45 protein-coding genes are annotated in these 52,123 nt (G+C 70.3%); 27 read left to right on the top strand and 18 right to left on the bottom strand.

Features of this window, described 5'->3' with window-relative positions; genetic code table 11:
- Positions 1-337: 337 nt before the first annotated feature.
- Positions 338-853, bottom strand: coding sequence for a recombination regulator RecX (gene recX, locus EV685_RS00225; RefSeq protein ID WP_130480001.1), 516 nt, complete (start codon positions 851-853; stop codon positions 338-340).
- A 172-nt stretch (positions 854-1,025) separates the two neighbouring features.
- On the bottom strand, positions 1,026-2,078 hold the full coding sequence (gene recA, locus EV685_RS00220) for a recombinase RecA (protein ID WP_130480000.1): 1,053 nt from the start codon (positions 2,076-2,078) through the stop codon (positions 1,026-1,028).
- A 214-nt stretch (positions 2,079-2,292) separates the two neighbouring features.
- Between recA and EV685_RS00215 the strand changes: the two genes are divergently transcribed.
- Positions 2,293-2,964 (top strand): response regulator transcription factor, encoded by a 672-nt coding sequence (locus EV685_RS00215; RefSeq protein WP_130479999.1) that lies wholly within the window; start codon positions 2,293-2,295, stop codon positions 2,962-2,964.
- A 33-nt stretch (positions 2,965-2,997) separates the two neighbouring features.
- Complete coding sequence (locus tag EV685_RS00210; RefSeq protein WP_207224727.1) at positions 2,998-4,542, top strand: sensor histidine kinase; 1,545 nt, start codon at positions 2,998-3,000, stop codon at positions 4,540-4,542.
- Between the two features lie 63 nt (positions 4,543-4,605).
- Here the strand turns inward: EV685_RS00210 and rodA are convergent, their stop codons facing one another.
- The 5 genes from rodA to EV685_RS00185 form a co-directional block, all read right to left on the bottom strand.
- Complete coding sequence (gene rodA / locus EV685_RS00205) at positions 4,606-5,760, bottom strand: rod shape-determining protein RodA (protein WP_130479998.1); 1,155 nt, start codon at positions 5,758-5,760, stop codon at positions 4,606-4,608.
- Positions 5,757-7,802, bottom strand: coding sequence for a penicillin-binding protein 2 (gene mrdA / locus EV685_RS00200; RefSeq protein WP_130479997.1), 2,046 nt, complete (start codon positions 7,800-7,802; stop codon positions 5,757-5,759). Before mrdA ends, rodA begins: the two co-directional genes overlap by 4 nt.
- A 25-nt stretch (positions 7,803-7,827) precedes the next feature.
- Positions 7,828-8,343 carry a rod shape-determining protein MreD gene (mreD, locus tag EV685_RS00195; RefSeq protein WP_420820791.1) on the bottom strand — a complete coding sequence of 172 codons (516 nt, stop codon included), beginning with the start codon at positions 8,341-8,343 and terminating at the stop codon, positions 7,828-7,830.
- Positions 8,343-9,293, bottom strand: a complete 951-nt coding sequence (gene mreC, locus EV685_RS00190; protein ID WP_130479995.1) for a rod shape-determining protein MreC — start codon at positions 9,291-9,293, stop codon at positions 8,343-8,345. Before mreC ends, mreD begins: the two co-directional genes overlap by 1 nt.
- A gap of 62 nt (positions 9,294-9,355) precedes the next feature.
- The gene (locus tag EV685_RS00185) at positions 9,356-10,402 is read right to left on the bottom strand and encodes a rod shape-determining protein (protein WP_130479994.1); all 1,047 of its coding nucleotides are present in this window, start codon (positions 10,400-10,402) and stop codon (positions 9,356-9,358) included.
- 375 nt (positions 10,403-10,777) lie between these two features.
- Between EV685_RS00185 and gatC the strand changes: the two genes are divergently transcribed.
- Both gatC and gatA read left to right on the top strand, forming a co-directional pair.
- Positions 10,778-11,077: an Asp-tRNA(Asn)/Glu-tRNA(Gln) amidotransferase subunit GatC gene (gatC, locus tag EV685_RS00180; protein WP_130479993.1), complete on the top strand. Its 300-nt coding sequence runs from the start codon at positions 10,778-10,780 to the stop codon at positions 11,075-11,077.
- Positions 11,078-11,090: 13 nt separating this feature from the next.
- The gene (gene gatA, locus EV685_RS00175; RefSeq protein WP_130479992.1) at positions 11,091-12,596 is read left to right on the top strand and encodes an Asp-tRNA(Asn)/Glu-tRNA(Gln) amidotransferase subunit GatA; all 1,506 of its coding nucleotides are present in this window, start codon (positions 11,091-11,093) and stop codon (positions 12,594-12,596) included.
- 13 nt (positions 12,597-12,609) lie between these two features.
- Here the strand turns inward: gatA and EV685_RS00170 are convergent, their stop codons facing one another.
- From EV685_RS00170 to EV685_RS00155, 4 genes are read right to left on the bottom strand one after another with little or no spacing between them, the layout of a single operon-like run.
- Entirely contained in the window at positions 12,610-13,308 is a 699-nt protein-coding gene (locus EV685_RS00170; RefSeq protein ID WP_130479991.1) for a helix-turn-helix transcriptional regulator, read from the bottom strand.
- Positions 13,309-13,578, bottom strand: coding sequence for a TfoX/Sxy family DNA transformation protein (locus EV685_RS00165; protein ID WP_165396670.1), 270 nt, complete (start codon positions 13,576-13,578; stop codon positions 13,309-13,311). It lies immediately after the preceding gene.
- Positions 13,579-13,610: 32 nt separating this feature from the next.
- Complete coding sequence (locus tag EV685_RS00160) at positions 13,611-14,003, bottom strand: VOC family protein (RefSeq protein ID WP_130479989.1); 393 nt, start codon at positions 14,001-14,003, stop codon at positions 13,611-13,613.
- A 45-nt stretch (positions 14,004-14,048) separates the two neighbouring features.
- A complete protein-coding gene (locus EV685_RS00155) occupies positions 14,049-14,444 on the bottom strand; it encodes a VOC family protein (RefSeq protein ID WP_130479988.1) in 396 nt (131 codons plus the stop codon).
- A gap of 161 nt (positions 14,445-14,605) precedes the next feature.
- Here EV685_RS00155 and EV685_RS00150 point away from each other — a divergent pair, with 161 nt between their 5' ends.
- Positions 14,606-15,901: an Hsp70 family protein gene (locus EV685_RS00150; RefSeq protein ID WP_242615341.1), complete on the top strand. Its 1,296-nt coding sequence runs from the start codon at positions 14,606-14,608 to the stop codon at positions 15,899-15,901.
- A 15-nt stretch (positions 15,902-15,916) separates the two neighbouring features.
- Here EV685_RS00150 and EV685_RS00145 read toward each other — a convergent pair whose 3' ends face one another.
- Positions 15,917-17,782 (bottom strand): DUF6600 domain-containing protein, encoded by a 1,866-nt coding sequence (locus EV685_RS00145; protein ID WP_130479987.1) that lies wholly within the window; start codon positions 17,780-17,782, stop codon positions 15,917-15,919.
- Between the two features lie 95 nt (positions 17,783-17,877).
- Here EV685_RS00145 and EV685_RS00140 point away from each other — a divergent pair, with 95 nt between their 5' ends.
- The 20 genes from EV685_RS00140 (at position 17,878) to EV685_RS00045 (ending at position 41,587) form a co-directional block, all read left to right on the top strand.
- Entirely contained in the window at positions 17,878-18,846 is a 969-nt protein-coding gene (locus tag EV685_RS00140) for a DMT family transporter (RefSeq protein ID WP_130479986.1), read from the top strand.
- Between the two features lie 7 nt (positions 18,847-18,853).
- The gene (locus EV685_RS00135) at positions 18,854-20,131 is read left to right on the top strand and encodes a multidrug effflux MFS transporter (protein WP_130479985.1); all 1,278 of its coding nucleotides are present in this window, start codon (positions 18,854-18,856) and stop codon (positions 20,129-20,131) included.
- Positions 20,132-20,217: 86 nt separating this feature from the next.
- Positions 20,218-21,336, top strand: a complete 1,119-nt coding sequence (locus tag EV685_RS00130; protein ID WP_130479984.1) for a carbonic anhydrase — start codon at positions 20,218-20,220, stop codon at positions 21,334-21,336.
- A 398-nt stretch (positions 21,337-21,734) separates the two neighbouring features.
- Positions 21,735-22,175: a division/cell wall cluster transcriptional repressor MraZ gene (locus EV685_RS00125; RefSeq protein WP_130480004.1), complete on the top strand. Its 441-nt coding sequence runs from the start codon at positions 21,735-21,737 to the stop codon at positions 22,173-22,175.
- Between the two features lie 5 nt (positions 22,176-22,180).
- Complete coding sequence (gene rsmH, locus EV685_RS00120) at positions 22,181-23,152, top strand: 16S rRNA (cytosine(1402)-N(4))-methyltransferase RsmH (protein ID WP_130479983.1); 972 nt, start codon at positions 22,181-22,183, stop codon at positions 23,150-23,152.
- Positions 23,149-23,475: a cell division protein FtsL gene (ftsL, locus tag EV685_RS00115; protein ID WP_130479982.1), complete on the top strand. Its 327-nt coding sequence runs from the start codon at positions 23,149-23,151 to the stop codon at positions 23,473-23,475. The genes rsmH and ftsL overlap by 4 nt, the downstream gene beginning before the upstream one ends.
- A gap of 71 nt (positions 23,476-23,546) precedes the next feature.
- Positions 23,547-25,367: a peptidoglycan D,D-transpeptidase FtsI family protein gene (locus tag EV685_RS00110; protein ID WP_130480003.1), complete on the top strand. Its 1,821-nt coding sequence runs from the start codon at positions 23,547-23,549 to the stop codon at positions 25,365-25,367.
- On the top strand, positions 25,367-26,962 hold the full coding sequence (locus EV685_RS00105) for a UDP-N-acetylmuramoyl-L-alanyl-D-glutamate--2,6-diaminopimelate ligase (protein WP_130479981.1): 1,596 nt from the start codon (positions 25,367-25,369) through the stop codon (positions 26,960-26,962). The genes EV685_RS00110 and EV685_RS00105 overlap by 1 nt, the downstream gene beginning before the upstream one ends.
- Positions 26,959-28,482, top strand: coding sequence for a UDP-N-acetylmuramoyl-tripeptide--D-alanyl-D-alanine ligase (locus EV685_RS00100; protein ID WP_130479980.1), 1,524 nt, complete (start codon positions 26,959-26,961; stop codon positions 28,480-28,482). The genes EV685_RS00105 and EV685_RS00100 overlap by 4 nt, the downstream gene beginning before the upstream one ends.
- Positions 28,472-29,653, top strand: a complete 1,182-nt coding sequence (gene mraY / locus EV685_RS00095; RefSeq protein WP_130479979.1) for a phospho-N-acetylmuramoyl-pentapeptide-transferase — start codon at positions 28,472-28,474, stop codon at positions 29,651-29,653. The genes EV685_RS00100 and mraY overlap by 11 nt, the downstream gene beginning before the upstream one ends.
- On the top strand, positions 29,650-31,572 hold the full coding sequence (locus tag EV685_RS00090; protein WP_130479978.1) for a Mur ligase family protein: 1,923 nt from the start codon (positions 29,650-29,652) through the stop codon (positions 31,570-31,572). Before mraY ends, EV685_RS00090 begins: the two co-directional genes overlap by 4 nt.
- On the top strand, positions 31,569-32,948 hold the full coding sequence (gene ftsW / locus EV685_RS00085) for a putative lipid II flippase FtsW (protein WP_242615339.1): 1,380 nt from the start codon (positions 31,569-31,571) through the stop codon (positions 32,946-32,948). The genes EV685_RS00090 and ftsW overlap by 4 nt, the downstream gene beginning before the upstream one ends.
- Positions 32,945-34,081 (top strand): undecaprenyldiphospho-muramoylpentapeptide beta-N-acetylglucosaminyltransferase, encoded by a 1,137-nt coding sequence (gene murG / locus EV685_RS00080; RefSeq protein ID WP_130479977.1) that lies wholly within the window; start codon positions 32,945-32,947, stop codon positions 34,079-34,081. The genes ftsW and murG overlap by 4 nt, the downstream gene beginning before the upstream one ends.
- A gap of 109 nt (positions 34,082-34,190) precedes the next feature.
- The gene (murC, locus tag EV685_RS00075) at positions 34,191-35,603 is read left to right on the top strand and encodes a UDP-N-acetylmuramate--L-alanine ligase (RefSeq protein ID WP_130479976.1); all 1,413 of its coding nucleotides are present in this window, start codon (positions 34,191-34,193) and stop codon (positions 35,601-35,603) included.
- Positions 35,600-36,649, top strand: a complete 1,050-nt coding sequence (locus EV685_RS00070; RefSeq protein WP_130479975.1) for a D-alanine--D-alanine ligase — start codon at positions 35,600-35,602, stop codon at positions 36,647-36,649. The genes murC and EV685_RS00070 overlap by 4 nt, the downstream gene beginning before the upstream one ends.
- A 24-nt stretch (positions 36,650-36,673) precedes the next feature.
- Positions 36,674-37,510: a cell division protein FtsQ/DivIB gene (locus EV685_RS00065; RefSeq protein ID WP_130479974.1), complete on the top strand. Its 837-nt coding sequence runs from the start codon at positions 36,674-36,676 to the stop codon at positions 37,508-37,510.
- A 19-nt stretch (positions 37,511-37,529) separates the two neighbouring features.
- Positions 37,530-38,756, top strand: coding sequence for a cell division protein FtsA (ftsA, locus tag EV685_RS00060; RefSeq protein ID WP_130479973.1), 1,227 nt, complete (start codon positions 37,530-37,532; stop codon positions 38,754-38,756).
- A gap of 274 nt (positions 38,757-39,030) precedes the next feature.
- The gene (gene ftsZ / locus EV685_RS00055) at positions 39,031-40,320 is read left to right on the top strand and encodes a cell division protein FtsZ (RefSeq protein ID WP_130479972.1); all 1,290 of its coding nucleotides are present in this window, start codon (positions 39,031-39,033) and stop codon (positions 40,318-40,320) included.
- Between the two features lie 135 nt (positions 40,321-40,455).
- Positions 40,456-41,391, top strand: coding sequence for a UDP-3-O-acyl-N-acetylglucosamine deacetylase (lpxC, locus tag EV685_RS00050; protein WP_130479971.1), 936 nt, complete (start codon positions 40,456-40,458; stop codon positions 41,389-41,391).
- Between the two features lie 10 nt (positions 41,392-41,401).
- Complete coding sequence (locus EV685_RS00045; RefSeq protein ID WP_130479970.1) at positions 41,402-41,587, top strand: hypothetical protein; 186 nt, start codon at positions 41,402-41,404, stop codon at positions 41,585-41,587.
- A gap of 45 nt (positions 41,588-41,632) precedes the next feature.
- Here the strand turns inward: EV685_RS00045 and EV685_RS00040 are convergent, their stop codons facing one another.
- The 5 genes from EV685_RS00040 to dusB form a co-directional block, all read right to left on the bottom strand.
- A complete protein-coding gene (locus EV685_RS00040) occupies positions 41,633-43,870 on the bottom strand; it encodes a sensor domain-containing protein (protein WP_165396669.1) in 2,238 nt (745 codons plus the stop codon).
- A gap of 202 nt (positions 43,871-44,072) precedes the next feature.
- Complete coding sequence (gene ruvC, locus EV685_RS00035) at positions 44,073-44,621, bottom strand: crossover junction endodeoxyribonuclease RuvC (RefSeq protein ID WP_130479968.1); 549 nt, start codon at positions 44,619-44,621, stop codon at positions 44,073-44,075.
- A 4-nt stretch (positions 44,622-44,625) separates the two neighbouring features.
- Positions 44,626-46,245: a bifunctional phosphoribosylaminoimidazolecarboxamide formyltransferase/IMP cyclohydrolase gene (gene purH / locus EV685_RS00030; RefSeq protein ID WP_130479967.1), complete on the bottom strand. Its 1,620-nt coding sequence runs from the start codon at positions 46,243-46,245 to the stop codon at positions 44,626-44,628.
- Between the two features lie 82 nt (positions 46,246-46,327).
- Positions 46,328-46,567: a Fis family transcriptional regulator gene (locus EV685_RS00025; RefSeq protein WP_130479966.1), complete on the bottom strand. Its 240-nt coding sequence runs from the start codon at positions 46,565-46,567 to the stop codon at positions 46,328-46,330.
- The gene (gene dusB, locus EV685_RS00020) at positions 46,564-47,622 is read right to left on the bottom strand and encodes a tRNA dihydrouridine synthase DusB (protein WP_130479965.1); all 1,059 of its coding nucleotides are present in this window, start codon (positions 47,620-47,622) and stop codon (positions 46,564-46,566) included. The genes EV685_RS00025 and dusB overlap by 4 nt, the downstream gene beginning before the upstream one ends.
- 186 nt (positions 47,623-47,808) lie before the next feature.
- Here dusB and EV685_RS00015 point away from each other — a divergent pair, with 186 nt between their 5' ends.
- Entirely contained in the window at positions 47,809-48,294 is a 486-nt protein-coding gene (locus EV685_RS00015; protein WP_130479964.1) for a YqaA family protein, read from the top strand.
- On the opposite strand, the gene cysC is transcribed toward EV685_RS00015, so the two are convergent.
- Positions 48,234-48,836, bottom strand: a complete 603-nt coding sequence (gene cysC, locus EV685_RS00010) for an adenylyl-sulfate kinase (RefSeq protein ID WP_242615338.1) — start codon at positions 48,834-48,836, stop codon at positions 48,234-48,236. The genes EV685_RS00015 and cysC overlap by 61 nt on opposite strands.
- 276 nt (positions 48,837-49,112) lie before the next feature.
- On the opposite strand from cysC, the gene EV685_RS00005 reads away from it, so the two are divergent.
- Positions 49,113-52,123: two-partner secretion domain-containing protein (locus tag EV685_RS00005; protein ID WP_165396668.1), on the top strand; the 3,011-nt coding region annotated here is incomplete at its 3' end.

Here is a 52,123-nt window from a genome sequence, read left to right as displayed (position 1 = left end):
GGCCGCCTCCTGAACCGTGAACGCCGGATAGCCGCGCGGCACCGGCACGTCGAACTGGCGCAGGATTTCCTTGCCTTGGTACTCGTGGATCTTCATGGGTGTGGTGTGTTCGTGGTCCTGGGGAGGACGGTTGTTGCACGGCGTCGAGGCCGCGTCGTGGATGGCGACCTGGGGCGGGCGTGCAGACACACGCAAGGCCGACGGCGCGGCGGCACTCTAGCATGTTGCACTGCCGCAACCGCTCGCTGGGACGGCAATGTTCAGCATGCGGACCATCGTGGTCGCTGCGGCCTGTCCGGCGATCGGTGCATCCTTGCCGATGGCCCGACGGGGCGCTTCAGTCCATGCTGTCCGACAGGTCCTGCTCCGGGTCGATGGCGTCGTTCGTCTCGTCCGACCCGCTCGTCTGGCCCCCACGCCAGCGCACCAGCTGTCGCACCACATCGCTGCTGAAGCCGCGTGACAAGAGGAAGCGCTGCTGCCGCGCCGCCTCGCGTCCATCGGCCGGCGGGCCGCCATAGCGCCGCATCCACAGGTCTCGGGCCCGGCCAAGCTCGCTGTCTCGCAGGACGTCCAGGGCAGCGGCCATCTGTTCGGGCGCGATGCCCTGGGCCTGCAATTCCTGCCGGATCAGCCGTGCGCCACTGCGCGCGGCGCGCCGATGCACGACCGATTCGACGTAGCGGGCCTCGTCGAGAAAGCCGCGCCGGGTCAGTTCATCGAGCACCGCCTCGAGGTCGTCGCCCGGCTGCAGGTGTGGTGTGAGCTTGCGTTCGAGTTCGGCACGCGAATGCTCACGCGCCGTCAGCAGCTTGAGCGCTCGGGCCTTGAGCGACAGCGGGGTCGTGGCCATGACGGGGTCGGTCGTTGTCGAAATGGTTCTGAGAGCGGCCGGCGGGGCATGACGGAAGACACCGCGCCCCGAAAGCGACAAGGCCCGGTTGGAAGCCGGGCCTTGAGGGCAAAGGGCCTGGCCTTGTCGATCAGGCCGGGTCCATCAAGCCATGTCGATCAGGCCATGTGGATCAGGTCGCGGTGTCCGCGCCCGCCGACGGCAGCAAGGAGATGCCCAGCGAGTCGCGGATCTTGTTCTCGATCTCGACGGCCAGCGCCGGGTTCTCGCGCAGGAACTCGCGGGCGTTGTCCTTGCCCTGGCCGATCTTCTCGCCGCTGTAGGCGTACCACGCGCCAGACTTGTCGACGACCTTGGCGATCACGCCCATGTCGATGATCTCGCCTTCACGGCTGATGCCTTCGCCGTACAGGATGTCGAACTCGGCGGTCTTGAAGGGCGGAGCGACCTTGTTCTTGACGACCTTGACCTTGGTCTCGCTGCCGATGACTTCCTCGCCCTTCTTGATGCTGCCGATGCGGCGGATGTCCAGGCGGACCGAGGCATAGAACTTCAGCGCGTTGCCGCCGGTGGTGGTCTCGGGGCTGCCGAACATCACGCCGATCTTCATGCGGATCTGGTTGATGAAGATGACCATGCAGTTGGTCTTCTTGATCGTGGCGGTCAACTTGCGCAGGGCCTGGCTCATCAAGCGGGCCTGCAGGCCGGGCAGGGCATCGCCCATCTCGCCTTCGAGTTCAGCCTTGGGCGTCAGCGCGGCGACCGAGTCGACGACGATCAGGTCGACCGAGCCGGAACGCACCAGCGCGTCGACGATCTCGAGGGCCTGCTCGCCGGTGTCGGGCTGGCTGATCAGCAGGTCCTGCAGGTTGACACCGAGCTTCTGGGCGTACTGGGCATCGAGTGCGTGCTCGGCGTCGATGAAGGCGCAGACGCCGGAGAGCTTCTGCATCTCGGAGATGACCTGCAGCGTCAGCGTTGTCTTGCCCGACGATTCCGGGCCGTAGATCTCGATCACCCGGCCGCGTGGCAGCCCACCGACGCCCAGGGCCACGTCCAGTCCGAGCGAGCCGGTGGAGACGACCTGGATGTCCTCGATCACCTCGCCCTCGCCGAGCCGCATGATCGAACCCTTGCCGAACTGCTTCTCGATCTGCGCCAGGGCGGCCTGCAGAGCCTTGGCCTTTTCGCCGCTGAGGGCGGACTTCGCGGTGCTCGCGTCCATGCGTTTCTCCGTGGATTTGGTCGCCATTATGTTGAAGTGCTGGATGTTTGTACAGTACCCGATGCGTGTGTGGCCGACGCGGGCGCGAGCGCCGGATTCTGCATGCCGCACCGCGACAACACCGATGGAGAACGGGCGTGAGCGCTTCCTACAATGAGGCGAGACCTGACGTACACCGTCCCGGACACCGGGCAGCCCGCGAGGAGACCACACGATGCGCATCCTGATTGCCGAAGATGACCAGGTCCTGGCCGATGGCCTGCTGCGCAGCCTGCGCGCGGCCGGCTATGCGGTCGACCATGTCGGCAGCGGCTCGGAGGCCGATGCAGCGCTGGCCGCGCACGAGTTCGACCTGCTGATCCTGGACCTGGGCCTGCCCAAGCTGCACGGGCTGGAGGTGCTCAAGAAGCTGCGTTCGCGCGGCTCGTCCGTGCCGGTGCTGATCCTGACCGCCGCCGACAGCGTCGAGCAGCGTGTCAAGGGCCTGGACCTCGGTGCCGACGACTACATGGCCAAGCCGTTTTCGCTGCAGGAACTTGAGGCGCGGGTGCGGGCCTTGACGCGTCGTGGTCTCGGATCAGCCAGCGCCATCATCCGCCACGGGCCACTCAGCTTCGATGCGACCGGGCGGGTGGCCTACATCAACGAGCAGATGGTCGACCTGTCCGCCCGCGAGCTGAGCCTGCTGGAAGTCCTGCTGCAGCGCGCCGGCCGTCTGGTCAGCAAGGACCAGTTGGTCGAGCGGCTGTGCGAGTGGGGCGAAGAGGTCAGCAACAACGCCATCGAGGTCTACATCCACAGGCTGCGCAAGAAGATCGAGCAGGGCCCCATCCGCATCGCCACCGTGCGCGGGCTGGGCTATTGCCTTGAGAAGATCCCGGCCTGATGCGGACCTCGGCGCCTTGACCGCTGCCCTCGCATGAAGCGCGTGGCGCTGGGCGTGCTGGCACGTCGTCGCGAGCAGCGGTCGCTGTTCGGCGAGATCCTGGACTGGATGCTCGCGCCCTTGCTGGTGATCTGGCCGATGAGCCTGGCCCTGACCTGGCTGGCCGCGCAGGGCATCGCCAGCAAACCCTATGACCGGGCCTTGCGCGAGTCGGTGCGCACGCTGGCCCAGCGCATCGAGGTGCGGCCCAACGGGCTGGGCTTCGACCTGCCGCGCGAGACCGCCCGGCTGTTCCGCGCCGACGAGGTCGACAACGTCTACTACCAGGTGCTGGGCAGCCGTGGCGAGTTCATCAGCGGCGACCGCGACCTGCCGGTGCCGCACGAGGCCGAGCCGCCCAAGCCGGGCGAGCCGATGCTGCGCGATGACGAGATGCTCGGCGACAGCGTGCGGGTGGCCTACGAATGGGTCGAACTGCCGGGCCAGGATCGGCCGGCGCTGGTGCAGGTGGCCGAGACGCTGACCAAGCGTTCGCGCCTGGCCACCGAGATCATCAAGGGCGTGATCCTGCCGCAGTTCGTGATCTTGCCGGTGGCGGTGCTGCTGGTCTGGTTCGCGCTGGCGCGTGGTCTGGCGCCGCTCAATGCCCTGCAGCAGCGCATCCGCCAGCGGCCCAGCGACGACCTGTCGCCGATCGATGTGCTGGACGTCCCCGAGGAAGTCTCGCCGCTGGTCCAGGCCATCAATGACCTGCTTGACCGCCAGCAGGACTCGATGGCGACCCAGAAGCGCTTCCTCGCCGACGCCGCGCACCAGCTCAAGACGCCGCTGGCGGGCTTGCGCATGCAGGCCGAACTGGCCGCCCGCGCCATCGCCGATGGCAACGGCGACACCCGTTCGCTGCGCGAATCGCTGGAGCACATGGCCAACGCCTCGCAGCGCGCCGCCCACATGGTCAACCAGCTGCTGTCGATGGCCCGCACCGACGCCCAGGCGACGAACGCGGCGCGGGTGCCACTGGACCTGCGCGAGCTGGCGATCGACGTGGTGCGCGACTTCGTGCCCAAGGCGCTCGACAAGGGCATCGACCTCGGCTTCGAGGGCCCGGGCGGCGACAGCGACGACGGCGATCCGGCGCATGACTGCCATGTGCTGGGCATCCCGCTGATGCTGCGCGAGCTGGTCGCCAACCTCGTCGACAACGCCCTGCAGTACACGCCTGCGCGCGGCACGGTGACGGTGCGGCTGCTGGTCGACCCGTTCGGCCAGGTGGTCGTGTTGCAGGTCGAGGACTCGGGTCCGGGCATACCCGAGAGCGAGCGCGAGCTGGTCTTCCAGCCCTTCTACCGGGCGCTCGGCACGACCGTCGACGGCTCGGGCCTGGGTCTGGCGATCGTTGCGGAGATCGCCGCGCAGCACGGCACGACGATCGTGCTGGACGATGCCCGCGCGGCGCATCAGGTGCCCTCGGGTGAGGGGCCGGGCGCACGCTTCACGGTGCGCTTGCCGCGTCAGCTGCCGAAGCAGGAAGCTGTCTTGCCGGACAGCGCCATGCCCGCCGTGGCCGACCCGGCCTGACGCCAGCACGCTGCGCGGGTCAGCGCCGTATCAGCGCGTTCTCCGCGCGTTCTCAGCACTGCATCAGCGCTGCATCAGGCCGCGCGAACGCGAGATCGACATCAGGATGCCCAGCGACAGCCCGAGCATCACCATCGCGGTGCCGCCATAGCTGACGAAGGGCAGCGGCACGCCGACCACCGGCAGGATGCCGCTGACCATGCCCATGTTCACCATCGCGTAGGTGAAGAAGCTCATCGTGATCGCGCCGCCCAGCAGGCGGGAGAACACGCTGGGCGCGGCGAACGAGATCGCCAGGCCGCGCAGGATCAGGAAGGAGAAACCGGCCAGCAGCACCAGGGCGCCGATCAGGCCGAACTCCTCGGCATAGGCGGCGAAGATGAAGTCGGTCGTGCGCTCGGGGATGAACTCCAGGTGGGTCTGGGTGCCCTTCATGAAGCCCTTGCCGGTGACCCCGCCCGAGCCGATCGCGATCATGCCCTGCAGGATGTGGAAGCCCTTGCCGAGCGGGTCCTTGGACGGGTCGAGCAGGGTGCAGACGCGGTTCTTCTGGTAGTCGTGCAGGACCACCCAGTCGACCCCAGGCTCGCACAGAGTCGGCCCGGCCAGCACCAACGCGATGACGCCGATGGCGCCGATCGCCGCGACCGGCACGATCAGGCGCCAGGACAGGCCGGCGAAGAAGATCACGAAGAAGCCGGCCGACAGCACCAGGATGGCGGTGCCCAGGTCGGGCTGCTTGGCGATCAGCGCGAAGGGCAGCAGCAGCAGCACGCCCGCGATCACGAAATGGCGCACATGGGCCCGCCCTTCACGGCGCTGGAACCACCAGGCGAGCATCAGCGGCGTGGCGATCTTGAGGATCTCGCTGGGCTGGATCACGACCCCGACGTTGAGCCAGCGCGTGGCCCCCTTCTTGGTCACGCCGAACAGCGCCGTGGCCACCAGCAGCAGCACGCCGAAGGTGTAGAGCGGCACGGCCAGCGCCATCAGGCGCTGCGGCGGCACCTGGGCGACCATGAACAGGATCAGCCCGGCCAGCAGCATGTTGCGGGCATGGTCGACGAAGCGGGTGCCGTGGTCGAAGCCGGCCGAATACATCGCCAGCAGGCCGCAGGCGCACAGCAACGCGATGGCGCCGACCAGGGGCACGTCGAAGCCCTCGAACCAGGGACGCAGACGCTGGCGCAGGGTCTGGCGGGCGAAGGACTGGTTCATCGTGGACGGGGTGTGGCGGAGGCTGCGGATGCCGGCGCAGCGCCGGACGCCGCATCCGACGCCGCCACCGGCGTGGCGATGCCTGCGTTCATCAGGGTGGGCAGCGGTACTTCCGATGCGAGGCGCGCCCGGCCGAGCGGGGCGCCGGCCTTGCCGATGCGGGTCAGTTCGATGTCCTCTTCGCTCGGGTACTGGCCTGTCAGCAGGTAGTCCAGCACCCGGCGGGCGATCGGTGCGGCGGCCTCGGCGCCGAAGCCGGCGTTCTCGACGATCACCGCCAGCGCCACGGTCGGCTGGTCCAGCGGCGCGAAGGCGGTGTAGAGCGAGTGGTCGCGGACGTATTCGTCCATCCGGGCGGCGTTGTACTTCTCGTTCTGGCCGACGCTCTTGGCCTGCGCCGTGCCCGTCTTGCCGCCGCTCGCATAGGGCGCTCCGGCGAAGACCCGGGTGGAGGTGCCTTCCACCGTCACGCCATGCAGGGCACGGCGGATCACCTCGACATGCTCGGGCTTGAGCGCCAGCGCCTCCAGCGGCTCGCGCGGCGGTGGCCGGCGCTCGTGGCTGACCACGTTTTCGATGTCGCTGACCAGGCGCGGTTCGTGGCGCTGGCCGCCCGACACCAGCGTGGCCATCGCGTGCGCCATCTGCAGCATCGTGAAGTTGTTGTAGCCCTGGCCGATGCCCAGCGAGATCGTCTCGCCGGCATACCAGCGCTGCTGGTCGGGGCGCTTGTATTTGCGCCGCTTCCATTCCGTCGACGGCAGGTCGCCGGTGGCCTCGCCGTCCAGGTCGATGCCGGTGCGGCGGCCGAAACTGAAGGGCGCGAGCTGCTGGTGCATCAGGTCCACGCCCATCTCGTTGGCCAGCGAGTAGTAGTAGACGTTGCTCGACAGCACGATGGACTTGACCATGTCGACCGGCCCGAGCCCGGAATCGCCGTGGCTGCGGAAGCGGTGGTTGCCGAACATGAAGGAGCCGCTGTCGTTGATGACCTGGGTCGCGCTGCGCTTGCCCGAGTTCAGCGCCGCGATCGCCATGAAGGGCTTGAAGGTCGAGCCGGGCGGGTAGGTGCCCTTGAGCGCGCGGTTGAGCAGCGGCTTGTCGATCGACTCGTTGAGTTCCTTCCAGCTGTCCTGGTCGATGCCGTCGACGAACAGGTTGGGATCGAAGGTTGGCTTGCTGACGAAGGCCAGCACCTCGCCATTGCGCGGATCGATCGCCACCAGCGCGCCGCGGCGGTCGCCATAGAGGCGTTCGACCAGGGCCTGCAGCTTGATGTCCAGCGACAGGCGCACGGTGTTGCCCGGCGACGAGGGCTCCGAGCGCAGTCGCCGCACCGGCCGGCCACCGGCGCTGGTCTCGACCTCCTCGACGCCGGTGATGCCGTGCAGTTCGCGCTCGTAGCGCTGCTCGATGCCCAGCTTGCCGATCACCTCGGTGCCGCGGTAGTTGGCGTAGTCCTCCTCGGACCACTCGTCCATCGCGGCCTTCTCGGCCTGGTTGATGCGGCCGATGTAGCCGAGCACGTGGCTGGCCAGCTCGCCGTAGGGGTAGTTGCGGAACAGCCGAGCCTTGATCTCGACGCCGGGGAAGCGGTAGCGCTGGGCGGTGAAGCGGGCCACCTCGGCGTCGCTCAGCTTGGTGCGGATGGGCAGCGACTCGAAGCTCTTGCTGTCCTCCATCAGGCGGCGGAATCGGCGGCGGTCGCGTGGCTGGATCTCCACCACCTCGGCCAGCTGGTCGATCACCACCTCCAGCGGCTCGCCCAGCTGCGAGCGGTTGATCTCGAGGGTGTAGGCCGAATAGTTGTCGGCCAGCACGACACCGTTGCGGTCGACGATCAAGCCGCGGTTGGGCACGATGGGCACGACCGCGATGCGGTTGTTCTCGGCCTGCGTCGCCAGCTCCTCATGGGTGAAGATCTGCAGGTGCACCAGCCGGATCACCAGCAGGCCGAAGCAGCCGAGCACGACCAGCGCGGCCACGATCAGGCGGGTGCGGAACCCCTCGAGTTCCTGTTCGACGTTGCGCAGCTCGATCATCGCGGCAGGGCGCCCGGGGGCGTCATCAGAGCGGTCGGTGCTTGTCGGGGTCGGGCGCGCGCCGCTGGGGTGCCAGCAGCAGCACGCTCACGACCGGCCACAGCAAGGCTTCGAACAGCGGCGAGAGCAACAGTTCCCAGCCCGGGAAATCGCCACCGGTGGCCAGCCGCAGCAGCAGCGTGACGAGGTGCGAGGCCGCCATCAGCGGCAGGACGTGCAGGGCCTGTGCCGGGGCGGTGAACCACAGCAGGCGGCGGTGGATGGTGATCGCGAAGTAGCTCAGCAGCGTGTAGGCCAGCGCATGCTGGCCGAGCAGGCCACCCTCGTGCACGTCCATCAGCAAGCCGAACACGAAGGCCGCGCCGACGCCGACCCGGCGCGGCTGGTGCACGTTCCAGAACACCAGCACGACGGCGACCAGGTCGGGCATGGCCGGCTGGCGGCCCAGCGGGATCATGTTTGCGGCCAGCGCCAGCAGCATCGTGGCCCACATGAACCACGGGTTGACCGGGAGCAGCAACTGGTCGCCGATGCGGGGCATCACGGTCGGACTCCCGGGGTCGACGGCGGGCGTCGCGGATTGACCCGGCCGGTGGCGGCCGATGCCGCCGACGCGGCGACGTCCGGGCGGGCCGGCATCTGGGTGCCGATCGGGTCGATCACCAGCACATGGCGCACACCATCGGCGCCCGCCAGCGGTTGCAGGCCGATGCGGGCGAAGTCGTTCTGGGTCCGCCGTTCCAGGCTGATCACACGGGCCACCGGCAGGCTGGGCGGGTAGACGCCGTCCAGGCCGGAGGTCAGCAGCTCGTCGCCGTCGCGCACATCGGCGTTGGCGGCCACGAAACGCAGCTCCATGCCATCGCTGGCCGGCGCGCCGTAGGCCACGTTGCGTTGTTGTGTGCGGCGGTTCAACACCGGGATCGCGGCGTCGCGGTCGACCAGCAGCGTGACCTCGGCGGTCAGCGCGTAGAGCCGCGTCACCTGGCCCAGCACGCCGCGCGCGTCGACCACCGGCGAGCCCTGCAGCAGGCCGGCCTGCTCCCCCTTGTCGATCACGACCTTGCGGCTGTAGGGGTCGGAGGCTTCGTAGAGCACCTCGGCGGCGTGGCTGCGCAGGGCCAGGCGCTCACGCAGGTCCAGCAGGCCGCGCAGCTGAGCGTTCTCGTGCAGCAGCTGCTCGACCGGCAAGGCCCGTTCGGCCTGCCGACGGGCCTCGGCGCGGGCCGCCTCGACGTCCATGCGGGCCTGGGCGATGCCGCCGAAGTAGTCGCCGGCCGTGCCGGCGCCGCGCACCGGCGCGAGCAACACGACCTCGATGGGGTGCAGCGCCATCGCGACGATCGCTCGCACCGGCTGACCCAGGCCGAGCCGGGTGTCGGCCGCCATCAGGAAGACCGCCACCGAGGCGAAGAACACCAGCCGCGTCAGGGCCGAAGGGCCCTGGCGGAAGAAAGGGGGAGGGGTGCGATCGAGGGAGCCGAGCGGCATGTCCGTCGCGTCCGGTCAGGCCATGCCCACGCGCGGGCGCTGCGCATGGCCGGCGGCCAGCCTCATTCCGAGGTGAAGATCGAGCCCAGGCGCTCCATGCGTTCGAGCGCCATGCCGCAACCGCGCACGACGCAGGACAGCGGGTCCTCGGCCACCAGGACCGGCAGGCCGGTCTCTTCGGCCAGCAGCCGGTCCAGGTCACGCAGCAGCGCGCCGCCGCCGGTCAGCATCATGCCGCGCTCGGCGATGTCGGCGCCCAGCTCCGGCGGGGTCTGCTCCAGCGCCTTCTTGACGCTCGAGACGATCTGGTTGAGCGGGTCGGTCAGGGCTTCGAGGATCTCGTTGGACGAGACGGTGAAGCTGCGCGGCACGCCTTCGGAGAGGTTGCGGCCCTTGACCTCCATCTCCTTGACCTCGGAGCCCGGGAAGGCGCTGCCGATTTCCTTCTTGATGGCCTCGGCGGTGGGCTCGCCGATCAACATGCCGTAGTTGCGGCGGATGTAGTTGATGATGGCCTCGTCGAACTTGTCACCGCCGACCCGCACCGAGCCCTTGTAGACCATGCCGCCCAGCGAGATCACGCCGACCTCGGTGGTGCCGCCACCGATGTCGACCACCATCGAGCCGGAGGCCTCGCTGACGGGCAGGCCGGCACCGATCGCGGCGGCCATCGGTTCTTCGATCAGGTAGACCTCGCTGGCGCCAGCCCCGAGCGCCGATTCGCGGATCGCGCGTCGTTCGACCTGGGTCGAGCCGCAGGGCACGCAGATGATGATGCGCGGGCTCGGCCGCAGCAGCGAGCGCGGGTGCACCATCTTGATGAACTGCTTGAGCATCTGCTCGGTGACGGTGAAGTCGGCGATCACGCCGTCCTTCATCGGGCGGATCGCCTCGATGTTGCCTGGCACCTTGCCCAGCATCGCCTTGGCCTCGGCACCCACCGCCTGGATGGTCTTCTTGCCGTTCGGGCCGCCCTCATGGCGGATCGCAACCACGGAGGGTTCGTTCAGCACGATGCCCGTGCCGCGCACGTAGATCAGGGTGTTGGCGGTCCCCAGGTCGATCGCGAGATCGGTGGAGAAATAACGGCGCATCGATCCGAAGAACATGGGCAACTCGGTAGCAGCATCGGGAGGTCGGCCACGTGCGGCGGACACCTCCCGTGGAATCAACGGAACCCCGCGTGGCGGGGCGCAGGCGACAGGTCGGTGACAGTTCGTGACCGTTCGACCGACCCCAGAAACCACGAGCCGCCCGGGGCGTGACCACAGGCGGCAGCGTGCTTCTTGCAGGGCGGACCTGCTGGAAAGGCGGGCCATAATACCGCAAGCACCCGGGCGGCCTGCCGCATCGGGACCGCGTCGGAACCCCCGGCGCGACGGTCCAGGCACCGGTCTTGCGACCGGCCGGGCGCAGGCTCCCGACGGGCTCCGACGGCCCGCCCGCCGCACCGGACCGCCGCGCCCGCACCCACTCCAGGCACCATGGCCCTCACCCCTGCGGACGTGAGCCGCATCGCCCATCTGGCGCGGCTCGACCTCGGCGAGACCGAGCAGCGCGACCTGCTCGGCCAACTCAACGGCTTCTTCGACATCGTCGAGCGCATGCGTGCGGTCGACACCACCGGCGTCGAGCCGCTCTACACGCCGCTGTCGGCGGTCCAGGACGTCAGCCTGCGCTTGCGCGACGACGCCGTGACCGAGACCAACCAGCGTGAGGCCAACCAGAAGAGCGCCCCGGCGGTCGAAGGTGGCCTGTTTCTGGTCCCCCGCGTGATCGAGTGAGCGAGCCACAGACATGACCGACCTGCATCACCTGGGCGTGGCCGACGTGGCCGCCGCCCTGGACGCCAAGACCGTCTCCAGCGTCGAGCTGACGCGCCACCTGCTGGACCGCATCGCCGCGCACGAGTCGCTCGGCGCCTTTCTGTGCACCGACGCTGACGTCGCGCTGGCCCAGGCCGCTGCGGCCGATGCCTGGCGCGCCAAGGGCGTGACGAGCACGGCCGGCGCCGGCCACACGCTGCTGGGCGTGCCGATCGCGCACAAGGACATCTTCGTCACGCGCGACTTCCCCAGCACCGCCGGCTCGAAGATGCTGGCCGGCTACCGCAGCCCCTTCGACGCGACCGTGGTCAGCCGACTGTCCGCCTCCGGCGCGGTCACGCTGGGCAAGCTCAACTGCGACGAGTTCGCGATGGGCGGCAGCAACGAGAACTCGGCCTGGTTCCCGGCCCGTAACCCGTGGGACACCAGCCGCATCACCGGCGGTTCGTCCGGGGGCAGCGCGGCTGCCGTCGCGGCTCGGCTGGTGCCAGCCGCCACCGGCACCGACACGGGTGGATCGGTGCGCCAGCCGGCCGCCTTCACCGGCATCACCGGCATCAAGCCGACCTACGGCCGCTGCTCGCGCTACGGGATGATCGCCTTCGCCTCCAGCCTCGACCAGGCCGGGCCGATGGCACGCAGCGCGCTGGACTGCGCCCACCTGCTGCAAGCGATGAGCGGCTTCGACCCGCGCGACGCCACCAGCGCCGAACAAGCCGTGCCGGACTTCGTCGCCGTGACCACCGCGCGGCGCGAGGGCGCCAGCGCCGAGCGTCCGCTGCAGGGCCTGCGCATCGGCCTGCCGCGCGAGTTCTTCGGCGAGGGCGTCACGGCCGACGTGCTGGCCGCGACCCGCGCGGCGCTGGCCGAGCTGGAGAAGCTCGGCGCCACGCTGGTCGACGTCAGCCTGCCGCGCACCGAGCTGTCCATCCCCGTCTACTACATCATCGCGCCGGCCGAGGCCAGCTCGAACCTGGGCCGCTACGACGGCGTGCGCTACGGGCACCGCGCCAAGGACTTCAAGGACCTGGGCGAGATGTACCGCCGCAGCCGCAGCGAGGGCTTCGGCCCGGAGGTCAAGCGCCGCATCATGATCGGCACCTATGTGCTGAGCCACGGCTACTACGACGCCTACTACCTGCAGGCCCAGAAGCTGCGCCGCATGATTGCCGACGACTTCCAGGCCGCCTTCGCCCAGTGCGACCTGATCGCCGGCCCGGTTGCGCCGACCGTCGCGCGGGCGCTGGGCAGCCAGAACGATCCGGTGGCCGAGTACCTGGCCGACATCTTCACGCTGCCCGCCAGCCTGGCCGGCCTGCCCGGCATCAGCGTGCCGGCTGGCTTTGGCGCGGGCGGCCTGCCGGTTGGCCTGCAGCTGATCGGCAACTACTGGCAGGAAGGTGCGCTGCTGCACGCCGGACATGCGCTGCAACAGGCCACCGACTGGCATCTGAAGGCACCTGCGCTGGCCGGCTGAGCGGCCCGGGACCTCAGGGCCGCGAGCCGCGTTCCGTCGTGATCCGGCGCAGGAAGTCCGCCAGCGTGCGGCCGGGTTCGTCGCCAAAGGTCTCGTCCAGCGTCTCGACGGCGACCATGCGGTCGAGCCGGAAATGGCGGAAGTCGGCCCGTTCCTCGCACCAGGCCGCCAGCGTCCAGACCGTGTCCCAGCAGAAGCAGCCGAGCGGGCGCACCACCCGCAGGCTGGCTGCGCCCGCCGCGTCGCGGTAGTCCAGACGCAGCTTGCGGCGCTGGTCGATCGCCAGCCGCACGGGCGCCAGCGCCTCGCGACCCGGCATGCGTTCGCGCAGGTGGCCGGGCACAAACAGCGCGAGCCGGTCGGCCGCCGTGCGTTCGGTCGTCGGCATGACGGCCAGGATGCGGCCGAGCGCGTCTTCCGCGTCGCGCGCCATGCGGTCGTCCAGCCGCGAGACGGCCACCCGCACCGCCGCCACCATGGCCTGCGCCTGGGCGCTGCTGAACATCAGCGGCGGCAACTCGTAGCCACGCCCGAGCCGGTAGCCGACGCCGGCCTCGCCCTCGATCGGCACGCCCTGGGCGATCAGGTCGGCGACGTCGCGGTAGACCGTCCGGGTCGACACGCCCAGGCGCTCGGCCAGCCAGGCCGCTGTCGACAGCCGCCGGCCCCGGATCAGCTGGACCAGCTCGAACAGGCGTTCGGCGCGACGCATTCAGTCCGGCCTTCTGCTCGGCGCACGACGCGGCGCCGCGCCCAGGTCGTCCAACCGCATCAGCAGTTCGGTGCGGCGTTCGACGGCCACCTCGCGCCAGTGGCAGCCGTCCTGCAAGGCAACCAGCGCCCACAGCAGATTCAGGCTGGCGGCCGGCCAGATCGCGCGCACGTCCAGGTAGAGCCGGACGGCATCGCGCGCCTTCACATCGGCGACGCGGTGCACGCCGACCTTGGCCAGCCAGCCGGCCGACACCGGGCCGAGCGGCACGGCCTCCTCATCGCTGGGCCGGGCAGCCAAGCTCAGCCACCCATCGGCGTGCAGAGCTCGACCAGGCTGCCGTCCGGGCAGCGCACATAGGCCACGGTCTGGCCCCAGGGCTTGACGGTCGGGTCCTTCAGGACGGTGGCACCGGCCTCGACCGCGCGGGCCACGGCGGCGCTGACGTCGGCCACCGCGAAGCCGATCTCGATGCCCGGCGGCAGGGCCGAGGCATCGACCGGCGCGTAGTCCTGCCCGAGGCTCTCGCGCGCCAGCGCATGGCGGGCAAAGGACAAGGTGGTCGAACCGGTCTGCAGCTCGCCGTAGTCGCCTTCCGGCGAGATGAAGCGGCGTTCCAGCCCGAAGGCGCGCTCGAAGAAGCTGAGCGAGGCTTCGGGGTCATGCACGTAGACGATGGTGTAGGCGTAGTGCATGGCGTGTCTCCTTCCGGTCCGCCAGTATCCGGCGCTGGCCGGCGGTCAAGCCATCGCGTGCAGGCCTACCGTGTTGCCTTCGCTGTCGACGATGACCGCAAACGCGCCCATGTCGCCCGGCAGGTCGACCCGTGGCACGAGCACGCGCAGGCCAGCACGTTCTGCCCGGCCGACGGCGGCGTTCAGCGAGGGCTCGGCGTTCAGGTAGACCCGCGTGCCGTCGGCGTTCGGACGCAGGCCCGGCGACCTCATCAGGCAACCGCCGGTGGCAGCGCCCGGCTCGTAGGCGAACACCGCCAGCTCGATCTGCGGGCCCATCGACTCGCGCCGCATCGGCCGGCCGAGCACGGCCTCGTAGCAACGCTGGGCGCGATCGAGGTCGTCGACCGGGATCTCGAACCAATGGATGGCGCGCTCGGGAAGGGTGTCTTGTGGGCTCATGGATGACTCCGTGTCGGTCGGTTGGTGGAGTCCTCATGCTGCGCCTGCCCTGCTGACAACGGGGTGTCAGCAGGGGTGCGCCCGTATCATCCGCGCCCTTCCGAACCCAGCCAGCCGAGAAAGCCGCCGCCGTGACTGCCAGAGTGACCGCACGAGATTCCTTGACCGACGACTTCTGCGCGATCGACTTCGGCACCTCCAACTCGGCCATCGCCGTGCCGGACGCCGCCGCGCCGGGCGGCATGGCGCTGGTGCCGCTGGAAGACGGCCAGCTGACCATGCCGACCGCCGTGTTCTACCTGGCCGAAGGGCCGGGCCTGCAGAACCTGCCGCGCCTGTTCGGCCGTGCGGCGGTGGCCGCCTACACCGAGGGCAGCGAAGGCCGGCTGATGCGTTCGATGAAGAGCGTGCTGGGCTCCAGCCTGATGGACCAGCACACCGACATCGGCGCCGGCCGCTCGGTCAGCTTCGGCGACGTCATCACCGGCTACCTGATGCACCTCAAGCGCGCCGCCGAGGCCCGCGCCGGCCACGCCATCCGCCATGCGGTGCTGGGCCGGCCGGTCTTCTTCGTCGACGAGGACCCCGTGCGGGACGCCCAGGCCCAGGCCGCGCTGGAAGCGTCGGCCCGCGCCGTCGGCTTCGAGGAAATCGCATTCCAGTACGAGCCGCTGGCCGCCGCGCTGCACCACGAGGCCACGGTCGACGCCGAACAGTGGCTGCTGGTGGCCGACATCGGTGGCGGCACCTCGGACTTCTCGGTCGTGCGCATCGGACCGCAACGCCGCACCCGGCTGGATCGCCGCGACGACGTCCTGGCCCACCACGGCGTGCACATCGCCGGCACCGACTTCGACCGCCGGGTCGAACTGGGCGCCATCCTGCCGGCGATCGGCTATGGCAGCCTCGGCCCGTCCATCGGCGGCCAGCCACCGCGCGAGGTGCCCAGCCGGATCTACTTCGACCTGGCGACCTGGCACCTGGTCAACACGCTCTACCGCCCGCAGCGCCTGGCCGAGGCGCGTGCGACCAAGGTCAACTATGCCGACCCGGTGCTGCATCAGCGGCTCATGAAGGTGCTGACCGACCACCTGGGCCACGACCTGCTGGCGCGTGCCGAGCGGGCCAAGATCGACGTTGCCGCCGGTGGCGAGACGCGCATCTCGCTGGGTCTGGTCGAACGCGGGCTGGAAGTTGGCCTGGACGCCGGGCGTGCCGGTGAGGTGGTGGCCGATGACGTCGCCCGCATCGCCGCCGCCGCGCAGGAGACCGTGCGGCTGGCCGGGCTGGATCCGGCCCGCATCGACGCGCTGTTCTTCACCGGCGGCTCGACCGGCCTGAAGGGCCTGACCGACGCGCTGTCGGCCGCCTTCCCTGGCGCCCGCCCGGTGCATGGCGACCGGCTCGCCAGCGTGGCGGCCGGCCTGGGTGTCTACGCCCGCCTGCTGCGGGCCTGAGCAGCGACGGCGGGCTCAGCGATCCCCGCCGCGGTCACCGCCGCGATCACCGCCACGATCGCTTCTGTCGAGCGGCCAGCGTTCGGGTTTGCCGCCTCTGTCGCCGCCTCGTTCTCCGCCCCGTTCGCCGCCGCCCTGGCCTCGTGACGGGCCATCCGGTGGCCGCATCGGTTGCGGTCGGGCCATGTCGACCCGCGGCGCTTCCGAGCGCGGCGGTGCCTGGAGCACCGGCGGGCGCGGGTTGTCCTGGCGCTGCATGTCAGGGCGTTGCATCTCCGGGCGCTGCATATCCGGGCGCGGGAACTCAGGACGACGACGTTCCTGCGGCGGCGCATCCAGCCGTGGTGCCGGACGCAGGATCTCGACCGGCATCGGCGCGCTCTGCGAGGCCGACGGCACCGGTCGTGGCGCGGGGATGGTGCGTTCGAGGCCACGATCGGGGCCGCGCGGTTCGCCGCCGCGCTCGCCGCGCTCACCCCGGTCGATCCGGTACGGCCGGTCGATCACCCGGGGCGCGGGCGGGTCCCGGCGCAGCACCGGCGGCGGCGGTTCGGGGGCGCGCACCCGTGGCGGCAGGCGCTCGGCATCGCGCCAGGGCTGGGCCCGGATCACGCCGTGGCCGTTGTCGCCGCGGCCGCGGTGGCCGTCGCCGATGCTGATCGCGGCGCGGAAGCCGCTGTAGCGGAAGGGGGTGCCGCGCAGCACCTCGTCAGGCCGTTCGACCACCCGGCCGATCAGCCGGTCGTCGTGCACATGCGGCCGGTTGACCGCCTGCACATAGCGCAGGCCGACGCGGAAGGACGGCACGTAGACCTCGCGCGGGGCCAGCGGATACCAGGCCACGCCGGTGCCGATCGAGACCGACCAGGACACGCCCGGGTTGCCATTCCAGACCACCAGCGCGGGGGCCCAGGCCGGACGTGGCGTCCAGTCGCCCGGCACCCAGCCCCAGCGATCGCGCCACCAGACCCAGCGGCCGTAGTGGAAGGGCGCATAGCCCCAGGGCGCGTCGTCGACCCAGGTCCAGCCCCAGGGTCGGACCCAGACCCAGCGACCGTCGCGGTAGGGCGCCCAGGTCGGGCCGACGCGGCGCGGCACCCAGACCCAGCCGTATTCGGGCGCCCGGCTCCAGTCGCCGTGCTCGTCGAGGTCGTCTGCGCCGGTCATCTCGGCCGGCACCGGGTCGTCGCGCCCGGCCAGCTCGCGCAGGCCGTCCTGTGTCATGGCCCAGCGGGCGAAGTCGTCCGATTCCGGCGTGCCCAAGCGCCAGCCGCCATCGCGGTAGAGCTCGGCGCGCTGGCCGGGCTTAAGGGTCAGGCGGCCGACGCCGGGCTGCTCGATCACCAGCGCCTGACGCCAGGCGGTGGCCGCGGCCGTGTCGGGTTCGCCGCGGCGCGCGGCCGGGACGTCGATCCGGAACAGGCCGGCGCCGGTCGGGCTGATCTGTCCTGCGACTGTGTCGATGGACAGTTCGCGCGCCACCTCGTCGCTGCGCAGCACCACCGCCAGGCTGCCCTCGACCAGTTCCAGCGCGATGCGATCGTCGTCCAGCGTGGTGATGGTCAGCTCGCTGTCCTCGCCCAGGCGCAGGCGGGTCGAACCGATGGCGATCTCGATTCGGCTGTCGCGGCCGACCGAGAGCCGGTCGCCGCCGGTCACCGGCCAGTTGCGCAGCTTGTCTTCCCGGTGTTCGACCGCAGGCGTGCCGTCGTCGTGGCGCAGCCGGGCGTCGCCCTCGGCCATGACGATGCGGCCGACCCGGCCGGACGGGTCGTCGGCCGCCCGGGCAGTGCCCGTGGCCGTCGCCATGCTGAGCAGCAGGGCCAGCACAGCCACGATCCGGCTTGGCCAGATCGAGAAGGCAGCGGAACTGAGGGACATCGAAGGCTCCATCGACTCGATGTGTCGAACAACGGCTGGCCCCCGGTCGCGGCTGACATGCCGGCCGACCTGAAGCGGCCATGGACAATGCACCGATGTGGATCGGAACCGCCTTTGCCCTCGCCGCCGGATTGATGTGGGGGCTCGTCTTTGTCGGACCCCTCATGCTGCCGGAATACCCCGCCGCGCTGCAGTCCTTCGGCCGCTACCTTGCCTTCGGCCTGATCGCGTTGCCGCTGGGCTGGCTGGACCGCGAGCGGCTGCGTGGCCTGAGCCGGGCCGACTGGCGCGAGGCGCTGCGGCTGGCGCTGGTCGGCAACGTCATCTACTACCTGTTCCTGTCGGCGGCGATCCAGCGAGCCGGCGGGCCCTTGCCGACCATGATCATCGGCACGCTGCCGGTGGTCATCGCCATCACCTCCAACCTGCGCGACGCCCGGCGCGACGGCAAGCTGCCGTGGCTGCAACTGCTGCCTTCACTGTTGCTGATCGGTGCGGGCATCGGCTGCGTCAACCAGGTCGAGCTGGCCGCCCTGCAGGCCGATCCGGACGCTGACTTCGGCCGCTACGCGCTCGGCGCGCTGCTGGCGGTCGGGGCGGTTGTCTGCTGGACCTGGTATCCGCTGCGCAATGCCGACTGGCTGCGCGCCCACCCCGACCGCAGCCCGAGCACCTGGGCCACCGCGCAAGGGCTGGCGACGCTGCCGCTGGCGGTGATCGGCTATGCCTTGACATGGGCCGTGATGGGGCTGTCGGGCAGCGACTTCGATCTGCCCTTCGGCCCACGCCCCCTGTTCTTCATCGGCCTGATGGTCACCATCGGCCTGCTTGCGTCGTGGCTGGGCACCCTGTGCTGGAACGAGGCCAGCCAGCGCCTGCCGACCACGGTCGCCGGTCAGTTGATCGTGTTCGAGACCCTGGCCGCGCTGAGCTACGCCTTCATCCTGCGTGGCCACCCGCCCGGCCCGGTGACGCTGCTGGGCGTGGGGCTGCTGGTGATCGGCGTGCTGTCGGCGCTGCGCTCGCGGCCCGAGCCGCTGGTCGCTCAGGCTCACCCCGATTGATGCCGCGATGAGCACCGAACCAAGCCCCATCGAACCGACCCCCACCGCGCCAGCCGCCCACCGGACCGACTGGCACGCGCCGCGCTGGCTCCAGGCCGTGCTGCTGGCCAGCCTGGGCACGCTCGGCCCCTTTTCGATCGACACCTATCTGCCGGCGTTTGCCGGCATCGCCCGCTCGCTGGGGGCCACGCCGGTCGAGATGCAGCAGACGCTGTCGGCCTACCTGCTGGGCTTTGCCCTGATGAACCTGTTCCACGGCGCGCTGTCGGACGCGCTGGGGCGCCGACCGGTCGTGCTGGCCGGCGTCGCGATGTTCACGCTGACCAGCCTGGGCTGCGCACTGACCGACCACATCGGCTGGCTGATCGCCTTGCGTGCGCTGCAGGGCATGTCGACCGGCGCGGGCATGGTGGTCTCGCGCGCGGTCATCCGCGACGTTTACCCGCCCGACCAGGCCCAGAAGATGATGTCGCAGGTGACGATTTTCTTCGGCATCGCGCCGGCGATCGCGCCGTTGGTGGGCGGCTGGCTGTTCGTGCACCTCGACTGGCGCGCGGTGTTCTTCTTCCTGACGCTGGTCGGCTGCGCGATCTGGCTGGGCGTCTGGCGCTCGCTGCCCGAGACCCTTGCGCCTGACCGCCGCCAGCCGCTGTCGGTGCGCTCGCTGTGGCAGGGCTACCGCGAGCTGGGCAGCGACCGGCGCTTCTGGTTGCTGGCGCTGGCCTCGGGTGTGCCGTTCAACGGCATGTTCCTTTACGTGCTCGGCGCGCCGTCCTTCCTGGGCGAACTGCTGGGGCTGCAGCCGGCCCAATTCTTCTGGTTCTTCGTGTCGACCATCGTCGGGATCATGGTCGGGGCCACGGTCAGCGGTCGCATGGCGGGGCGGATCGAGCCGCGTCGCCAGATCCGGATGGGCTTCCTGATCATGCTGCTGGCCAGCCTGCTCAACATCGCCGGCACGCTGCTGTTGCCTCTGCATCCGCTGTGGGCCTTCCCGCCCATCCTGCTGTTCAGCCTGGGCTGGGCGGTGCTGGTGCCGGTCGTCACGCTGATGGTGCTGGACCTCTCACCCGAGCGGCGTGGCATGGCCTCGTCGCTGCAGGCCACCGTCGGCAGCTTGGCCAACGCGCTGGTGGCCGGGGTGGTCACACCGCTGGTCATGCACAGTGCGCTGGCGCTGAGCCTGACCTCGGCCGGCCTGATGGCGATCGGCCTGTTGGCCTGGGTCTGGCACCGCCGGCTCCTGCGGCGCGACCCGCGACCTTCGACACACCCGGCGGCCTGACGCGGTTTTGCCGCACCCGAACGGCTCAAGTTCAAGCGGCCGCGCGCCGAAAGCAGGGGGGACACCACACCTTCGGTGAGCCCCGCATGGACCTCCTTCCGCACGCCCCGCCCGCACCCTCGCGACCCGCCCTGCGCCCGCTCTGCGGCGCCTGGCTGACGACCGCCGCCGTCGGCCTGTCCCTGGGCTTGTCCGTGGGCCTGACACCCGCGTCGGCCCGTGAGCCTGCCCACGACAAGCCAGCCGCCCAGGCCAGCGGCAAGGCGCTCTCGCTCGACGAGCTGCGCGACAAGCTCGCCGACCGCGTCGCCCAGGTCCGCGAGGCCCAGCAGGCGCGCGAGTCCAAGGCCGGCGAGGTGCCGGTGCTGAGGGTCACGGTGAAGACGTCCGGCCATGGCCCCGCTGCGGACGTCGATGCACATGGCGCCGCACCGGCCGACAAGCCGCACCGGATCGCCCGTGTCGCACCGCCTGCGGCCCGTGCGGCCAAGCCTGCTGCGACCGCCCACGCGCCGTCGGGACATGGCGGGCTGCCGCACTGGTCCTATCAAGGGGCGGACGGCCCTGAAGGCTGGGCCGAACTCGCGCCTGAATTTGCGACCTGTGCCCGTGGCCAGCGCCAGAGCCCGATCGACATCCGCGAAGGCATCCGGGTGGAGCTTGATCCGCTGCGCTTCGACTACCAGCCGGTGCCCTTCGGCGTGATCGACAACGGCCACACCATCCAGGTCAACGTCGCGCCGGGCAACGCCATCGAGGTCAACGGCCGGCGCTTCGACCTGGTCCAGTTCCACTTCCACCGGCCGTCCGAAGAGCGCATCAACGGCCGCCAGTTCGACATGGACGTGCACCTGGTCCACAAGGACCCGCAGGGCCGGCTGGCGGTGGTCGCCGTGCTGATCCAGCAGGGCCGTCAACATCCGCTGGTCCAGGCGATCTGGAACAACCTGCCGCTGGAGAAGAACGAGGAGCAGCGTGCGCTCGGCACGCTCGACCTGACCCAGCTGCTGCCCGAGGACCGGCGCTACTACACCTACATGGGCTCGCTCACCACGCCGCCCTGCAGCGAGGGTGTGCTGTGGATGGTGTTCAAGCAGCCGGTCACGGTGGCGCCCGAGCAGCTCGCGATCTTCAGCCGCCTCTACCCGATGAACGCCCGGCCGATCCAGCCGGCGAGCAACCGCTTGATCAAGGAGTCCAACTGATGATGAAGATGACCGTGAGACACGCCGATTTCCTCCTGCGCTGACGGCGGCGCCGGCCGCGTTCCCTGAGCCGGGAACGACGGGGTGCCGCCAGCCGATCCTGTTCGGCTTTTGACCGATCCTCCTCGCGGAGGGTCGGTTTTTTCATTTTTTGGCCGGGTTTCCTGCGAACACGGGGGGTGCCAGTCTGTCAAGTCCCGGTCAAGAGGGGTAACACCTCAAGTTCAACCTCACCAAGTGGGTGCAAGTCCTTCTTTTTGCTCGCTTTTTTGGTCTCCGCCCCTGATCGCCTCAGTCTTGCTAAGTGCTTGATTTCATTGGCAATTTCTCACGGCTCGGCTTGACCCTGTGTCTTTTTCTCCGCTACAGTGGGCGAACGTGTCATATCGTGGGTTTTTGTGGCGGACTTTCATTTTCAAGGGACTTCAGCCCTCGCGCTGGACGCCAAGGGACGGCTCACCGTCCCTTCGCGCCACCGCGAGGTCTTGGTGTCGCTTGCCGAAGGTTGCCTGACGCTGACCAAGCACCCCGAAGGCTGCCTGATGGTCTTCCCGCGACCGGTCTGGGAAGCGTTCCGCGCCAAGGTCGAAGCCCTGCCGATGTCGGCGGCCGGCTGGAAGCGGATCTTTCTGGGCAGTGCGATGGACGTCGAGATCGACAGCGGCTCGCGCGTGCTGATCTCGCCTGAACTGCGGTCCGCCGCCGGACTCGAACGCGACGTCCACCTCATCGGCATGGGCAACCACCTGGAGCTCTGGGACGCCGCGCGGCACGCCGCCGCCGAGGCTGCGGTGCTGCAGCAGCCCATGCCCGAGGCGTTGCAGGACTTCACCTTCTGACCCCCATGGCCACTGCCGTCGCCGTTCCAGGGCAGCACCGCACGGTGCTGCTGCACGAGGCAGTCGATGCCCTCGTGCAGCAGCGCGCGGGTGTCTATGTCGACGGCACCTACGGCCGTGGTGGTCACAGCCGGCTGATCCTGTCGCAGCTTGATGCCGACGGCCGGCTGATCGCGATCGACCGCGACCCCGAGGCGATCGCCAACGCCCGCGACGGCGAGACCCGCATCGACGACCCGCGCTTCTCGATCCACCACAGCCGCTACGCCGCGTTCGACGAATTGCTCGATGAACTGGGCATCGCCCAGGTCGACGGCTTGCTGCTGGACATCGGCGTGTCCTCTCCCCAGATCGACGACCCGGATCGTGGCTTCAGCTTCCGCTTCGACGGTCCGCTGGACATGCGCATGGACCCGACGCGCGGACAGAGCGCGGCCGAGTTCATCGCCACCGCGTCGCAGGAGCGGCTGATTGAGGTCATCCGCGACTATGGCGAGGAGCGCTTCGCCCCGGCGTTGGCGCGTGCCCTGCTTGCCCGCCGTGCAGAAGGCCGTTCGCCGACCCGCACCGGCGAACTGGCCGCCCTGTGCGCCAGCGTGGTCAAGACCCGTGAACGGGGCCAGGACCCGGCCACGCGCACCTTCCAGGCCTTGCGCATCGCCGTCAACGGCGAGCTTGACGAGCTCGAACGTGCGCTGGCGCAGTCGCTCAAGCGGCTCAAGCCGGGCGGCCGGCTGGTCGTCATCAGCTTCCATTCGCTCGAAGACCGCATCGTCAAGACCTTCATCGCGCGCCACGCCCAGGAGGTCTACGACCGCCGCGTGCCACACGCGACCGGCACGCCGCTGGCGCTGAAGGCCATCGCCCGCATCAAGCCCGGTGACGACGAGGTGGCGGTCAACCCACGCGCCCGTTCGGCCATCCTGCGCGTGGCCGAGCGCACCGATGCGGCCTTGCCGCAGGAGTGGCGCCGATGAGCTCGCGCCTCAACGTGCTCCTGCTGGTCGCGCTGGTCGCCAGTGCCGTCTATCTGGTGCAGACCTCCTACCGTTCGCGCCAGTTGTTCGTGCAACTCGAACGCGAGCGGGCCCAGGCCCGCCAGCTCGAACTGGATGCCGAGAAGCTCACGCTGGTGCGCCGCGAGCTGGCCGCCAACGGTCGGGTCCGCCAGGAGGCGGTGACGCGGCTGGGCATGCGGTCGGCGGGTGCCGGCGTGGTGGTCGAGGTTGCCGATCCGCTCGATGGCGCGGCTTCGGCTTCGGCGGCGGCTTCAGCCTCGGCGCTGGGGGTGCGGCCATGACGCGCGAGAACCGTCCGGCGCGTCACGGTGGCGAGGGCTGGCTGGCCCGTCTGGCGGCGCGGCTGCGCGGCATGGGTTCGCGGGGCGCTGCCAACCGGTCCGGCGCCCGTGCCGGATCGCGCGTCACGGCGCGCGCATCGGTCAACGTCGGCCATCCGGCCCAGTACGCCAGCAGTCCGCTGCTGGCCGCCAAGACGCCACTGTGGCGTTCGCGGCTGGTGGTCGTCGGCGTCGGGCTGGCGTTCGCGGTGCTGCTGGGCAAGGCAGTCTATGTCCAGGCCGTCAACACCGACTTCTATCTGAAGCAGGGCGAGAGCCGCTACGCCCGCACCTTCGAGCTGCCGCCCAAGCGCGGCCGCATCTTCGACCGCAATGGGCTGGAGCTGGCCGGCAGCGTGCCCGCGCCGTCGATCTGGGCGATTCCCAAGGACTTCAAGGCCGATGCCGCGCAGCTCAAGGCGCTGTCCCAGCTGCTCGGCCTGGGCCCGCGCGAGCTGAACCTGCGCCTGTCGGAGAACCCGAACTTCGTCTGGCTGCGCCGCCAGGTCGACGACGGCGTCGCCCAGCAGGTCCGCCAGTTGGGCATCAAGGGCCTGCACCAGGCCCGCGAGTTCCGCCGCCAATACCCGGAGGGTGAGGCGGCTGCGCATGTGGTGGGCTTCACCAACTTCGAGCAGAAGGGTCAGGAAGGCATCGAGCTGACCTTCCAGAAGGAGCTCGAAGGCCGCGCCGGCAGCCGCAGCGTCGTGCGCGACCGGCTGGGCCGCATCGTCGAGGACATCGGCGAAGGCCGCGAGCCGGTCGACGGCAGCGACGTGACGCTGTCGATCGACGCCAAGGTCCAGTACTACGCCTACCAGAAGGTCAAGGAAGCGGTCGAGCTGCATCAGGCCAAGTCCGGCAGCGTGGTGGTGCTCGACACCCGCACCGGCGAGCTGCTGGCGCTGGCCAATTACCCGAGCTACATGCCGGGTGATCGCCAGTCGCTGGCCGGCGGCGCCTTGCGCAACCGCGCCTTGACCGACACCTTCGAGCCCGGCTCGACGATGAAGCCCTTCGTCATCGCGCAGGCCTTGCAGTCCGGCCGGGTGCGGCCAGAGACCGTCATCCAGACGGCCCCGGGCCGGCTGGCCATCGGCGGCTCGACCATTTCGGACTCGCATCCGCATGGCCTGCTGACGGTCGAACAGATCATCCAGAAGTCCAGCAACGTCGGCACGGTCAAGCTGGCGATGGACATGCCCGCGCGCGAGATGTGGGAGGTCTTCAACGGCGTCGGCCTGGGCCAGAAGCCGCAGTTGCCCTTCCCCGGACTGGCGGCGGGCCGACTTCGCCCCCACAAGAGCTGGCGCCACATCGAGCAGGCCACCATGAGCTACGGCTATGGCCTGTCGGTTTCGCTGGTGCAGCTGGCACGGGCCTACACGGTGTTCGCGCGCGATGGCCAGCTGATGCCGGTGTCCATCCTGAAGAACGACCTGCCGGCGGCCGGCGTGCAGGTCTTCCGGCCCGAGGTCGCGACCTCTGTGCGCAAGATGCTGCAGATGGCGGCGGGCGAGGGCGGCACCGCGCCCAAGGCCCAGACGCTGGGCTATTCGGTGGGTGGCAAGACCGGCACCGCGCACAAGCAGGAAGGCAATGCCTACCTGAGCAACAAGTACCGCGCCTGGTTTGTCGGCATGGCGCCGGTCTCGTCGCCGCGCATCGTCGTCGCCGTCATGGTCGACGAGCCCAGCAACGGCCGCTATTTCGGCGGCGATGTCGCCGCGCCGGTCTTCAGCCAGGTGGTGCACGAGACGCTGCGCGCGCTGCGCGAGCCCACCGATCTGGCGGTGCAGCCGCAGATCTACGCCCGCGCGCTGGCCGTGCCGGCCGAGGTGGAGTCCAACTGATGGCGAACCTCCACGTCCCGCTTGACCCGCATCACGGCCCGCTGCAGACCCTGCCGGACGTCGATGCGGCGCTGGCCTGGTTGCTCGACCACACCGGCCCGCTGGCGATGCTGCAGACCGACAGCCGGCGCGTCGCGCCCGGCGATGTCTTCATCGCCTGGCCCGGACATGCCCAGGACGGCCGGACCCATGTCGGCGCCGCGCTGGCCGCCGGCGCAGCCGTCTGCCTGGTCGAATCGGCCGGCGTGGACGCCTGGCATTTCTTCGACACCCGCATCGTCGCCTTGCCTGGCCTGAAGGCGGCCACCGGCGAACTGGCGCACCGCTGGCATGGCCAACCCAGCGACCGGCTGGACGTGATCGCCACCACCGGCACCAACGGCAAGACCTCGACCGCGTGGTGGACCGCCCAGGCGCTGTCCGCTGCCGGCCGACGCTGCGGCGTGATCGGCACGCTGGGCGTGGGCGAGCCGCCCAGCACGGCGCGTCCCTCGGCGACCGTTCAGGCCACCGGCCTGACCACGCCCGACCCGGTCACGCTGCACCGGGCGCTGCGCGGCTTTGCCGATCGCGGCCACGAGGCCTGCGCGATCGAGGCCTCGTCGATCGGCATCGTCGAACACCGGCTCGATGCGCTGCGCATCCGCGTGGCGCTCTACACCAACTTCACGCCCGACCACCTCGACTACCACCGCGACATGGCGAGCTACTGGGCGGCCAAGCGCGCGCTGTTCGACTGGCATGGCCTGCAGGCGGCGGTGCTCAACCGCGACGACACCGCCGGCGCGGCGCTGGCCGAGGAGCTGGCCGCGCGCGGCGACCTCGACCTGTGGACCTACACGCTCGGCGCCTTGCCGGCACGCCTGCGCGCCAGCCAGCTGCACTACGTCGACGGCGGACTTGCCTTCACGGTCCACGAGGCCAGCACGGCCGAACCGGGCCGCCGGCGCGATGCCGAACACCGCGCCGAGGTCCGCACCCAGCTGATCGGCCACTACAACGCCTCCAATGTGCTGGCCGTCATCGGTGGCCTGCGTGTGCTGGGCCTGCCGCTGGCGCGCTGCGCCGAGCTGGCGGCCGGCTTCACGCCGGTGCCCGGGCGCATGCAGCGGGTCCGGGGCGAGTCGCACCGCGCTGCGGAACTGCCGCAGGTGGTGGTCGACTACGCCCACACCGCCGACGCGCTGGACAAGGCCCTCGGTGCGCTGCGGCCGGTGGCCCAGGCCCAGGGCGGCCGGCTCTGGTGCGTGTTCGGCTGCGGCGGCAACCGCGACGCCAGCAAGCGCCCGGTCATGGGCGAGGTCGCCACCCGGCTGGCCGATGTGGTCGTCGTCACCAGCGACAACGCGCGGCTGGAAGACCCGCAGGCCATCGTCGACCAGGTGCTGGCGGGCTGCGGCGGCGCATCCCATGTGCGCGCCGTGCTTGACCGCAGCGAGGCCGTGCACGCGGCGCTGGCCGATGCCGCCCCCGAGGACGTCGTGCTGATCGCCGGCAAGGGCCATGAGGACTACCTCGACGTGGGCGGCGTCAAGCGGCCGTACTCCGACCTCGACACCGCCGCCGCCGCGCTGCGGGCCAGGAGCCACGCATGACGGCCCACTGGCTCACGCTGGCGCAGGCTCATGCGCTGATCCAGCGCCGCATCCCGCAGGCCCGGCTGATCGGCGACGGCACGACGCCGCTGCAACGTGCCCACAGCGACACCCGCACGCTGCGGCCCGGCGATCTGTTCGTGGCCTTGCGCGGCGAGCGCTTCGACGCCAACGACTTCATCGAGCCGGCGCGGGACGCCGGTGCCGTCGCCGCGCTGGCCGAACGTGGCCTGCAAGCCGCCCGCCTGCCGGGCATCGAGGTGCCCGACAGCCTCGCGGGCCTGCAGGCGCTGGCGACCGCCTGGCGTGCCGGCTTCACGCTGCCACTGATCGCGGTGACCGGCAGCAACGGCAAGACCACGGTCACGCAGATGATCGCGGCCATCCTGCGGGCCTGGCAGGGCGAGGCGGCGCATGCCACCGCCGGCAACTTCAACAACCACATCGGGGTGCCGCTGACGCTGCTGGCGCTGCGCGGACCTCACCGGGCCTCGGTGGTCGAGCTCGGCATGAACCACCCCGGCGAAATCGCCGAACTGGCCGCCATCGCCCAGCCCACCGTCGCGCTGGTCAACAACGCCCAGCGCGAGCACCAGGAGTTCATGCACACGGTCGAAGCCGTGGCGCGCGAGAACGGCTGCGCCATCGCCGCCTTGCCGGCCGACGGCACGGCGGTCTTCCCGGCCGATGACACCTACACGCCGATCTGGCGCTCGCTGGCCGGCGCGCGTCGTGTGCTGACCTTCGCGCTGGCCGACGAGGCGGCGGCGGCAGGTCTGGACATCTCGTCGATCGATGCCGTCGCCCATGCCGACTGGGCCGGCGACCACTGGCAGGCCCGCTTCGAGACGCCGGCCGGCGAGATCGAGGTGGCGCTGGCGGTGGCCGGTCGCCACAACGTCAAGAACGCGCTGGCCGCCGCCGCCTGTGCCCTCGCCGCCGGCTGCCCGGCCGAGGCAGTCCAACGGGGCCTGGCCGGCTTCGCGGCGGTCAAGGGCCGCTCGCAGGTTTCGCGGCTGGACTGGGCCGGCCGCACGGTCACGCTGATCGACGACAGCTACAACGCCAACCCCGACTCGATGCGCGCGGCCATCGAGGTGCTGGCCGAACTGCCGGCGCCACGCTGGCTGTTGCTGGGCGACATGGGCGAGGTCGGCGACCAAGGCCCGGCCTTCCACGCCGAGGTCGGCACGCTCGCGGCCGATCGCGGCATCGAACAGCTCTGGACCGCCGGTACGCTGGCGGCCGGCGCGGCGCAGGCCTACGCAGCGCGGGTCCAGCAGCGGGTTCAGGAACAAGGTGCGCGTCATGGGGCGCAGGATGCCGGTGTCCAGGCTCAGCAGGTGAGCCATCACGCCGACACCGCCGCCTTGCTCGAGGTGCTGGCGCAGCGGGATCGCGCCTGTCCGGCCGCCGCGTCGGTGCTCGTCAAGGGCTCGCGCTTCATGGCCATGGAACGGGCGGTCGCCGCGATCCGCGTGCGTGCCGCCCAGGCAGGAGAACAACAAGATGCTGGTTAGCCTCGCCGCCTGGTTGCAGGCCTATGCCCCCGACACGCTGGGCTTCCTGCGTGTCTTCCAGTACCTCACCTTCCGTGCGGTGATGTCGGCCATGACCGCGCTGCTGCTCGGCCTGGCCTTCGGCCCGTGGGTGATCCGCCGCCTGACTGAGCTGAAGATCGGCCAGCCGGTGCGCGCCTATGGCGTCGAGAGCCACCTGGTCAAGACCGGCACGCCGACGATGGGCGGGGTGCTGATCCTGCTGTCGATCGCGATCTCGACCGTGCTGTGGTTCGACTGGAGCAACCGCTTCGTCTGGATCGTCATGCTCGTGACCTTCGGCTTCGGCGCGATCGGCTGGGTCGACGACTGGCGCAAGGTCGTGCACAAGAACCCCGAGGGCATGGCCTCGCGCGAGAAGTACCTGTGGCAGTCGCTGATCGGCCTGATCGCGGCGCTCTACCTCGCCTTCAGCGTGTCGGAGACCAGCAACCTGCGCGTGATCGAGCTGTTCTTCCGCTGGATCGGCTCGGGCTTCTCGAACAGCCTGCCGCCCAAGGCCGACCTGATCGTGCCCTTCTTCAAGACGGTCAGCTACCCGCTGGGCGTGTTCGGCTTCATCTTCCTGACCTACTTCGTCATCGTCGGCGCCAGCAACGCGGTCAACCTGACCGACGGCCTGGACGGTCTGGCCATCATGCCGGTCGTGCTGGTCGGCTCGGCGCTCGGCCTGTTCGCCTACGTCACCGGCAACGCGGTGTTCTCGAAGTACCTGCTGCTGCCCTACATCCCCGGTGCCGGCGAGCTGCTCATCTTCTGCGCCGCCATGGCCGGCGCGGGGCTGGCCTTCCTCTGGTTCAACGCCTACCCGGCGCAGGTCTTCATGGGCGACGTTGGCGCGCTGGCACTCGGCGGCGCGCTGGGCACCATCGCGGTCATCGTGCGCCAGGAGATCGTGCTGGGCATCATGGGCGGCATCTTCGTGGTCGAGGCTCTGTCGGTCATGGCCCAGGTGTCCTACTTCAAGTACACGAAGAAGAAATACGGGCAGGGTCGCCGCATCCTGCTGATGGCGCCGCTGCACCACCACTTCGAGAAGAAGGGCTGGGAAGAGACCCAGGTGGTCGTGCGCTTCTGGATCATCACGATGCTGCTGTGCCTCGTGGGCCTGTCATCCCTCAAGCTGCGATGAACTTCCTGCGCGACCTCCACGTGCTGGTGCTGGGCCTGGGTGATTCCGGCCTGGCGATGGCGCGCTGGGCGCAGCGTTGTGGTGCTGCGCGCATCGTGGTGGCCGACAGCCGCGATGCGCCGCCGCAGGCACAACGTTTGGCCGAGGACGTGCCCGGCGCCGAACTCCGCTGCGGCCCGTTCACGCCCGCGCTGGTCGAGGACGGCATGACGCTCGTGCTCAAGAGCCCCGGCCTGTCGCCGCTGGAGCCGGCCATGGCCGCGCTGATCGATGCGGCCGAGCAGCGCGGCCTGCTGGTGCTGGGCGAACTCAGCCTTTACGCGCACGCGCTGGCCGACCTGAAGGCCGCACGCGGCTACGCCCCCAAGGTCATCGCCATCACCGGCACCAATGGCAAGACCACCACGACCGCGCTGACCGCGCTGCTGGTCGAACGCGCCGGACTGCGTGTGGCCATGGCCGGCAACATCGGCCCGACCCTGCTGGACACGCTGGGTGCGGCGCTCGATGCCGAGGCGGCGGCGCAGGCCGCATCGCCGCTGGCTGCTTCGACGATGTCCGTCGAGGCCGTCGCCCAGGCCGCCGCCGAGGTCGAACCGGTCCCGGTCACGCTGCCTGCCACCGAGCCAGATGCGGCGCGGGTCGATGAGGTGGACGATGTCGCTGAGGCCGCTGAGGCCATTGAGCCCGCTGAGCCCGCTGAGCCCGATGACATCGAGGCGGTCGACGACCAGCCCGAGACCCCGGCACCGGTCGACGCGGCCCTGCCCGACGACGCCCCGGCCGAGGTGATCGGTGGTGGCCCGCCGCCCCACCTGATTCCGCCGCCGCCCCCCGCGCCCGAGTTCGCTCACCTGCCGCAGGCCTGGGTGCTGGAGCTGTCGAGCTTCCAGCTCGACGGCGTGACGAACTTCGAGCCGACCTCGGCGACGGTGCTCAACATCACCCAGGACCACCTGGACTGGCACGGCGACCTGGTGGCCTATGCGGCGGCCAAGGCGCGCATCTTCGGCAAGCAGGCGGTGATGGTGCTCAACCGGGATGACCCGGCCGTGCTGGCCATGGTCCCGCAGCCGCCGCCGCCCGAACTCAACAAGGCCGGCAAGCCGGTCAAGGCCAAGGGCCCGAAGTGGCAAGCGCGCCGCACCGCGCTGTTCGGCCTGGACCGGCCGCGCCGTCCCGGCGACTGGGGCCTGGTGGTCGAGCAGGGCATGGCCTGGCTGGTGCGCGCGCACCCCGGCGATCCCCTCGACGAGGCCACGGGCAAACGTGCGGCCTTGGCCTACGACCCCGACGAGCTGTCGCTGCAGCGCCTGATGCCGGCCGATGCCTTGCGCATCCGCGGCCGCCACAACGCCGCCAATGCGCTGGCCGCACTGGCGCTGGCGAACGCCGCCGGCCTGCCGCTGGCGCCGATGCTGCACGGCCTGCGTGAATACCGCGGCGAGCCGCACCGGGTTGAATTCCTGCGCAGCGTCTCGGGCATCGACGCCTACGACGACAGCAAGGGCACCAACGTCGGCGCGACCGTGGCCGCGCTCCTCGGACTGGGCCCGGACAAGGCGCCGGCCAAGCTGGCCGTGATCCTCGGTGGCGACGGCAAGGGCCAGGACTTCGCGCCGCTCGCACCGGCCGTGGCCGCCCATGCCCGCGCGGTGGCGCTGATCGGCCGTGATGCGGCGGCGATCGAGGCGGCCGTGGCCGACGCGGTGGCCGCATCGGCGATCCCGATGGCCCGCTTCGACACCTTGGAGGCCGCCACGCGCTGGTGCTTCGAACAATGCCGCGCCGGTGATGCGGTGCTGCTGAGCCCCGCCTGCGCCAGCCTGGACATGTTCCGCAACTACGCCCACCGCGCCCAGGTCTTCGCCGACGCGGTGACCGAGCTGGCCGAGGAACGCGGGGAGTACGGCGCATGAACGGGCCCACCCTGATCGGTCGGCTCGGTGCCTGGTTCGGCCGCCGTCCCGTCGCGCCCGCCAACCGTGCGACCCGCGCGGTGGCGCAGCCGTCGCTGCTGGCGCGGCTGGCGGCGGGTCTGGCCGGTGGCATCGGCGGCCTGTTGGGTCTGCTGCGCGGCGATGCCGGCGGTGCCGAGCGTCAGCGCGGCTGGGACGCCTCGGGCCAACCCACCCGCTGGGTCGGCTTTGACGTGGCCTTCGTCTGGATCGTCGTCGGCCTGTTGGCACTGGGCACGGTGATGGTCTATTCGGCCTCCATCCAGTTGCCCGACAACCCCAAGTTCGCGGCCTACTCGCCCACCCATTTCCTCAGCCGCCACCTGCTGTCGATCGGGCTGGCGCTGGTCGCCGCCGCCGCCGTGTCGGCCCTGCCGATGCGGGTCTGGGAGCGCTGGGCGCCGTGGCTGTTCATCGTCGCGCTGGTGCTGCTGGTGATCGTGCTGCTGCCCTTTGTCGGCAAGGTGGTCAACAACTCGCGCCGCTGGATCCCGCTGGGCTTCCTGAACTTCCAGCCCAGCGAGCTGGCCAAGCTGGCGATGGCGATGTATGCGGCCAACTACATGGTCCGCAAGATGGACGTCAAGGAGAGCTTCACCCGCGCGGTGCTGCCCATGGCGATCGCGCTGGGCTTTGTCGGCGTGCTGCTGCTGGCCGAGCCGGACATGGGCGCCTTCATCGTGATCGCGCTGATCGCCATCGGCATCCTGTTTCTGGGAGGCGTCAACGGCCGCATGTTCCTCATCATCAGCGCGGTGCTGGTCGGCAGCTTCGTGCTGATGATCACCTTCAACGATGTGCGGCGCGAACGCATCCTCGCCTACCTCAACCCGTGGGACGAGAAGTACGCCCAGGGCAAGGGCTACCAGCTGACCCATGCGCTGATCGCCTTCGGCCGCGGCGAATGGACCGGTCAAGGGCTGGGGTCGTCGGTCGAAAAGCTGCACTACCTGCCCGAGGCCCACACCGACTTTCTGCTCGCGGTGATCGGCGAGGAACTCGGCCTGATCGGCGTGGCCGCTGTCATCCTGGCCTTCTTCTGGCTGGTGCGCCGCATCTTCGTGATCGGCCGCCAGGCGATCGCCCTGGACAGGCTCTTTGCCGGCCTGACGGCGCAGGGCATCGGCGTGTGGATCGGTGGTCAGGCCTTCATCAACATGGGCGTCAACCTCGGCGTGTTGCCAACCAAGGGCCTGACCTTGCCGCTGATGAGCTACGGCGGCTCGGCCATCGTGATGTGCGTGGTCGCGCTGGCCGTCGTGCTGCGGGTGGACATGGAAAACCGCCAGCTGATGCGCGGTGGCTCGGGTGCCGGCCTTGGCGGAGGACGGCCATGAACGCCCGCGTTCCGTCGCGTCACCTCGTCATCATGGCCGCCGGCACCGGTGGGCACGTCATGCCTGGCCTGGCAGTGGCTCAGGTCATGAGCCAGCGCGGCTGGTCGGTCAGCTGGCTGGGCACGCCGGCGGGCATGGAGAACCGGCTGGTGCCGCCCAGCGGCATCCCGCTGGACACCATCGCCTTCGCCGGCCTGCGCGGCAAGGGCCTCGCGGGCATGCTGCGCGGTGCCGCCCAACTGCTCTGGAGCCTGGGCCAGTGCGCCGCCATCCTGCGTCGACGCGGTGCCAGCGCGGTGCTGGGCATGGGCGGCTATGTCTGCGTGCCCGGTGGCCTGGTCGCCAAGCTGCTGCGCCGGCCGCTGGTGCTGGTCAATGCCGATGCGGCGCTGCTGCTGTCCAACCGGGCCTTGTCGCGCTGGGCCGACCGCATCGCCTTCGGCTTCGACGGCGACGCGGCCCGGGCGATGCCGCGCGCACTCGTCACCGGCAACCCGGTGCGCGCCGAGATCGAGGCCATCGCGCCGCCTGCGCAACGCTATGCCAGCCGCAGCGGGCCGCTGCGCCTGTTGGTGGTCGGTGGCAGCCTGGGCGCGCAGGTGCTCAACCAGACCTTGCCCCGGGCGCTGGCGCTGCTGGCGCCTGACGAACGTCCGCATGTCGTGCACCAGACCGGCGTGGCCCATGCCGATGCGGTCCGCGCCGCCTATGCCCAGGCCGGCCTGACGGTGCGCGACCTGGTCGACGACGGCGCGGCAGACGTCACGGTGCGGCCCTTCATCGACGACATGCCGCGCCAGCTGGCCGATTGCGACCTGATCGTCTGCCGGGCCGGCGCCATCACCGTCAGCGAGCTGTGCGCCGCCGGCGTCGCCAGCGTGCTGGTGCCGCTGGTCGTGTCGACCACCTCGCACCAGCGCGACAACGCCGCCTGGCTGGCCGGTCAGCAGGCCGGCACCCACCTGGCTCAGGCCGAGTTCACGCCCGAGCGACTGGCCACTTTGCTGCGCACGCTGGACCGCGCGACCCTGCAACAACAGGCCGAGCGCGCCCGCGCGCTGGCCCTGCCGCGCGCCGCCCAGCGCGTGGCCGACGAGATCGAGGCCTTGAGCGGCCCCAAGGAGGCTGCATGACATCAGCCATCACGATGACGAAACACCGGTCCGAGCGCCGGGCCGCCCCAAGCCGGACCGGCATCCCCTCGGGGGATCGGCCGGCGACTTCGACGGACGAGGGGCAGACATGAAACACGCCGTCAAGCACATCCACTTCGTGGGCGTCGGTGGCGCCGGCATGTCCGGCATCGCCGAGATCCTGCACAACCTCGGCTATGTGGTGTCGGGCTCGGACCAGGCCGATGGGTCGGTCACGCGCCGGCTGGCCGAGCTGGGCATCCGCATCCACATCGGCCATGACGCGGCCCATGTGGTCGGTGCGCAGGCCGTGGTCACGTCGACTGCGGTGAAGGGCGACAACCCCGAGGTCATCGCCGCCCGTGCCGCCCGCATCCCGGTGGTGCCGCGTGCCGTCATGCTGGCCGAGCTGATGCGCCTGAAGCAGGGCATCGCGATTGCCGGCACTCACGGCAAGACGACCACCACCTCGCTGGTCACCAGCGTGCTGGCCGAAGCCGGGCTGGACCCGACCTTCGTCATCGGCGGCAAGCTCAATGCGGCCGGCGCCAACTCGGCGCTGGGCTCGGGCGACTACATCGTGGTCGAGGCCGACGAGAGCGACGCGTCCTTCCTGAACCTGCTGCCGGTGCTGTCGGTCGTCACCAACATCGACGCCGACCACATGGACACCTACGGGCACGACTTCGCCCGGCTCAAGCAGGCCTTCGTCGACTTCCTGCACAAGATGCCCTTCTACGGCGCGGCAGTCCTGTGCGGCGACGACCCGGGCGTGCGCTCGATCATCCCGATGATCTCGCGGCCGGTCATCACCTATGGCCTGGGCGAGGACGTGCAGGTGCGCGCGGTTGACGTCGTCGCGCTGCCCGGCGGGCAGATGCGCTTCACCTGCCAGCGCCGCAACGGGGTCGTGCTGCCCGACCTGGCCATCACCCTCAACCTACCCGGCGAACACAGCGTGCGCAACGCGCTGGCGACCATCGCGGTGGCCACCGAGCTGGAACTGCCCGACGCGCCCATCGTCGCCGCGCTGGCCCAGTTCAGCGGCGTGGGCCGGCGCTTCCAGCGCTGGGGCGACCTGCCGAGCAGCCACGGCGGCGGAACCTTCACGCTGATCGACGACTACGGTCATCACCCGGTCGAAATGGCCGCGGTGGTCTCGGCCGCGCGGGGAGCCTTCCCCGGCCGCCGACTCGTGCTGGCCTTCCAGCCGCACCGCTACACCCGCACCCGCGATTGTTTCGAGGACTTCGTCAAGGTCATGGGCACGGCCGACGCGATCTGGCTGACCGAGGTCTATGCCGCTGGCGAGGCACCGATCGTCGCCGCCGACGGCCGCAGCCTGGCGCGCGCGCTGCGCGTGGCCGGCAAGGTCGACCCGCTGTTCGTCGATGACATCGCGACGCTGCCCCAGGCCATCGTCGAACAGGCGCTCCCGGGCGACGTGGTCATCGCCATGGGTGCCGGCTCGATCGGTGGCGTGCCGGCCCGGGTGGTCGAGCTGCTGAAGGAGCGTGCATGAACACGAGTGACGTGATCAAGAGCCCCGTCGACACCGCCATCGTCGCCCGCATCGACGCCCACATTGACGTGAAGGCGCTGGGCAAGGTTGCCGTGCTGATGGGCGGTGATTCGGCCGAGCGCGAGGTCTCGCTGATGAGCGGCAGCGGCGTGCTGCAGGCGCTGCGTTCGCGCGGCGTTGATGCGCACGCCTTCGACCCGTCCGAGCGCGAGCTGATCGAGCTCAAGCGTGATGGTTATGCGCGCTGCTTCATCGCGCTGCACGGCCGCCACGGCGAGGACGGCTCGCTGCAGGGCGCGCTGGAGCTGCTGCACATCCCCTACACCGGCTCGGGCGTCATGGCATCGGCCATCGCCATGGACAAGGTCATGACCAAGCGCCTGTGGCAGGCCGAAGGGCTGGCCACGCCGGCCTGGGCCCGGCTGGCGCCCGATGAGGTCGATGCCGCGCACCTGCAGACGGTGGTCGACACGCTGGGCCTGCCGCTGATCGTCAAGCCGCCGCGTGAAGGCAGCTCCATCGGCGTCACCAAGGTGCAGGGCCCATGGCAGATGCCGGAGGCCGTGGCGCTGGCCGCGCGCTACGACGCCGACGTGCTGTGCGAAGCCTTCATCGACGGCGCCGAGCTGACCTGCCCGGTGCTGGGCGAGGGCCGCGACGCGGTCGCCCTGCCGGTGATCCGCATCGTGCCGCCAGCGGCTGGCTACGACTACCAGAACAAATACTTCACCGACGAGGTCCAGTACCTCTGCCCGGCCGGGCTGGACCCGGCGCTGGAAGCCGAGGTGCAGCGCCTGACGCTGGCCGCCTACCGCAGCCTGGGCTGCCGTGGCTGGGGCCGCGCCGACCTGATGCTGCGTGACGGCGATGGTCAGCCGCTGCTGCTGGAGATGAACACCTCGCCGGGCATGACCGGCCATTCGCTGGTGCCGATGTCGGCCCGCGCGGCCGGCATGGACTACGAGACCTTGTGCCTGCACATCCTCGCGACCGCACGGCTGGACAACCCGCCCGCTGCCGCGACCAGCGCCGCGCCGGGCGTCTGACGCGTCACAGGCCCGATCCCCACCATGAACGCCACCGCCACCCTGCAGCGCCCCGAGCGCCCCATCGACCCCGCGACGCTGCCCGGCGACGTGCGGCTGATGCGCGTGGGTGCGGGCTTGCTGCTGGGTGTGGCGCTGCTGGCCCTGCTGGTCAGCCTCGCCACATGGGCGATGCACCGGCCGGCCTTCGCGCTGCGTGAGATCGTGCTGGTCGGCCCGGTTGCGCACACCCGCGCCAGCAGCCTGACCGAACAGGTGCTGCCGCAGCTCCAGGGCGGCTACTTCGACATGGACCTGCGTGAGGCCAAGGCGGCCTTCGAGGAACTGCCCTGGGTCCGCCATGCGCAGGTCCGGCGGGTCTGGCCGCAGCGGCTGGTGGTCAAGCTCGAGGAGCATGTGCCGGTGGCCTACTGGGAACGGCCGGCCGGCGACCCGCATCTGGTCAACAGCCACGGCGAGGTCTTCGACGTCAACCTGGGCGACCTCGACGACGACGGCCTGCCCACGCTGCGCGGCCCGGATGCCGACAGCGCCGCACAGGTCTGGGCCATGTGGCAACGCCTGTCGCCCGAGTTTGCGCCGCTGGGTGCGCGCATCGCCCGCCTGGCGCTGTCCGACGGTGGCAGCTGGCAGGCCACGCTGGACAAGGCCAGCGCCGTCATCGAGATCGGTCGCGGCGAGCCTGACGAGGTGGTGCAGCGCACCCGCCGCTTCGCGCTCAGCGTGCGCCAGGTCAGTCAGCAGTTCGAGCAGCGCGCCCTCGTGCACGCCGACCTGCGCCACCGCGACGGCTATGCGCTGCAGCTGCTCGGCCTGGGCACCCAGGAACCTGCGACGGCTGCGGCCGCGCGTCGCCGCTGAGGCAGGGACAAGGAAGAACATGGCCAAGGAATACAAGGACCTCATCGTCGGACTGGACATCGGCACCGCCAAGGTGATGGCGGTGGTGGCCGAGGTCCAGCACGACGGCGAGCTGCGCGTGGCCGGCCTGGGGGTGGCGAACTCCAGCGGCCTCAAGCGCGGCGTGGTCGTCAACATCGATGCGACGGTGCAGAGCATCCAGCAGGCGCTCAAGGAGGCCGAGATGATGGCCGACTGCCGCATCGGCCGCGTCTACACCGGCATCACCGGCAGCCATGTGCGCGGGCAGAACTCCACCGGCATGGTGATCGTGCGCGACAAGGAGGTCACCGCCTTCGACGTCGCCCGCGTGGTCGAGACCGCCAAGGCCATCAACATCCCTGGCGACCTGCGGCTGCTGCTGGTCGAGCCGCAGGAATTTGTCATCGACGGCCACGAGGTGCGCGAGCCGGTGGGCATGAGCGGTGGCCGGCTGGAGGTCAAGGTCCACATCGTCACCGGCGCGCAGAGCGCGGCCGAGAACATCGTCAAGTGCGTGCGCCGCTGTGGCCTGGAGGTCGACCACCTGGTGCTCAACCCGAGCGCCTCGGCGCTGGCGGTGCTGACGCCCGACGAGCGCGACCTCGGCGTCGCGCTGGTCGACATCGGCGCGGGCACCACCGACGTGTCGATCTACACCGACGGCGCGGTGCGCCACACCGCCGTCATCCCGATCGCTGGCGACCTGATCACCAGCGACATCGCGATGGCGCTGCGCACGCCCACCAAGGACGCCGAGGAGATCAAGGTCGAACACGGTGTGGCCAAGCAACTGCTGGCCGATCCGTCCGAGCAGCTCGAAGTGCCCGGCCTGGGCGACCGCCCACCCCGCATGTTGAGCCGCCAGGCGCTGGCCGGCGTGATCGAGCCGCGGGTCGAGGAGATCTTCTCGCTGGTCCACCAGGTCATCCGCGAGAGCGGCTGCGAGGAGCTGCTCTCCAGCGGCATCGTGCTGACCGGCGGCAGCGCCGTCATGCCCGGCATGGTCGAGCTGGCCGAGGACATCTTCCTCAAGCCGGTGCGCAAGGGCGTGCCGCTGTACGGCGGCGCGCTCTACGACATGGTGGCCCACCCGCGTGCGGCCACTGTCATGGGCCTGCTCGAAGAGGCCCGTCTGGCGCGTGCGCGCGGCATCCGGGCGTCGCAGTCCAGCCCGTCCGGCGGCTGGATCGGCAAGGCGCGCGACTGGTTCCTCAAGAGCTTCTGAGCGATGAGCATGACAACAGTCACGACAGCCACCACAGCCACCTCAGCCATACCGGCCACGACAGCCACAACAGCGGCGCGAGGGGAGGACACCGTCACATGGACATGACCCACACACAAGGCGCACCGCCCCTGCACGGGCAGGTCGGTCGCCCCGGTGGACCGCGCAGGTTCTGCGTCGCGGACGCCACCGGTCAGGACGACAACAAGAAGTCAGCCAGGTTCACGCAGACCCACGACACACAGACAAACGACGCAAGTTCAAGGAGAGCGGCATGGGCATCGAAATGATCGAGGAATTCGACATGGGCACGCAGATCAAGGTGATCGGCGTGGGCGGCGGCGGCGGCAACGCGGTCGACCACATGATCGGACAGGGCGTGCAGGGCGTGGAGTTCATCTGCGCCAACACCGACGCGCAGGCGTTGAACCGCTCGCAGGCGCACAGCCTGCTGCAGCTGGGCCACACCGGCCTGGGCGCGGGCTCGCGTCCGGACCAGGGCAAGGCGGCGGCCGAAGAGGCGCAGGACCGCATCCGCGAGTCGCTCGGCGGCGCGCACATGGTCTTCATCACCGCCGGCATGGGCGGCGGCACCGGCACCGGCGCGGCACCGGTGATCGCGCGCATCGCCAAGGAGATGGGCATCCTGACCGTGGGCGTGGTCACCAAGCCCTTCGAGTTCGAGGGCAACCGCCGCATGAAGCAGGCCGACCACGGCGTGGCCGAGCTGGAGGCCAACGTCGACAGCCTGATCGTTGTGCTCAACGAGAAGCTGCTCGAAGTCATGGGCGACGACGTCACCCAGGAACAGGCCTTCGCCGAAGCCAATGACGTGCTCAAGAACGCCGTCGGCGGCATCAGCGACATCATCCACATCCCCGGCCTGGTCAACGTCGACTTCGAGGACGTCAAGACGGTGATGAGCGAGCCTGGCAAGGCCATGATGGGCACGGCGACCGCCAGCGGTCCGGACCGCGCCACCAAGGCCGCCGAGGCCGCCGTGGCCTGCCCGCTGCTCGAAGGCATCGACCTGTCCGGTGCACGCGGCGTGCTGGTGCTGATCGCCGCGAGCAAGCAGACCTTCAAGCTGGCCGAGAGCCGTAACGCGATGACCACCATCCGCCGCTACGCAGCGGAAGATGCCCACGTGATCTTCGGCACCGCCTACGACGAGAGCCTGGGCGACGCGCTGCGTGTCACGGTGATCGCCACCGGCCTGGCCTCGACCCGCCGTGCCGCACCGACCATCCAGGTCGTGCAGCAGCCGCAGGTCGTGGTGCAGCGCACCGGCACCGACAACATCCCCGTGCTGACCCAGTCCGTCGCGGCCCCGGCCAGCATCGGCGCGCACGCGCTGCATGCCAGCGCGGCCGGGCATGGTGCGGCGGTGGGCGGCATGGGCGCGGGCGCGATGGCCTCGCCGGTCGGCGTCGGCAACGAGTTCGTGGTGCCCAGCGTCTGGCGCAACAACCGCACCCAGGCGGCCGCCAAGGTCGACGCGCTGGCCAGCAACGGCATGGACGAGATCGAGATCCCGGCCTTCCTGCGCAAGCAGGCCGACTGAGCCGCAGCGATCCCGTTGTTCTCCTTGATCCCGGCGCGTGAGCCCCACGCGCCGGGTTTTTGGCCATCGCGACGATGGGCAAAGGCCATCGGTCGTCGACCCTGCCATGCTGGATCGCACTTCTAAAATCGCGCCATGCTCAAGCAACGCACCCTGAAGTCGCTCACCCGCGCCGTTGGCGTGGGCCTGCACAGCGGCCGCAAGGTCGAGCTGACGCTGCGGCCAGCGCCCCCCGACACCGGCATCGTGTTCCGGCGCATCGACCTGCCGCAACCGGTCGACATCCCCGTGCGTGCCGACGGCGTCTGCGAGGCCCGCATGGCCACCACGCTGTCACCCGGCGGCGACCCCGGCGCCCCCAAGGTCAACACGGTCGAACACCTGATGTCGGCCTGCTGCGGGCTCGGACTGGACAACCTCTACATCGACATCACGGCCGAGGAAGTGCCCATCCTCGACGGCTCGGCCGCGTCCTTCGTCTTCCTGCTGCAGAGCGCCGGCATCGAGCTGCAGAACGCGCCCAAGCGCTTCCTGCGCGTGCGCAAGCCCATCGAGGTCAAGGTCGGCGAAGGCCAGCGCGCGATGTGGGCGCGGCTCGAACCGCACCACGGCTACAAGCTGACCTTCGAGATCGACTTCGACCACCCCGCCGTCGACCAGACCGGCCAGCGCGTGGTCTTCGACATGGGCTCGGGCCTGTACAAGCGCGACATCGCGCGGGCCCGCACCTTCGGCTTCACCAAGGACCTCGAACTGATGCGCTCGCGCGGCCTGACGCTCGGCGGCTCGATGGACAACGCCATCGTGGTCGACGACTACCGCGTGCTCAACAGCGACGGCCTGCGCTACGACGACGAGTTCGTGAAGCACAAGATCCTCGATGCCATCGGCGACCTCTTCCTCTGCGGCATGCCGCTGCTGGCCCACTACGTCGCCTTCAAGAGCGGCCACGCGCTGAACAACCAGCTGCTGCGCGCGCTGCTGGCCGACGCCAGCGCCTGGGAGGTCGTCACCTTCGAGGACGAGAAGCTCGCCCCGCAAGGCATGGCCGAACTCGCGCCGGCCTGGTGAGCAAGACGCCATGCTGGTGATCCGCCTGGTCTTCATGCTGCTGATGGTCGCGGCCATCGCCTGCGTCGCCGCCTACATGGCCACCGGCCAGACGGTCTGGCGCCAGCGCGGCCTGCTGATCATCAAGTGGACCGTGCTGGCCGCCCTGGCCGGCGCGGTCGTGCTGCTGTTGGAACGGCTGACGCTGGCGTTGTAGCCACGTCGTGTGACCGGGTGATCGGGTCGCCCCCCGCCAGTCACCTCACCCCAGCACGTCCCTGATCCACCCCGCCAGCGCCTGCGCCTGCATCGGTCGACCATGCAGGTAGCCCTGCAGCAGCGTGCAGCCGCGTTCGATCAGGAAGCGGGACTGGAACTCGGTCTCGACGCCCTCGGCGACGACCTCCAGCGCCAGGCTTTCGCCGATGCGCAGCACCGTGGTGGTCAGGACCTGTGCGTTGCCGTCGCCTTCCAGGTCGTGCACGAAACTCTTGTCGAGCTTGATGCGCTGGATCGGCAGGCGGTGCAGGTGGCTGAGGCTCGAATAGCCGGTGCCGAAGTCGTCCAGGGCCAGCCGCACGCCCAGTGCGCGCAGGGCTTCCAGTTCGGGCGGGTTGTCGTTGCGGCGGTCCAGCAGGGCCGATTCGGTCAGTTCCAGCGTCAAGGATTCGCCGGGCAGTCCATGGCGGCTCAGGGTGGCCGAGACCCAGTCGACCAGGCCCGGGTCCTGGAAGTCGCGGGCTGACAGGTTGACCGCGACCTGCGGCACCGCCACGTCGGCGCGCCGCCAGGCCGCCATCTGGGCGCAGGCGCTGTCGACCGCCCAGCGCGAGAGCGCGCCGATCAAGCCGCTGGACTCGGCCAGCGCGATGAAGCGTGACGGCTCGATCGGCCCGAGCTGCGGGTGGTGCCAGCGTGTCAGGGCCTCGACGCTGTGCAGGCCCAGGATGCCTTGCGGGTTGGCCCGCACGATCGGCTGGTACACGAGCGTCAGTTCCCCCGCGCCGATGGCGCGGCGCAGATCGATCTCCAGGCGCATGCGCTCCCGGTTGCGTTCGTCCAGCGTGCGATGGAAGAAGGCGAGCTGGCCGCGTCCCAGGGCCTTGGCCTGGTACATCGCCAGGTCGGCGTGCCGCAGCAGGGTCTCCACGTCCTCGCCGTCCTCGGGCAGCATGGCCAGGCCGATGCTGGCCCCAGCATGCAGCGTCAGAGCCGCGCCGGGCGGGTTGGGCACGGACAGCGGATCGATCAGACGGGCGGCGATGCGCTCTGCCATGTCGCGGGCCGCGTAGGCGTCGCAGCCAGGGAGCACGACCACGAACTCGTCGCCCGCGAGCCGGCCGACCAGATCGTCTTGCCGGACCGAGCGTTCGAGCCGCTGGGCCACCAGCCGCAGCACGCTGTCGCCGACGCCGTGGCCTTGGCTGTCGTTGATGAGCTTGAAGTCGTCCAGGTCGATGAACAGCAGGGCCAGCGGCTGTTGCTCGCGCAGGGCTGACTGCACCGCCTCGTCAGCCAGCCGTTGCAGTTCGCGGCGGTTGGGCAGACCGGTCAGGCCGTCGTAGTAGGCCAGCGCATGGATGTGGGCGCGTGTGTGCTCGCGCTCGAAGGCCAGCGTGCACAGGTCCAGGCAGGTGCTGACCAGCCGCCGGTGCAGATCCGACGGGCCGCGTGCCTGGCGGAAGTAGAAGGCGAAGGTCGCCAGCACGCGCTGGGCGTGGTTCTTGATCGGGCTCGACCAGCAGGCCTTGAAGCCCAGCGGCAGCACGGTGTGGCGGTACTGGACCCACAGCGGATCGCTGGCGATGTCGGTCACCAGCACGGGGCTGCCGCGCCAGGCGGCAGTGCCGCAAGAGCCCACACTCGGGCCGATGGGCACGCCCTTGTAGGAGGCCGCCACCTCGGGCGGAAAGCTCGGGCCGGCGAGCGGGTCGATGCACTGGTCCTCATCGATGCGGAGCACCGTGGCGACAACGTCCGGCGCCAGCGTCTCGACCTGCCGGCAGACCAGCGTCATCAGCTCGTGCAGCGGGCGCTCGTGCACGATGGCGTCCAGCACGGGCGCCTGCAGGGCCTGCTGGATGCGGGTGTCGGTGATGTCCTGCAGCACCAGCGCCGACAAGCGGGGCGCGCCGGGCTGGTCGCTGTCGACCGGCAGGCGTTCAAGCGTCAGGCGGCACCACAGGGCCTGGTCGTCGCCGGTGCCCAGCAGCATGTCGACGCTGGCCTGACCGTCCTGGTCGGCGCGCTGGCGCAGCAGGCCCCAGCGGGTCAGGTTGCCGCTCGGGCCTTCGAGCACGTCCTCGGGACGACGCCCGAGCGCTGCGTCCGGTGCCAGCCCCAGCAGCCGCGCGCTCGCGGCGGTCGCATGCACGACGGTCTCGTCGGCATCGCAGATCCAGACGGCGCAAGGGCCATACTCGAACACGCGCAACACCACCGCCAGCAGGTCGCTGGCCAGCCGTGCTTCCGACGGGGTCGGGGTCGATGGGGCGGGCATGGGCAGGAGCAGGATCGAGGCCGTCGGTTCGGTTTTCGATCGTACGCGCCGCGATGGAGGCGGGCCAGCCCCCGCAAGGCTTGCGGCGTGATGCAGGCCCACATCTTCCGCCAGTGCCGGGCGACGCTTGAGCAGCATCAAGCGCCACGCGGGGCGATAGCCAGGAACTGCCGGGCCGGGCGCAGCCCGGACCTGGGGACCGTCAATAGATCCGACCGCCCTTGTACTGCGCGTGCTGGCGACGTGTCAGCGTGGTGCTGGCGGCGGCGGCGGCGAAGGTGCTGCCGGCGTGGGCGTGGGCGATGGCCAGGCCGAGCGCGTCGGCGGCGTCCTTGCCGGGTTCGCCGGGCAGTTGCAGCAGCCGGGCGACCATGGCCTGGATCTGCTCCTTGCGCGCCTGACCGTGGCCGACCACGGCCTTCTTCATCTGCACCGCCGTGTACTCGGCCACCGCCAGGTCGGCGCTGACCAGCGCGGCCAGTGCGGCGCCACGCGCCTGCCCAAGCAGCAGCGTGCTCTGCGGGTTGACGTTGACGAAGACGATCTCGAGCGCGGCGGCGTTCGGCTGATAGGTCGAGACGACCTCGCGCACGCCCTCGAAGATGATCTTGATGCGGCCGGGCAGATCGCCGATGGCCGCCTCGCGCGTCTTGATCGTGCCGCTGGCGATGTAGCGCAGCCTGGGGCCGTCGGCCTCGATCACGCCGAAGCCGGTCGAGACCAGGCCGGGGTCGATGCCGAGGATGCGCACCGGATCAGTGGCGGAAGTGCCGCACGCCGGTGAAGACCATCGCGATGCCGCGCTCGTCGGCGGCGGCGATGACCTCGGGGTCGCGCATCGAGCCACCCGGCTGGATCACGCACAGCGCGCCCGCATCGGCCAGCACGTCCAGGCCGTCGCGGAAGGGGAAGAAGGCGTCGCTGGCGACCACGCTGCCAGCCAGCGTCAGACCGGCGTGGCCGGCCTTGATGCTGGCGATGCGGGCGGAGTCCAGCCGGCTCATCTGGCCGGCACCGACGCCCACCGTCATGCCGTCCTTGCAGAAGACGATGGCATTGCTCTTGACGAACTTGCCGACCTTCCAGGCGAACAGCAGGTCGTTGATCTGGGCGTCAGACGGCGCGAGCTGGGTCACCACCTTCAGGTCGGCGCGCTGCAGTTCGTGGTTGTCGGCGCTCTGGATCAGCAGGCCCGAGCCGACGCGCTTGACGTCATGGGCGTTCTGGCCGCGCTGCCAGGCCGAGGCGCTGCGGCGGTCGATGCCGTCGAGCGGGATCTGCAGCACGCGGGTGTTGGCCTTGGCGGCGAAGACGGCCAGCGCCTCGTCGCTGTAGGCCGGCGCGATCAGCACCTCGACGAACTGCTTGGCGACGTGTTCGGCAGCGGCGCGGTCGACCGTCGTGTTGAAGGCGATGATCCCGCCGAAGGCCGAGGTCGGATCGGTCTGGAAGGCCTTGGCATAGGCCTGGGCGGCGTCCGAGCCGAGGGCTACGCCGCAGGGGTTGGCGTGCTTGACGATGACGCAGGCGACCTCTCCGGCAGCGGCGTCAAAGCTCTTGACACATTCCCAGGCCGCGTCGGCATCGGCGATGTTGTTGTAGGACAGCTCCTTGCCCTGCAGCTGGCGGGCCGTCACCAGCGAGCCGGGCGCGGGGTGCAGGTCACGGTAGAAGGCGGCGGCCTGGTGCGGGTTCTCGCCATAGCGCAGGTCCTGCAGCTTGACGAAGCGGCCGTTGGACTGGGCCGGGAACTCGCGGCGCGCTGGTGTGGCGCCGGCAGCGCTTGCCGCGCCGTCGACCAGCGAAGACAGGTAGTCGCTGATCGCCGCGTCGTAGTTGCTGATGCGGTTGAAGGCCGCGACCGACAGCTTGAAGCGGGTGGCGCGGCTGGTGCGACCATCGGCGCGCAGCTCGGCCAGCACCTCGGCGTACTGGCTGGCGTCGGTCAGCACGGCGACGTCGGCCCAGTTCTTGGCGGCGCTGCGCACCATGGCCGGGCCGCCGATGTCGATGTTCTCGATCGCGTCTTCCAGCGAGCAGCCAGCCTTGGCAACCGTCGCCTCGAAGGGGTAGAGGTTGACGACCAGCAGGTCGATGGTGGCGATGCCGTGGGCGGCCAGCGCGGCCATGTGTTCGGGCACGTCACGGCGCGCCAGCAGGCCGCCGTGGATGGTCGGGTGCAGCGTCTTGACGCGGCCGTCGAGCATCTCGGGAAAGCCGGTGTGCTCGGCCACTTCGGTGACCGGCAGGCCGGCATCGGCCAGCAGCTTGGCGGTGCCACCGGTCGACAGTAGCTTCACACCCAGGGCGTGCAGGCCGCGGGCGAAGTCGACGACGCCGGTCTTGTTGGAAACGGAGAGGAGGGCGGTGGTCATGGTGGGCTCGGGCCGACATCGGCCGCAGTGGGGTTCAGGATGGGGAGCGGGCGCGCCGCAGTGCCCGAAGGCGCTGGCTGGCTCAGTCGATGAGCTTGTGCTCGATCAGCTTGCGGCGCAGCGTGTTGCGGTTGATGCCCAGCCATTCGGCAGCGCGGCTCTGGTTGCCGTCGGCCTTGCGCATGACCACGTCCAGCAGCGGACGTTCGACGGCCTTCAGGACCATCTCGTAGAGCGCATGCGGCTCGGTGCCGTCCAGGTCCTCGAAGTAGATCTCGAGGTTCTGGCGGATGGAGTCGTCGATGGGAGGTGAGGAACTCATGCGGTCAGGGCAGCCGGCGGCTGGACGTCGTCGTGGGCCGGCTCGGGCGCGGGGCGGGCGTCGGGCCAGGCCGGGTGGCGTTCGGCCAGCCCGGTCAGGTAGTCGTCCAGCGCGCGCCACTGTTCGGCGGTGCTCGACAGGGTGTTCATGCGGGCGCGGAACTCGCCGCCACCGGGCAGCGCGTGTACGGCCCAGCCGATGTGCTTGCGGGCGGTGCGCACGCCGGCGAGTTCGCCGTAGAGGCCGTAATGGTCCTGCAGGTGTTCGAGCAGCCAGTCGCGCACCTGCAGCGTGGCGGGCGCGGGCAGCTCGGTGCCGGTGGCGAGGTAATGGTGGATCTCCTGGAAGATCCACGGCCGGCCCTGGGCGGCGCGGCCGATCATGACGGCATCGGCGCCGGTCGCGGCCAGCACGGCGGCGGCCTTGCGCGGGCTGTCGATGTCGCCGTTGGCGACCACCGGGATCGTCAGCGCGGCCTTGACGGCGGCGATCGTGGCGTATTCGGCCTCGCCCTTGTAACCCTGCTCGCGGGTGCGGCCATGCACCGTCACCATCGCCACACCGGCGTCCTGGGCGGCGCGCGCGATGGTCAGTGCGTTGCGATCTTGCTGGCACCAGCCGGTGCGCATCTTCAGCGTCACCGGCACGCCCAGCGGGGCGCAGGCGTCGACCACGGCTGCGACGATGCGCAGCGCCAGGTCCTCGTCGCGCATCAGGGCCGAGCCGGCCCAGACGTTGCACACCTTCTTGGCCGGGCAGCCCATGTTGATGTCGATGATCTGGGCGCCGCAGGCGATGTTGTCGCGCGCCGCCTGGGCCATCTCCGCCGGGTCGGTGCCGGCGATCTGCACGGCGATCGGGGCGACCTCGCCGACGTGATCAAGCCGGCGGCTGGTCTTGCGGCTGTCGCGCAGTTCGGGGCGTGAACTCACCATCTCGCTGACCGCATAGCCCGCCCCCAGGCGCTTGCAAAGCTGGCGGAACGCGCGGTCGGTCACCCCCGCCATGGGGGCAACGAACAGCCGGTTCGGCAGCGTGTGGGGGCCGATCTGCATCACGTGGGGGGAGCGAAACGGAGGAGGAGGGGCGGGCGCCGGAGGGGGCGCCGGCAGCTCTGGACGCAGCTGGGTTGCTGCAAAAGGAGGCAGAGTATAGCCAGCGCCCTCCCCCGGAACTGGGGGGCCCGGGGCTTGCCGCGGCCACCCGGCGGGTGTCTTGCCGGACCGCCAGAATGCGCCGCCATGGACACCTGGATCCCCTCGCTGCTGGCCACGCTGGCCCTGCCGCAGTACAGCTTGCTGACCGTCTTCGTCGTCTCGACGCTGTCGGCCACGATCTTGCCGATGGGCTCGGAGGCGGTCGTGTTCGGGCTGGTCAAGCTCAACCCGGCCGAGTTCTGGCCGGTCGTTCTGGTGGCCACCGCCGGCAACACGCTGGGCGGGGCGATCTCCTGGTGGATGGGGTGGGGCGCCGAGCGCGCCTACGAACGCGTCACCCACCACGGCCCGGAGAACCGGGCGCTGGCGATCCTCCAGCGCTTCGGCCCCAAGGCCTGCCTGCTGGCCTGGCTGCCGATCGTCGGCGATCCGCTGTGCCTGGTCGCCGGCTGGCTCAAGCTGCCCTTCTGGCCCTGCGTGGCCTGGATGGCGGTGGGCAAGCTGCTGCGCTATGTCGTGATGACGGCCGGCTTGCTGTGGGTCTTTCCCGGCGCGGTGTCGATCGGCTGAGCCCGGCCTTGCAACTGGTTCAGCAACGCGTCGACGGCGGCTGACGGGTCGACCTGGCTGGTGTCCACGGCCCACCACGGCGCGGTGGGCACATCATAGGGATCGTCCAGACCGGTGAAGCGGCGCAGCTCGCCGCGCCGCGCCCGCGCATACAGGCCCTTCGGGTCACGCGCTTCGCAGACCGCCAGTGGCGTGGACACGTGGATCTCACGGAAACGGTCCGCGCCGACGATGTGGCGCGCCCGCTCGCGATGGGCCCGGCGCGGCGAGATCAGCGCGCACAGCACGACCAGGCCGGCGTCGTTCATCAGCCGCGCGACCTCGGCGGCGCGGCGCACGTTCTCCGCGCGTGCGGCGTCATCGAAGCCCAGATCGGCGCACAAGCCGCTGCGCAAGGCGTCGCCGTCGAGCACGGCGGTGCGCACGCCCTGGCCTTCGAGCCGGGCCTGCAGCGCCCGCACCAGCGTGGTCTTGCCGGCACCCGACAGGCCGGTGAACCAGAGGGTTGCTGGACAAGCGTTCGACAGTGCAAGCGTTTTCAAAAAAGTCCTCAAGTCGCCGGTTTTCGGGTCGATGTCCCGCCAGCGTAAGGGTCCGAAAAGGACACGTTTCCGGCAACAGCGGGCGAAAAAAGCCCTTGATGTCGCTCAAGGGTGCGTGACCGTCGACGCAACATGAACGAGGCATTCAGCTTGCCTCCCGGCCCGATTCAAACCCTCTGACGCGACGCGGCGACGGCTGCGACTGGCGTCGATCCAGATCGTCCGACCGTCTCGATGGTCAAGGGCTGTTCGAGCCCGCTCGCAAGGAAACACGCCATGAACCGCATCCATCGGGTCGTCCGCAACCGGGCGACCGGCCTGCGCGTCGCCGTCCAGGAAACCGCCCGCGCCCAGGGCCCCGGCTCGGCCACCGTCGGCCGCTCCTTGTTGCCCTTGGTCACCGCCCTGCTGCTGGCCGGCGTCAGCGGCCAAGGGCCCGCGCGGGCCGCGCCACAGGGCGCCACGGTGCGCGCCGGCACGGTCGACATCCACACCCGGGGCCAACAGACGACGGTGCGCAACACGCCCGGGGCGGTGATCGACTGGGCCAGCTTCAACATCGGCGCGAACGAGGCCGTGCGCTTCGAGCAGCGCAACGCCGCCAGCGCCGTGCTCAACCGCGTCACCGGCAGCGGGGGCAGCGAGATCCTCGGCCTGCTGCAGTCCAACGGCCGGGTCTTCGTGATCAACGGCAACGGCATCCTGATCGGCGCCCAGGCGCGGGTCGACACCGCCGGCTTCGTCGCCTCGACGCTGAACCTGTCCGATGCCGATTTCGCCGCCGGACGGCTGCGCTTCGAACAGGCCGGCTCCGGTGCGGCCGGCGTAATCCAGCAAGGCCAGATCGTCGGCACGCGCGGCAGCACCGTCGCGCTGTTGGGCGGGGCGGTGACCCAGGGTGGCACGGTCCAGGTCGACGGCGGTCAGGTCGTGCTGGCGGCTGGCCAGCGCATCACGCTGACCGACCTCGAGCGCCCCGAGATCAGCCACATCGTGGCGGCACCGGCACACAGCGTCGTCAACCTCGGCCAGTTGCTGGCGGCCGGTGGCTCGGTGCAGGTGGGCGCGGGTGCCGTGCGACACGACGGCCTGATCCGGGTGGATCGCCTGCCCGGTGCCGAAGGCCTGGGCCGCGACGCCCAGGGCCGCATCGTGCTGGAGGCGATCGGCGGTGAGGTGCAGCTCGACGGCAGCGTGCAGGCCAACGCAATCGACGCCCGTGGTGGCGACATCGTCGTGGCCGGCCAGTCCATCCACATCGGACCGACCGCCCGCATCGAGGCCGTCGGTCTGAACGGTGGGGGCCAGGTCCGGATCGGCGCCGACCTGAAGGGGTCAGCCCTGCAGATCAACGCGCGCCAGGTCGATCCTGCCGCGCGCACGGTGGTCGCCAGCGGCGCCCGGATCGATGTGTCGGCGTCTGACCAGGGCGACGGCGGCCGCCTGATCATCTGGGGCGACGATGCCCGAGTCGCTGGCGACCTGCGTGCGCGCGGTGGCGCGGTGTCCGGCCATGGCGGATTCATCGAGACCTCCGGCCATCACATCGACGTTGACGGCGTGGCCATCTCGGCCCGCGCCACCAACGGCCGGGCGGGCGAGTGGCTGCTCGACCCCTACGACCTCACCATCAGCACCGCGGCGACCAGCAACAACAGCGGCGGCGTGGCCGACGCCGACAACGTCAGCACCTTCAGTCCCACCGCCAACGCCTCGGTGGTGCGCAACACCGACATCAACGCGGTGCTCGACGCCGGCACCAGCGTCACGCTGACGACGGCCGGCGCCGGTACGCAGGCCGGCAACCTGCGCCAAGAGGCGGGTGCCGACATCACCCTGTCGGCGTCCACCTCGGCAACGCTCCACCTCATTGCCGACGGCACGCTGACCCTGAACGGCAACATCACCAGCAGCGGCAGCGGCGTGCTCGACGTCCGCCTGGACAGCGGCGGTGCGATGACCGTCAACGGCAACCTGAGCCCGCGCGGCGACGTCACGCTGTCGGCGGGATCGGCCGGCATCACCCTCACGACAGCGGGCAACATCGTCACGGACGGCCACGTCAGCCTGCTGACCAGCGGCCACGTCAACCTGGCCGCCAGCACCACCTACACGGAGGGTTCGGCCGGCGACATCGACACCCGCTCGGGCAGTGGCGGCATCACGATCGGATCTGCAGACGGCGGTTCCGTGGCCAGCCTGACCTTGGGTCGCGCCACCTCGCTCGCCACGGGCGCCGGAGCCGTCACGATCCGCACCGCGGGCGGTTTGCGCTCCGAGTACTCGACGATCCGAACCACCTCGGGCGACATCTCGGTGACCTCCGCCGACGGAGGCATCCTCGGCATCGGCACGACCTTCGGCACCGTCTCTGGTGGCATCACGGTCGATTCGACCGTGGCCGCTGGCAGCAGCGTCGCAGCGATCGGCGCCTCCAACCTGCGCCTGACCGCGACCGACACCGCCCGCGACATCACGCTGCGCGCCACCCACAACGGCGGCGCGATCGCCGTCCCGGTCCTGGGCGTCAGCACGAACCGGGACTTACGGGTCGACCTCGCTGGTAGCGGCAACATCAACGTCAACGTGGGTGGCAGCGGCGCCTTGGCCGCCGGTGGATCGCTGATCGGTGGCGGGCCGGACGCGTCCTTCAGACTGCTCAACACCGGCACCGGCAACATCAGCGTCACCGCCGATGCGTCGGGCATGACCTTGCCGTCCGCCGACGCCTACGGCATCCGAATCGGCGGCCTCGACAGCCGGCCCTCGGGGTTCGAGACCCTGAGTGGCAGCATCAGCCTGAACACCATCAACAACGCCAGCGCCACCTTCAAGGGCGTGTCCTTGCAGGCCGGCACCGTGGTGAGCACCGTTGGGGGTGCGCTCACGATCGATGCGGGGCAATCGGCGATCGAACTGCTGTCCGCCACGCTGGACAGCGCCACCGGCACCACCACGGTCGGTGGCAGTGGCACAACCACCGTGGGCAACGCGACGATCACCTCGGCGGCCACGGCCATTCGGGGCGGTGAAGTGAACCTCACCGGCACACTGACCAGCACCGGTGGACTGACCGTCACCGCCGTCAACGTGGCCGATGTGGCGAGCACCGCGCAGGTGTCGAGCAGCGCGGGCGCCGTCGCCATCAACGGCGCCACCGTCACCAGCGCGGGCCAGGTCAGCAGCACGGCGGGCGATGTCACCGTGGCCGGCACGACGGCCACCACCGTCACCGGCGGCAGCTTGAGCAGCGCCGCTGGCACCACCACGGTCGGTGGCAGCGGCAC

The organism is Sphaerotilus mobilis (assembly GCF_004216565.1).
Classification (GTDB): domain Bacteria; phylum Pseudomonadota; class Gammaproteobacteria; order Burkholderiales; family Burkholderiaceae_C; genus Sphaerotilus; species Sphaerotilus mobilis.
This window is presented reverse-complemented; position numbering and strand designations above follow the sequence as displayed.

What these genes read in the sequence shown, in the direction of transcription:
- recX (WP_130480001.1), bottom strand. Translation starts at nt 853, where the DNA reads ATGGCCACGACCCCGCTGTCGCTCAAGGCCCGAGCGCTCAAGCTGCTG.
- recA (WP_130480000.1), bottom strand. Translation starts at nt 2,078, where the DNA reads ATGGACGCGAGCACCGCGAAGTCCGCCCTCAGCGGCGAAAAGGCCAAG.
- EV685_RS00215 (WP_130479999.1), top strand. Translation starts at nt 2,293, where the DNA reads ATGCGCATCCTGATTGCCGAAGATGACCAGGTCCTGGCCGATGGCCTG.
- EV685_RS00210 (WP_207224727.1), top strand. Translation starts at nt 2,998, where the DNA reads ATGAAGCGCGTGGCGCTGGGCGTGCTGGCACGTCGTCGCGAGCAGCGG.
- rodA (WP_130479998.1), bottom strand. Translation starts at nt 5,760, where the DNA reads ATGAACCAGTCCTTCGCCCGCCAGACCCTGCGCCAGCGTCTGCGTCCC.
- mrdA (WP_130479997.1), bottom strand. Translation starts at nt 7,802, where the DNA reads ATGATCGAGCTGCGCAACGTCGAACAGGAACTCGAGGGGTTCCGCACC.
- mreD (WP_420820791.1), bottom strand. Translation starts at nt 8,343, where the DNA reads ATGCCCCGCATCGGCGACCAGTTGCTGCTCCCGGTCAACCCGTGGTTC.
- mreC (WP_130479995.1), bottom strand. Translation starts at nt 9,293, where the DNA reads ATGCCGCTCGGCTCCCTCGATCGCACCCCTCCCCCTTTCTTCCGCCAG.
- EV685_RS00185 (WP_130479994.1), bottom strand. Translation starts at nt 10,402, where the DNA reads ATGTTCTTCGGATCGATGCGCCGTTATTTCTCCACCGATCTCGCGATC.
- gatC (WP_130479993.1), top strand. Translation starts at nt 10,778, where the DNA reads ATGGCCCTCACCCCTGCGGACGTGAGCCGCATCGCCCATCTGGCGCGG.
- gatA (WP_130479992.1), top strand. Translation starts at nt 11,091, where the DNA reads ATGACCGACCTGCATCACCTGGGCGTGGCCGACGTGGCCGCCGCCCTG.
- EV685_RS00170 (WP_130479991.1), bottom strand. Translation starts at nt 13,308, where the DNA reads ATGCGTCGCGCCGAACGCCTGTTCGAGCTGGTCCAGCTGATCCGGGGC.
- EV685_RS00160 (WP_130479989.1), bottom strand. Translation starts at nt 14,003, where the DNA reads ATGCACTACGCCTACACCATCGTCTACGTGCATGACCCCGAAGCCTCG.
- EV685_RS00155 (WP_130479988.1), bottom strand. Translation starts at nt 14,444, where the DNA reads ATGAGCCCACAAGACACCCTTCCCGAGCGCGCCATCCATTGGTTCGAG.
- EV685_RS00145 (WP_130479987.1), bottom strand. Translation starts at nt 17,782, where the DNA reads ATGTCCCTCAGTTCCGCTGCCTTCTCGATCTGGCCAAGCCGGATCGTG.
- EV685_RS00140 (WP_130479986.1), top strand. Translation starts at nt 17,878, where the DNA reads ATGTGGATCGGAACCGCCTTTGCCCTCGCCGCCGGATTGATGTGGGGG.
- EV685_RS00135 (WP_130479985.1), top strand. Translation starts at nt 18,854, where the DNA reads ATGAGCACCGAACCAAGCCCCATCGAACCGACCCCCACCGCGCCAGCC.
- EV685_RS00130 (WP_130479984.1), top strand. Translation starts at nt 20,218, where the DNA reads ATGGACCTCCTTCCGCACGCCCCGCCCGCACCCTCGCGACCCGCCCTG.
- rsmH (WP_130479983.1), top strand. Translation starts at nt 22,181, where the DNA reads ATGGCCACTGCCGTCGCCGTTCCAGGGCAGCACCGCACGGTGCTGCTG.
- ftsL (WP_130479982.1), top strand. Translation starts at nt 23,149, where the DNA reads ATGAGCTCGCGCCTCAACGTGCTCCTGCTGGTCGCGCTGGTCGCCAGT.
- EV685_RS00110 (WP_130480003.1), top strand. Translation starts at nt 23,547, where the DNA reads ATGGGTTCGCGGGGCGCTGCCAACCGGTCCGGCGCCCGTGCCGGATCG.
- EV685_RS00105 (WP_130479981.1), top strand. Translation starts at nt 25,367, where the DNA reads ATGGCGAACCTCCACGTCCCGCTTGACCCGCATCACGGCCCGCTGCAG.
- EV685_RS00100 (WP_130479980.1), top strand. Translation starts at nt 26,959, where the DNA reads ATGACGGCCCACTGGCTCACGCTGGCGCAGGCTCATGCGCTGATCCAG.
- mraY (WP_130479979.1), top strand. Translation starts at nt 28,472, where the DNA reads ATGCTGGTTAGCCTCGCCGCCTGGTTGCAGGCCTATGCCCCCGACACG.
- EV685_RS00090 (WP_130479978.1), top strand. Translation starts at nt 29,650, where the DNA reads ATGAACTTCCTGCGCGACCTCCACGTGCTGGTGCTGGGCCTGGGTGAT.
- ftsW (WP_242615339.1), top strand. Translation starts at nt 31,569, where the DNA reads ATGAACGGGCCCACCCTGATCGGTCGGCTCGGTGCCTGGTTCGGCCGC.
- murG (WP_130479977.1), top strand. Translation starts at nt 32,945, where the DNA reads ATGAACGCCCGCGTTCCGTCGCGTCACCTCGTCATCATGGCCGCCGGC.
- murC (WP_130479976.1), top strand. Translation starts at nt 34,191, where the DNA reads ATGAAACACGCCGTCAAGCACATCCACTTCGTGGGCGTCGGTGGCGCC.
- EV685_RS00070 (WP_130479975.1), top strand. Translation starts at nt 35,600, where the DNA reads ATGAACACGAGTGACGTGATCAAGAGCCCCGTCGACACCGCCATCGTC.
- EV685_RS00065 (WP_130479974.1), top strand. Translation starts at nt 36,674, where the DNA reads ATGAACGCCACCGCCACCCTGCAGCGCCCCGAGCGCCCCATCGACCCC.
- ftsA (WP_130479973.1), top strand. Translation starts at nt 37,530, where the DNA reads ATGGCCAAGGAATACAAGGACCTCATCGTCGGACTGGACATCGGCACC.
- ftsZ (WP_130479972.1), top strand. Translation starts at nt 39,031, where the DNA reads ATGGGCATCGAAATGATCGAGGAATTCGACATGGGCACGCAGATCAAG.
- lpxC (WP_130479971.1), top strand. Translation starts at nt 40,456, where the DNA reads ATGCTCAAGCAACGCACCCTGAAGTCGCTCACCCGCGCCGTTGGCGTG.
- EV685_RS00045 (WP_130479970.1), top strand. Translation starts at nt 41,402, where the DNA reads ATGCTGGTGATCCGCCTGGTCTTCATGCTGCTGATGGTCGCGGCCATC.
- EV685_RS00040 (WP_165396669.1), bottom strand. Translation starts at nt 43,870, where the DNA reads ATGCCCGCCCCATCGACCCCGACCCCGTCGGAAGCACGGCTGGCCAGC.
- purH (WP_130479967.1), bottom strand. Translation starts at nt 46,245, where the DNA reads ATGACCACCGCCCTCCTCTCCGTTTCCAACAAGACCGGCGTCGTCGAC.
- EV685_RS00025 (WP_130479966.1), bottom strand. Translation starts at nt 46,567, where the DNA reads ATGAGTTCCTCACCTCCCATCGACGACTCCATCCGCCAGAACCTCGAG.
- dusB (WP_130479965.1), bottom strand. Translation starts at nt 47,622, where the DNA reads ATGCAGATCGGCCCCCACACGCTGCCGAACCGGCTGTTCGTTGCCCCC.
- EV685_RS00015 (WP_130479964.1), top strand. Translation starts at nt 47,809, where the DNA reads ATGGACACCTGGATCCCCTCGCTGCTGGCCACGCTGGCCCTGCCGCAG.